This window comes from Anoxynatronum sibiricum, from assembly GCF_039414295.1.
GTDB classification, from domain to species: domain Bacteria; phylum Bacillota; class Clostridia; order Peptostreptococcales; family Tindalliaceae; genus Anoxynatronum; species Anoxynatronum sibiricum.
The window spans coordinates 346,028-403,698 of sequence record NZ_JBCITM010000001.1 but is presented as its reverse complement, the minus strand read 5'-3'; the positions used below and the strand labels follow the sequence as shown (position 1 = coordinate 403,698).

General features: G+C 47.4%; 47 protein-coding genes and 1 riboswitch (1 of these 48 cut by a window edge). Of the genes, 5 read left to right on the top strand and 42 right to left on the bottom strand.

Annotated elements, in window-relative coordinates:
• The first annotated feature begins 124 nt into the window (after positions 1-124).
• Positions 125-2,383, top strand: coding sequence for a glycosyltransferase (locus AAIG11_RS01755; RefSeq protein ID WP_343184557.1), 2,259 nt, complete (start codon positions 125-127; stop codon positions 2,381-2,383).
• A gap of 16 nt (positions 2,384-2,399) precedes the next feature.
• Positions 2,400-3,476, top strand: coding sequence for a mannose-1-phosphate guanylyltransferase (locus tag AAIG11_RS01750; protein WP_343184556.1), 1,077 nt, complete (start codon positions 2,400-2,402; stop codon positions 3,474-3,476).
• A gap of 25 nt (positions 3,477-3,501) precedes the next feature.
• On the opposite strand, the gene AAIG11_RS01745 is transcribed toward AAIG11_RS01750, so the two are convergent.
• The 7 genes from AAIG11_RS01745 to rlmD form a co-directional block, all read right to left on the bottom strand.
• Positions 3,502-4,509: a glycosyltransferase family 4 protein gene (locus tag AAIG11_RS01745; RefSeq protein ID WP_343184555.1), complete on the bottom strand. Its 1,008-nt coding sequence runs from the start codon at positions 4,507-4,509 to the stop codon at positions 3,502-3,504.
• A gap of 65 nt (positions 4,510-4,574) precedes the next feature.
• The gene (locus AAIG11_RS01740; protein WP_343184554.1) at positions 4,575-5,528 is read right to left on the bottom strand and encodes a type I phosphomannose isomerase catalytic subunit; all 954 of its coding nucleotides are present in this window, start codon (positions 5,526-5,528) and stop codon (positions 4,575-4,577) included.
• 239 nt (positions 5,529-5,767) lie between these two features.
• Positions 5,768-6,589 (bottom strand): prenyltransferase/squalene oxidase repeat-containing protein, encoded by an 822-nt coding sequence (locus AAIG11_RS01735; protein ID WP_283408227.1) that lies wholly within the window; start codon positions 6,587-6,589, stop codon positions 5,768-5,770.
• 95 nt (positions 6,590-6,684) lie between these two features.
• Complete coding sequence (locus AAIG11_RS01730; protein ID WP_343184553.1) at positions 6,685-7,632, bottom strand: AraC family transcriptional regulator; 948 nt, start codon at positions 7,630-7,632, stop codon at positions 6,685-6,687.
• Positions 7,633-7,737: 105 nt separating this feature from the next.
• Entirely contained in the window at positions 7,738-8,373 is a 636-nt protein-coding gene (locus AAIG11_RS01725) for a pentapeptide repeat-containing protein (protein WP_343184552.1), read from the bottom strand.
• Positions 8,374-8,546: 173 nt separating this feature from the next.
• Positions 8,547-8,999 carry a GNAT family N-acetyltransferase gene (locus AAIG11_RS01720; protein WP_343184551.1) on the bottom strand — a complete coding sequence of 151 codons (453 nt, stop codon included), beginning with the start codon at positions 8,997-8,999 and terminating at the stop codon, positions 8,547-8,549.
• A gap of 207 nt (positions 9,000-9,206) precedes the next feature.
• The gene (rlmD, locus tag AAIG11_RS01715; protein ID WP_343184550.1) at positions 9,207-10,559 is read right to left on the bottom strand and encodes a 23S rRNA (uracil(1939)-C(5))-methyltransferase RlmD; all 1,353 of its coding nucleotides are present in this window, start codon (positions 10,557-10,559) and stop codon (positions 9,207-9,209) included.
• 102 nt (positions 10,560-10,661) lie between these two features.
• On the opposite strand from rlmD, the gene AAIG11_RS01710 reads away from it, so the two are divergent.
• Complete coding sequence (locus AAIG11_RS01710) at positions 10,662-11,990, top strand: GerMN domain-containing protein (RefSeq protein WP_343184549.1); 1,329 nt, start codon at positions 10,662-10,664, stop codon at positions 11,988-11,990.
• A gap of 235 nt (positions 11,991-12,225) precedes the next feature.
• Here the strand turns inward: AAIG11_RS01710 and pyk are convergent, their stop codons facing one another.
• From pyk to fdhD, 12 genes are all read right to left on the bottom strand, one after another.
• Positions 12,226-13,983, bottom strand: a complete 1,758-nt coding sequence (pyk, locus tag AAIG11_RS01705; RefSeq protein ID WP_343184548.1) for a pyruvate kinase — start codon at positions 13,981-13,983, stop codon at positions 12,226-12,228.
• A gap of 32 nt (positions 13,984-14,015) precedes the next feature.
• Positions 14,016-14,975, bottom strand: coding sequence for a 6-phosphofructokinase (gene pfkA, locus AAIG11_RS01700; RefSeq protein WP_283408220.1), 960 nt, complete (start codon positions 14,973-14,975; stop codon positions 14,016-14,018).
• Positions 14,976-15,141: 166 nt separating this feature from the next.
• The gene (locus AAIG11_RS01695) at positions 15,142-18,681 is read right to left on the bottom strand and encodes a DNA polymerase III subunit alpha (protein WP_343184547.1); all 3,540 of its coding nucleotides are present in this window, start codon (positions 18,679-18,681) and stop codon (positions 15,142-15,144) included.
• 15 nt (positions 18,682-18,696) lie between these two features.
• A complete protein-coding gene (gene yqeB / locus AAIG11_RS01690; RefSeq protein WP_343184546.1) occupies positions 18,697-19,554 on the bottom strand; it encodes a selenium-dependent molybdenum cofactor biosynthesis protein YqeB in 858 nt (285 codons plus the stop codon).
• Positions 19,555-19,665: 111 nt separating this feature from the next.
• Positions 19,666-20,712 (bottom strand): HD-GYP domain-containing protein, encoded by a 1,047-nt coding sequence (locus AAIG11_RS01685; RefSeq protein WP_343184545.1) that lies wholly within the window; start codon positions 20,710-20,712, stop codon positions 19,666-19,668.
• A gap of 125 nt (positions 20,713-20,837) precedes the next feature.
• Positions 20,838-21,842, bottom strand: coding sequence for a DNA-binding protein WhiA (gene whiA / locus AAIG11_RS01680; RefSeq protein ID WP_343184544.1), 1,005 nt, complete (start codon positions 21,840-21,842; stop codon positions 20,838-20,840).
• The gene (locus tag AAIG11_RS01675; RefSeq protein ID WP_343184543.1) at positions 21,842-22,270 is read right to left on the bottom strand and encodes an NUDIX hydrolase; all 429 of its coding nucleotides are present in this window, start codon (positions 22,268-22,270) and stop codon (positions 21,842-21,844) included. The genes whiA and AAIG11_RS01675 overlap by 1 nt, the downstream gene beginning before the upstream one ends.
• A gap of 88 nt (positions 22,271-22,358) precedes the next feature.
• Positions 22,359-23,630, bottom strand: coding sequence for a gluconeogenesis factor YvcK family protein (locus AAIG11_RS01670; protein WP_343184542.1), 1,272 nt, complete (start codon positions 23,628-23,630; stop codon positions 22,359-22,361).
• 45 nt (positions 23,631-23,675) lie between these two features.
• Complete coding sequence (rapZ, locus tag AAIG11_RS01665; RefSeq protein ID WP_343184541.1) at positions 23,676-24,527, bottom strand: RNase adapter RapZ; 852 nt, start codon at positions 24,525-24,527, stop codon at positions 23,676-23,678.
• 16 nt (positions 24,528-24,543) lie between these two features.
• Positions 24,544-25,464 (bottom strand): UDP-N-acetylmuramate dehydrogenase, encoded by a 921-nt coding sequence (murB, locus tag AAIG11_RS01660; RefSeq protein ID WP_343184540.1) that lies wholly within the window; start codon positions 25,462-25,464, stop codon positions 24,544-24,546.
• Between the two features lie 186 nt (positions 25,465-25,650).
• Positions 25,651-26,610, bottom strand: a complete 960-nt coding sequence (moaA, locus tag AAIG11_RS01655; protein WP_343184539.1) for a GTP 3',8-cyclase MoaA — start codon at positions 26,608-26,610, stop codon at positions 25,651-25,653.
• 69 nt (positions 26,611-26,679) lie between these two features.
• Positions 26,680-26,801: riboswitch (molybdenum cofactor riboswitch) on the bottom strand.
• 20 nt (positions 26,802-26,821) lie between these two features.
• Positions 26,822-27,649: a formate dehydrogenase accessory sulfurtransferase FdhD gene (gene fdhD / locus AAIG11_RS01650; RefSeq protein WP_343184538.1), complete on the bottom strand. Its 828-nt coding sequence runs from the start codon at positions 27,647-27,649 to the stop codon at positions 26,822-26,824.
• Positions 27,650-27,766: 117 nt separating this feature from the next.
• On the opposite strand from fdhD, the gene AAIG11_RS01645 reads away from it, so the two are divergent.
• On the top strand, positions 27,767-28,267 hold the full coding sequence (locus AAIG11_RS01645; protein WP_283408209.1) for a ferritin-like domain-containing protein: 501 nt from the start codon (positions 27,767-27,769) through the stop codon (positions 28,265-28,267).
• A gap of 118 nt (positions 28,268-28,385) precedes the next feature.
• Here the strand turns inward: AAIG11_RS01645 and fdhF are convergent, their stop codons facing one another.
• The 21 genes from fdhF to ftsE all read right to left on the bottom strand — a co-directional run bounded on the left by fdhF (position 28,386) and on the right by ftsE (position 54,047).
• On the bottom strand, positions 28,386-31,064 hold the full coding sequence (gene fdhF / locus AAIG11_RS01640) for a formate dehydrogenase subunit alpha (RefSeq protein ID WP_484477151.1): 2,679 nt from the start codon (positions 31,062-31,064) through the stop codon (positions 28,386-28,388).
• Positions 31,065-31,096: 32 nt separating this feature from the next.
• On the bottom strand, positions 31,097-32,893 hold the full coding sequence (gene nuoF, locus AAIG11_RS01635) for an NADH-quinone oxidoreductase subunit NuoF (RefSeq protein WP_343184536.1): 1,797 nt from the start codon (positions 32,891-32,893) through the stop codon (positions 31,097-31,099).
• A 45-nt stretch (positions 32,894-32,938) separates the two neighbouring features.
• Positions 32,939-33,304 (bottom strand): (2Fe-2S) ferredoxin domain-containing protein, encoded by a 366-nt coding sequence (locus AAIG11_RS01630; RefSeq protein WP_283408206.1) that lies wholly within the window; start codon positions 33,302-33,304, stop codon positions 32,939-32,941.
• 1 nt (position 33,305) lies between these two features.
• Entirely contained in the window at positions 33,306-33,794 is a 489-nt protein-coding gene (locus AAIG11_RS01625; protein WP_283408205.1) for an NADH-quinone oxidoreductase subunit NuoE family protein, read from the bottom strand.
• Between the two features lie 302 nt (positions 33,795-34,096).
• Positions 34,097-35,020, bottom strand: coding sequence for an HPr(Ser) kinase/phosphatase (gene hprK / locus AAIG11_RS01620; protein ID WP_343184535.1), 924 nt, complete (start codon positions 35,018-35,020; stop codon positions 34,097-34,099).
• The gene (locus AAIG11_RS01615; RefSeq protein WP_343184534.1) at positions 35,017-35,229 is read right to left on the bottom strand and encodes a PspC domain-containing protein; all 213 of its coding nucleotides are present in this window, start codon (positions 35,227-35,229) and stop codon (positions 35,017-35,019) included. Before AAIG11_RS01615 ends, hprK begins: the two co-directional genes overlap by 4 nt.
• A 13-nt stretch (positions 35,230-35,242) precedes the next feature.
• The gene (gene uvrC / locus AAIG11_RS01610) at positions 35,243-37,138 is read right to left on the bottom strand and encodes an excinuclease ABC subunit UvrC (RefSeq protein ID WP_343184533.1); all 1,896 of its coding nucleotides are present in this window, start codon (positions 37,136-37,138) and stop codon (positions 35,243-35,245) included.
• Between the two features lie 196 nt (positions 37,139-37,334).
• Positions 37,335-38,276: an RnfABCDGE type electron transport complex subunit D gene (locus AAIG11_RS01605; RefSeq protein WP_343184532.1), complete on the bottom strand. Its 942-nt coding sequence runs from the start codon at positions 38,274-38,276 to the stop codon at positions 37,335-37,337.
• Positions 38,277-38,294: 18 nt separating this feature from the next.
• Positions 38,295-39,617, bottom strand: a complete 1,323-nt coding sequence (gene rsxC, locus AAIG11_RS01600) for an electron transport complex subunit RsxC (protein WP_343184531.1) — start codon at positions 39,615-39,617, stop codon at positions 38,295-38,297.
• Positions 39,618-39,661: 44 nt separating this feature from the next.
• A complete protein-coding gene (locus AAIG11_RS01595; RefSeq protein WP_343184530.1) occupies positions 39,662-40,543 on the bottom strand; it encodes a 4Fe-4S dicluster domain-containing protein in 882 nt (293 codons plus the stop codon).
• Positions 40,544-40,564: 21 nt separating this feature from the next.
• Positions 40,565-42,808 carry a molybdopterin-containing oxidoreductase family protein gene (locus AAIG11_RS01590; protein ID WP_343184529.1) on the bottom strand — a complete coding sequence of 748 codons (2,244 nt, stop codon included), beginning with the start codon at positions 42,806-42,808 and terminating at the stop codon, positions 40,565-40,567.
• Between the two features lie 13 nt (positions 42,809-42,821).
• Complete coding sequence (locus AAIG11_RS01585; protein WP_343184528.1) at positions 42,822-43,466, bottom strand: TorD/DmsD family molecular chaperone; 645 nt, start codon at positions 43,464-43,466, stop codon at positions 42,822-42,824.
• 145 nt (positions 43,467-43,611) lie between these two features.
• Positions 43,612-44,316 (bottom strand): twin-arginine translocase subunit TatC, encoded by a 705-nt coding sequence (gene tatC, locus AAIG11_RS01580; protein ID WP_343184527.1) that lies wholly within the window; start codon positions 44,314-44,316, stop codon positions 43,612-43,614.
• 37 nt (positions 44,317-44,353) lie between these two features.
• Entirely contained in the window at positions 44,354-44,524 is a 171-nt protein-coding gene (locus AAIG11_RS01575; protein ID WP_343184526.1) for a twin-arginine translocase TatA/TatE family subunit, read from the bottom strand.
• A gap of 26 nt (positions 44,525-44,550) precedes the next feature.
• Positions 44,551-44,739: a Sec-independent protein translocase subunit TatA/TatB gene (locus AAIG11_RS01570; protein ID WP_283408194.1), complete on the bottom strand. Its 189-nt coding sequence runs from the start codon at positions 44,737-44,739 to the stop codon at positions 44,551-44,553.
• A 191-nt stretch (positions 44,740-44,930) separates the two neighbouring features.
• A complete protein-coding gene (uvrA, locus tag AAIG11_RS01565; RefSeq protein WP_343184525.1) occupies positions 44,931-47,789 on the bottom strand; it encodes an excinuclease ABC subunit UvrA in 2,859 nt (952 codons plus the stop codon).
• 2 nt (positions 47,790-47,791) lie between these two features.
• A complete protein-coding gene (gene uvrB, locus AAIG11_RS01560; RefSeq protein ID WP_343184524.1) occupies positions 47,792-49,825 on the bottom strand; it encodes an excinuclease ABC subunit UvrB in 2,034 nt (677 codons plus the stop codon).
• A gap of 78 nt (positions 49,826-49,903) precedes the next feature.
• A complete protein-coding gene (locus AAIG11_RS01555) occupies positions 49,904-51,118 on the bottom strand; it encodes a S41 family peptidase (RefSeq protein WP_343184523.1) in 1,215 nt (404 codons plus the stop codon).
• Between the two features lie 181 nt (positions 51,119-51,299).
• On the bottom strand, positions 51,300-52,439 hold the full coding sequence (locus AAIG11_RS01550) for a murein hydrolase activator EnvC family protein (RefSeq protein WP_343184522.1): 1,140 nt from the start codon (positions 52,437-52,439) through the stop codon (positions 51,300-51,302).
• 35 nt (positions 52,440-52,474) lie between these two features.
• A complete protein-coding gene (ftsX, locus tag AAIG11_RS01545) occupies positions 52,475-53,371 on the bottom strand; it encodes a permease-like cell division protein FtsX (protein ID WP_343184521.1) in 897 nt (298 codons plus the stop codon).
• Positions 53,361-54,047, bottom strand: coding sequence for a cell division ATP-binding protein FtsE (gene ftsE / locus AAIG11_RS01540; protein WP_343184520.1), 687 nt, complete (start codon positions 54,045-54,047; stop codon positions 53,361-53,363). The genes ftsX and ftsE overlap by 11 nt, the downstream gene beginning before the upstream one ends.
• Before the next feature lie 126 nt (positions 54,048-54,173).
• On the opposite strand from ftsE, the gene AAIG11_RS01535 reads away from it, so the two are divergent.
• Positions 54,174-54,749 (top strand): 5-formyltetrahydrofolate cyclo-ligase, encoded by a 576-nt coding sequence (locus AAIG11_RS01535; RefSeq protein WP_343184519.1) that lies wholly within the window; start codon positions 54,174-54,176, stop codon positions 54,747-54,749.
• A 160-nt stretch (positions 54,750-54,909) separates the two neighbouring features.
• On the opposite strand, the gene AAIG11_RS01530 is transcribed toward AAIG11_RS01535, so the two are convergent.
• On the bottom strand, positions 54,910-57,351 hold the full coding sequence (locus AAIG11_RS01530; protein WP_343184518.1) for a Lon protease family protein: 2,442 nt from the start codon (positions 57,349-57,351) through the stop codon (positions 54,910-54,912).
• 139 nt (positions 57,352-57,490) lie between these two features.
• A protein-coding gene (locus tag AAIG11_RS01525) for a phosphodiester glycosidase family protein (RefSeq protein ID WP_343184517.1) crosses the window boundary here: on the bottom strand, positions 57,491-57,671 show its end. 3,041 nt of this gene lie beyond the right edge of the window; the window shows 181 of its 3,222 coding nt (coding positions 3,042-3,222); its start codon lies beyond the right edge, outside the window — the gene reads right to left on this strand; its stop codon occupies positions 57,491-57,493.

Genomic DNA, 57,671 nt, shown 5'->3' with positions numbered 1-57,671 from the left:
TACGGGTATTCAATGCTATAGACATGTACAAACGAACGGCAGTTTAATACCCGAACATTTTTCCGAATATTTCGTATTATTGAAAGGGTGAAATGATTTGTTTACCAATATTGAAAGCAGAAAAATGAAGAAAAGGCCTCATGTAGCTATTGTCAGCAGTGCTCTGCCACGCAAATGTGGAATAGCCACTTTTTCAGCTGATGTCAGCCGGGGAGTCAGTCATCTGTTGGGACGGGAGGCAACCAGTTTTATTGCAGTCAACGATAACGAAACCTACGAGTATTCTCCAAAAGTTGTTTTTCAGATTGAACAGGATCGATTGGAAGACTATCTGGAGGCCGCCACCAGCATCAACGAGTCGTCGGTAGACGTGGTTGCGCTGCAACACGAATACGGTTTGTATGGCGGGGACGAAGGCAGTTATATTGTCGAATTTTTGAGCCGCCTTAAAAAGCCGGTGGTAACCACTTTGCATACCATTCTGGAAAAACCAACACCAGACCAGTATAAATCACTGGTGGAAGTCATTGCGTTTTCCAAGGCAGTGGTTGTGATGAATCAGCTGGCCATCAACATCTTGACAGATGTATACGACGTACCCGTCGGGAAAGTACGCCTGATCCCCCATGGTGTGACAGACATGTTCTATATTGATCCTCTCTTTTTTCAGCACAAGTTGAATCTGCGAAACCGGTTTGTGGTACTCACTTTTGGTTTTATCAGTCGCAACAAGGGCATTGAAGTAGTGCTGGAAGCCTTGCCATCCGTCGCAGCAGCACATCCTGAAGTTCTCTACATTGTTTTGGGCATTACTCATCCGGTGGTGAAAAAACATGATGGAGAAGAATATCGGGAAAATCTTGAAAAAATGGTGACAGAACTTGGACTGACTCAAAACGTCCAGTTTGTCAACGAATTTGTTGACGATGACACCATGAACTTATATCTGGGAGCAGCAGATCTGGTGATTCTTCCCTATCATTCAGAGACACAGATTACCAGCGGTGTACTAAGTCAAGCCATTGGAAAAGGGAAAGCAGTCATTGCTACTCCTTATCTCCACGCACGGGATGCCTTGGCCGACGGAAAAGGCCGTCTGGTGAATTTCAAAGATCCTGCTGGCATGGCAGAAGCCATCTGTGAGTTGATTGAACATCCCGACGAACGGTTGGCATTGGCCGGCCAGGCCTTTATCGCCGGGCAGCAGGCGGGATGGGACAAGGTATCTCACCAGTATGTACGCCTCTTGGAAGAGGTGGTTGAAAAATCTATCAGCGGACATGTCAAACAGGGGCGTGTGTTCACCCTGCCGGATATTAACATGGATTACCTGAAAAACCTGACAGACGATGCCGGGATGATCCAGCACACCCTTTACGGTATCCATGATTTCACCCATTTCTATTCCTCAGATGATGCAGGCAGGGCCATGGTTGCCTTTACCCAGTATTTTAACCTGTTTCAAGATGCCTCAGCATTGCAAATGGTGGATAAATATATGGCTTTTGTGATTCATGCCCGGAGAGAAGACGGCTGGTTTTTCAATTACATGAACTACCAGAAGGACTTTCCATCGCAGGAAATCAGCCAGGATACTTTCGGACGTTGCCTTTGGGGGCTTGGGGCTGCCACCCGGGTTGTACAGAACCGTTCTCCCGGATTTTTAGCCAGGAGCATTGTTGAAGAAAGTATTCCCATGGTGGAGCAACTGACTTATACCCGCGCCCAGGCCTATGCCGCCAATGGACTTTCCGCTTATCTGATTCTTCATGATGATTATGAGCCGGCACGCAAGGGCCTGAAGCATATTGCTGACTCTCTCCTTGAACGCTATCATCAAACAGCTGATGGCACATGGAACTGGTTTGAAAATTTTCTCAGCTACGATAATGCCCGCCTGGCGCAAGCACTGTTACTGGGGTACCAGCACCTGAGAAATCCAGCTTATCTACAGGCAGGACTTGAATCACTTGATTTTCTCATTGATGTCCAGTACCAGGATGGTTGTTTTGACCTTATCGGCAATGACGGATGGTATTTCAAAGGAGGCAAAAAGTCCCTTTACTGCCAGCAACCGGTGGATGCAGGTGCATTGACTGAAACCTGCATACTGGCCATGACTTTGACCGGAGATGAAAAATACCTGGAAATGGCCTATGCAGCCTTCCAGTGGTATTTAGGACGAAACCGTCAGGGAGTTTCTCTCTACAACTCACTGACGGGGGCCTGCGCAGATGGCTTGGGACCCGATGGACCCAGCTCCAATCTGGGGGCCGAATCGACCCTCTCCTTTATCATCGCCCTGGTTTCTCTTTATCGTTGGGAACTGGTGGGGCGCTTTAATGGTACCGGACGAATGGAAGTTTTGAAGAAATTGGATTAAGAGAGGAAGCTGAAGGATGAAACGCTATGCAGTGATTATGGCCGGTGGTCATGGTGAACGATTTTGGCCCGAGAGCCGTGTTCAACGACCAAAACAATTTTTAACTCTGGTTGGGGCTCGTTCCCTGATCCAGCAATCTTTCGACAGGATCCAGGATTTTATGCCCCCTGAACAGATTTTGGTGGTTCTCGGACAGGAACATCTGGCATTAGCTAAAGAACAGCTGCCATCACTTCCGGCTGAAAACTTTCTGGTAGAACCGGTGGGTAGAAATACGGCTCCTTGCATTGGTCTGGCTGCAGTTCATATCCGAAAAAGGGATCCTGGTTCGGTCATGCTGATTTTTCCTGCAGATCATTTGATTCAGGGACAGACAGATTTTCAACTTTGCCTCAAGAAAGGGTTTGAACAGGCGACGGATTCCGATTATCTCGTCACCATTGGGATCATACCCAGCCGGCCGGAAACGGGTTATGGGTATATGGAACGGGAAGAGACGTCTATTGATCAGACAACCCCTCTCGTGTATCCGGTGCGCAGATTTGTTGAAAAACCAGACACAGAAAAAGCCCGGGAATATGTGCAATCCGGGCATTATTATTGGAATAGCGGGATTTTTATCTGGAAAGCAGACCTAATTCTCGATAAAATGGAATTACATCTCCCAGAACTTTACCAAGGTCTGTTACAAATTGAATCACACATTGACACCTCCCAGGAAGCCACTATCATGGAGTCTGTGTTCCCCAATCTTCCACGCATTTCCATTGACTACGGTATTCTGGAAAAAAGTGACCGCATCCTCATGGTTCAGGGAGATTTTGGCTGGGATGACTTAGGTAGTTGGGAGTCTTTGGCGGAACATTCCAAAGCTGATGAAATGGGTTTGGTGATCCATGGTGATTACGTGGGTATCGATAACACAAATTGCCTCATTCAGGGGCAGGCAGGATTGATTGCCGCATTGGGCGTCCACGACCTGGTCATCGTTCAGGCCGGAGATGTGATATTGGTATGTGATAAAAACCGGACCCAAGAGGTGAAGGATCTGGTAAGCCTGGCAAAAGAAAAATACCAGGAAACGTACTTGTGATCCACGGCACTCCCTTTGCACCCAGTCATCGGTTCAACATTTCTTCATAGACTTGTAAATAGCCCTGCACCATGATTTCCTGTGAAAACCGTTTCGTCACCGAAGCACGGCATTGGTTTCGTTGTATTGATGAGATATTTTTCAATTGCTGAATCATTTCAGTCACATCGCTGGCGATAAAGCCATTGATCCCCTGTTCAATAATTTCGTTCATAGACCCCTTTCCAAAGGCAATGACAGGGGTTCCGCAGGCCATGGCTTCCACTACACTTAGGCCAAATGGTTCGTTGAAGTGTATGGGATGCAACAGCGCATATGCATGGCCCAGCACATTGTCCCGTTTTTCCGGTCCGACAGACCCGATATAGGTTATTTGTTGATTTAAATAGGGTTCAACGTATTTTGAATAATATTCATGATCCTGGATAATGCCGGCAATCACTAGTTTCATCCCTGTTTTTTGGGCTACCTGAATGGCTTCCCAAGTCCCTTTATCTGGATGAATTCTCCCAAAATAAAGCAGGTATTCGCCAGGATTTTCTTTCAGTGTGAAATGTTCCAGATCAATTCCGTGATAGACCGTTCGGATATAATCAAGTGCAGGGTTGCGGTCTGCATCGCTAATGGAAACATAGTCTGTTCGCTGGTTGTATTTCTGGAACACCGGTAATATTTTAGGTGATGAAAACCCATGAATCGTAGTCACCATGGGGGTCTTAATCAGCCCACTATATGACAGGGGCAAGAAATCAAAGTGGTTGTGGATGAGATCAAAATCATGGGCCTGCTCCATAATTTCCGAGATATGCAGACACTCCCAAACCTTGGGGTCCAGGTTTTTATCCTCTTCATAGGGTTTCGGACAAACACTGCGCAGTTCAGCCGATGTCACGGAATCTCCCGTTGCAAATAGTGTGACATCGATCTTTTTTCTGACCAAACCTTCTGTCAGCAGTGAAACGACCCGTTCCCAGGGTCCATAATGTCTTGGCGGTGTTCGCCAGGCGATGGGTGACAAAATAGCTACTTTCATCTAATAACCTCTTTCTTTTTTAATTTTTCCATATGGTTAACGCATACGCTTGTTACCTTGTCACTTTATGACTCTGCTGCCATGGGATCAGGCACATAGCTTTTCAGCAGCTCAAATCCACCTTCCAGCGAATAGGATCCCAGAGCGGCCGGAATCAGTAAGCTGTCTCCTTTTTTCAAGGTTTTCCTGCCTTTTTCCCAACTTAGGGTACCCGTTCCCCTCACCACTGTGAACAGAAAAAACCTGTTGGGGTCACTTTTTTCCTTTATCTGAGTTACAACCTGGTATTTTTCCAGCAAAAAATACGGGCATTGGATAAGTTGGGTTTTTATTCCTCCGGGAACGTTTCGGCTGACACCTTCCACCCGATTTCCCTCCAACTGAAAATCAATCACTTCCATAGCTTTTTCCACATGCAGCTCCCTGGGGCGACCATAATCGTAAAACCGATAAGTGGTATCACTATTCTGCTGAATTTCGTATATAATCAAACCTGGGCCAATGGCATGGAGCAAACCAGCCTGAATATAGAACACGTCTCCTTCTTTCACCGGTACCCGGTGCAGCATTTCTTCAACCCGGTTTTCGTCCAGTGCCTGCCGGAAACCCTTTTGATCGATCTCTCCTGTTCCGACGATCAGGTATGCTTCCGGTGATGCTTTCATTACATACCAGGCCTCTGTCTTTCCCAGGTCATTTTCATTGACCAGTGCATAGTCATCCCTGGGGTGCACTTGCACCGAAAGTGCTTGTGTTGTGTTTATCAGTTTAAGCAACAGAGGGAAACGGTCATCTGTCATGGATGCACCAAAGATATCCGTTCGCTTTTCACCATACAGCTGCGACAGACTTTTCCCTTCAAATGGCCCGTCCAATACCGTGCTGGTGCCATTTGGATGAGAAGCAATATCCCAGCTTTCGCCGATACTTCCCGTTGGCAGGTCATCCCGAAAAGACACCAATTCCCGTCCTCCCCATATTTTTTCAAAGTAAAGATGGTTAAACGTTAATGGTTGCATTGTCATACCTCCCTGGTTATACATACCCATTATTGACGATGCATCCATTATAATTCTCAGACTGCAGACAAGTTCGCATGAAAGATCATATCTTTACTAAGGAAGTCTCGCTATGCTGTATGGTGTCATTGAAGCCGGCGGCCTAAAAGAGCCGCCACCACAACCGGTCAGCGTTTTGGATTTTCTCCAGTACCTGCAGTCGGTTGCAATGACGGCTCTTGTAAATTAATGTTTGATAACTAATCAATCAGATTTCTTTTCAACTCATGATAGCGTATTGTTCCAAGTTCACTGACCTTTCCTTTCTGGCAACATGACAGGCTGGCGATTTTTCGGTTGACCCGCTGAACAACGATTTGATTATCCTGCATTTTAGATTCAAGCACATTCAGCGCCTCAAGAAACCTTCGGTCTTTCCGGGCATGGTGGTAAAAGGACAAGACATATATATAATAAAAGAGGTTGTAAGTCGCAAAAGGATACTCCACCTGCATAAACAGCGTCCCCATCCCATACTGGCAGGGCCCAATGGGTCTTCGAATCTCCCAATGCTCCAAGAGAAAATCAACAGCTTTGTTGAGACCAGGTTCCCGGTTCAGATGCTTTGTGAAGCGAAATGCGTCTAAAGCAGTTAATGTCGGCCCTGGATTCGAATAATCAGTTTCGGGGCCTCTTCCAAAACTAAACTTATTACATCGCCACCCACCGTCACTGTACTGCGTTTCCAATAGATGCCGAAAAGTTTTTTGAAAGCGATGGTCTGCTGCGTAACCCAAATGACAAAGCACATTGACGGCGTTGATGGTGTGGCAAGGATAAATAGCGCCATTGGGAGAAAGCTTAAATCGTCCGTCTTCTCGCAGACAACTGATTATCAGATCAGCTGCACCCACCAGTAACGGATCTGAGGGGTCAAGCCCCAGTTCCAGGAGCAATAACACGCTGGAAAGCGTCGAGTAAGGGCCACCTTTACCTAACCGCTTATCGGGAGTGGTCCAGAAATCCGCCCCATTATCATACCTCTTTGCGATAATCGTTCCGATGTCCTGTTGGTGCTTCACAGTTTTACCTATCCCTGTCACCTCCTGGCTACGTCTTGGGTAAACCTCCTTCTTTCAAAAGCATCTCTTGATCAGCATCTCTTGTTCCTGTTTATTCAAGATGCAACTTCAGATGGCGGCTTCTCCATATCCTTCAGATGCACGGGCATCACCCAAAGTTCCATATAGGCTCCATCAGGCATGGGTTTGCCATATTTTTCCATTGAAAAAGAATGTGTTACCAGCCCCCGTTTTGCCAGCCATGTTCCAAACAGATAGCTAATCGCTTTCCCCAGGGCTTGCGTGGTGAGCGTCTCAACATTTTCTGCTTCAAAACAACAAACCACATATTCACCTGCAGCCAGTTGCCAAGTTGTCATGTGACCGTCATCTGCCGTGTTTGATTTCGAAGCTCCCCCCACAAAATAAGTAAAGGTTCCGTTTTCAGTCTCGCCCATCATCGACACTCCTATTTCAGCACTATCCTGCACAATATGAGGCATATCAACCTTTTGGCGATGGAATGCATCCCATAACTGTCCCGGTATGTCGATACCGGTAGCTTCACCCACCGGGGCCTGTGAAATGGGAACTTGAGCAGAAAGCCCGGCATAGATTTGGGCTGTATCCACTTTTTTACGCGTTATCTCGATAACGATGCTGTTGGTGATAAGCGGCACATCTTCATCAATCATTGTATAATTCAACAACAACTCTGGCTTGTAAATCTGATTAAGTCGAACCGGCACAGCCCGATATTCCTCCGGCGTAATCCCGTAAGCCTCCTTAAATGCGCGGGTAAAAGTTTCGTGAGAAGAGAATCCGAAGTCCATCGCCACATCAACGATTCGCCTGTCTGTATCCGTTAGTGCAGCCGATGCTCTGGCCAGTCGTCGAAGTTTAATGTATTCGTTGACTGGTCTTTTAACCAGCCTCTTGAAAAGTCTTTGAAAATAAAACCGCGAAAGTCCTGCCATATGTGCCAATGTTTCGATCTGAATCTCTTCACTCAACTCATCTTCAATATAATCGACCGTCTTTTGGATTTGTTCCCATGCGTGCATTTTAAGCACCTCCTTGCCACAAGAATAGCATGATCGTGTGCTTTCCACTTGACTGTCAATGCTCTTTTTGCGAAAAACTTTATGACAATGAATCAAACTCGATCATCACCAGACAGCCGGCCGGGAAATAGTGGTGGGAAGCTTGGTGTTTGAATTGCCCAGAGTGGCATTTACCTGCATTTGGGTTAGAAATACAGCCTCGCTCAAATCGGTGTTTTTAATGTTGGCATCGCGCAAGTCAGCACCCAAAAAATTGGTGCCCTTGAGGCTGCATCCTTCTAAATTGGCCGCAACCATTATGGCCATGCTGAAATCTCTACCGTTAAGATTTGATTTTTTGAAATTTTTCCCGAAATAGTCACTGTTGTTTGCTTTCTTCGATGAAACAGAGGCGATTCTGCTGCTCACTTGTTTTAACACCTGGTTGACCTTTCCATGATATGCTGTCAAATCAACTTTTAGCATCTCTTCAACCGGAAGGGTTGTCAACTGCCTGCCGGCTGCCATCAAATCATGAAATTTTCGCCGCTCACTCTCATCTGTCACCAACGACAGGGCCTCCAGCAAATACCATATCATTTGGTGAAGTTGAAAGACCATCATAAAGACCCGACATATTTCTGTTGCCTTTTCAGGATTCTTTTTCCAGTCTTCGTTGGCATATATCCCTTGTGTCACCTTTTGCCCTGCCCCAAAGCAATCGTAGGCCAGACACCCTTTCATACCCTTTTTTGCCAACATCGAATGTATGCGGCATCGAAAGTCAGGCATCAGTTGCTTGCAGGGCACTCCTGCTTCTTTATTCTCTGGAAACCCGTCTGTTTTCGTGCAATACAAAGCCATGCAGCATAATCCACTGCATTTATCACAGTCAATTCTGAGGGTGGCTCGCAAACTGTTAGTATCGTCACTTTTCATTTTTTTCTCCACTTCATCACAAGTTCAATTTCATTGGTGTTTTCATCAATCTGCTCTTTGTCAACCACGAACCCTTCTCGTTGGTAAAACTGAACAGCCCTGCTGTTTTTCTTGTAAACCTGCAGCAGCAGGTCTTCGTTATTCATTTTAATGTAATCCAATAGCAGCTTTCCAATCCCCTTTGATTGTTCGCTTTTTTCAATGAAAATGCCGGCAAGATAATTGCCGATGAGTCCGACGAATCCCTTAACTGATTGGTCTTCATAAACATACACCGCCGCATCAGGAATCATTTGTTTCACTGTGTCATAATTGGCTCTCCAGTAGTCTTCACCGATAAAGTCATGCGCCGCCGTATTTGTGTCAAGCCACAGTTCCATGACAGTGTTTAAGTCTTTTTTCTGAAACACTCTTATCGTTGCCCGATGCATATCATTCACCTTTTCCATTTGTTTTGCAATGTTGCAAGTAACTTTCACCGCAGTCTGGTCACTTCTTATTAAACTGATATGTTCGACTGTCAACACCATCTCCTATTCTAATACTAACGAGTGGACTTAGGATTTACAAGAGTTCATCTCAAAATTCAACTGTTATGATGGCAGTTCAACAAACTTATATTAATTATCTTCAATTTTTCAAGCCTTTATCTCAGTCTATTTCTCCGCTCTTGACATCAATACTACCGTCTCAACGTGGCTAGTATGTGGAAAAAGATCAACTGGCTGCACTTCCAATGTTTGGTACCCTCCATCTTCTAAAATGCGCAGGTCTCTGGCCAAGGTCGCCGGGTTGCAGGAAACGTAAACAATACGATCTGGATTCATTTGTATCATGGCAAGCAGTACCACCTCATCACAACCTTTACGGGGTGGGTCCACCACAATGACTTCTGGTTGAATTCCTGATTGGGCCAGTTGAGGCATCCAATTTTCTGCAGGGCCAGCCATGAACTCAACGTTGGAAATATGGTTTAGGTGAGCATTTGCCCGGGCGTCTTCAACAGCAGGTTCGACAGATTCAATGCCGATCACTTTCCGGGCTTTTTGTGCCAGAAACAGGCTGATGGTGCCGATACCGCAGTACAGGTCCATGACGGTTTCGCTTCCGGTGAGAGAAGCCATTTCCAGCACTTTATCGTAAAGTACCTCTGTTTGAGCAGGGTTCACCTGAAAGAAGGCATGGGGTGATATCTGAAAATCAAGGTGGTGAAGCCGATCAGTCAAATAAGCCTTGCCGAAGATCACCTGATTTTCTTTCCCCATAATCACATTGGTTCGCTTCGTATTTTCGTTCAATACCACACTCACCAAGCCGTTCACCTGTTGCAATGCTTCCACTAAAAGATGAGATTTTGGCAGGTGTTTTCCGTTGATCACCAGAATCACCATCACCTCACCAGTGGCAAATCCCACTTTTGTCACCAGGTGGCGCACAAGTCCGGTGTTTGTGGTTTCGTTATATATAGAGATGTGCTCTTTTTCAAGAAAGTCACGCAGGATTTTGACGACGTTTTCCATGATGGAATGCTGAATGTGGCACTTTCGGGTATCGATAATATCGTGACTGCCCTGACGGTAAAAGCCGATGGACAGTTTATGGTGGGACAGACCGATGGGAAACTGGGCTTTGTTGCGGTAATGCCAAGGCTCTTTCATGCCCAGTACCGGCTTTACCACTGTGTCTATTTTGCCAATTCTTTTCAGTGAATCACTCACTCGCTTCTCTTTGAATATCAATTGTGTGGGATAGTTCAGGGACATGGTTTGGCAACCGCCGCATTGATTAAATAATTCACATAGTGGATTTACCCGGTTGGGCGATGGGTTTATTAACTGTTGTTTGCTTGCCAGTCCAAAGTTTTTACGTACCCTGGTCACCATGACCACCATTTCATCTCCCGGCAGCGCATTAGGAATAAACAGGGGAAATCCGTCAACTTTTGCCACTCCTTCTCCTTCATGGGTCAGGTCTTCGATGGTCACGGTGAATTTTTCATTGAGTTTCAAAGTAATCCGCTCCTTTACATGGTACCCTTTACGGTCTATTCGTGTTATCATGTAGTAGTGGGTACCTATATTAATTATAACGACAGAAAGCGAGTGGCTTCCATGCGTTATCTCATAAAAATCATTCTACTCTTACTGGCTCTCAGTTTTGTTGGAGCCGGCATTCCTCTGTATACTGACACCATTGACCTGAATTTGGAGATTTCTTCAGACCCGGTTGTTCAGCAATCGCTTGATTTTGATGTCTTACTCAACCCGATGAATAGCCAGCAATATGAAATCGTAGTTGAAATGAATGTCTCTGGTCTTGATGATGAGGAGCTCCCCCATGAAGAGCAACCATTTGAGTTGCAATTATTCTCTGGTGACGAAGCCTCGCATCATCCTGTGACAGACTTGCTGGCGGCCAGCACCAGTTATGAGACCCTTGAAGATGGTCGGGTGGTGTTCCACAGCTCTGTTATATTGGCTCAAGAAGCACTTGATCTGCCTGACGGCCGTTATCAACTGTCAGTAACTCCCCGCAACCGTCAAGGTCAATTGATGGCTGATGCCCAAGAGGTTTCATTTACCTTTATCTCACTGGTTCACTATGAGCCGGCCAGGTATGAACGAGCTTCCAATGAAAGTGCTTTGCGTCTGTTTTTTCCAGATGAATCGTCCAGGTACCTGATTCCTATCAGCCGTTTTGTTCCTCAAACGAATACAACACTGCGGGAAACGGTGACTCAACTGGAAGCCGGCCCTGCTGCAGCTCTTGGTCTTTTTAACCGCTCTCCCATTCCACCGGTGCCCCGCATTCAACTTTCGGGCGGTACTGCCAGCCTTTATCTTTCTAGTCAGTTGGGCTTTTATAATGAATACCCCAATGTAGCTCGAATGGCTGCTTTCAGTCTGGTTGAATCTCTGGGGACCATCCCGGAGGTGCTCCGCATTCAGTTTTACTTTGATAACCGGATTGTGCCTGAAGGTTTCCGGGATCTGGTGACTGATCAACCTTTTGAACCTGCTGCGGGTCCATTTGTCTGGATCGCCTACCGCACACCGAATGGTCGAGCTCTGTTGCTGCCACGCGAAGTTGATAACCAGCTGATTGCTGTGCCAGATCTGGTACGCCAGCTGATGCTGGATGGCCGCCCTGAATATGGTATGGAGCTTCAGCCCACTGTTCCACATGAAGTTAATCTGCTGAACTACACTTTGCAAGAGGGCGTTTTGATACTGAGTTTCAACCAGCCCTTTGAAGATGTTTTTACTGAAAATCCCCTTCGGGGAAGACTGATGTTGGACAGCCTGATCTTAAGCATGACTTCGCTCGACCTGGTTGATGCAGTTCAATTTCAGGTGGAGGGGCGTCTTCCCAACGTGATCATAGAACCTTCACTTGCTGAACCGTGGTATGCTCCACCTTATATGAACCCGGAGTTGTAATCGGTTTGGAACGTTTGGCTATGTCTGCTTCTGTTTCATGATAGCATATTTTCAACGCTATGGCTGTTTTTCAGGCAAAAAAAGCGGGGCTGCCATGTTGGCAGCCCCCAAGTATTACTGCATATCATAAAAGGGAGAGGATGTTACCTGTTTTCATTATAGGTGATAGGTCTCTCTTTTTGGTTAATCTTGTGTAAACTCCAAGTTAATCTATTTTTACACACGAGTACCCTGGTTATAGCACCTGGGTACGACCACTGTAAATTTGCCCACTGCCAGAGTCTACAGTTACCAGATCGCCTGGTTTAAGTGTTGTCAGGGCATCAGTGACGCCCACCACAGTTGGCTTCTCAAGATTCAGCCCCACCACAGCAGCATGGCTGGTCAGACCTCCTGCTTCAGTTACAATAGCACCAGCCCTGTTCATGAGAGGTACCAGGTCTGCGTCGGTCATGACGGCCACCAAAATGTCACCGTCTTCAAAACCTTTCCATGTTTCAGGATCACTGGTGACGAAGCGCACTCTTCCTGTGGCTGCTCGTTTACCGATGCCCATCCCTGCCACCAATACTTCACCGACAATATGGGCTTTGATAAGATTCGTTGTGCCGGAAACCCCTACAGGAACACCTGCTGTGATCACCACCAGATCACCCCGTTGAATCAGTTCGCATTCAAGGGCTTTGGCAATGGAAGATTCAATGATATCATCAGTGGATTCAAGATGACTGGTCAGTACTGAGTAAACACCCCAGCAAAGGCTTAACTGTCGGGTTACCCGCTTATCAGTGGTGGCAGCCACAATGATCTGTGCTGGCCGGAACTTGGAAACCATGCGGGCGGTATAGCCAGATGAAGTGGCCGTGACGATGGCTGAAGCCCCCAGATCCATGGCAATATTGCAGGTGGCGTTGCTGATGGCATCAGTGATACTGGTTTCCTTGTTGAGATCTTTGCTGCGGAGCAGTTCACGGTAGTCAATGGCTGATTCTGTGCGCCGAGCAATAACAGACATGGTTTTAACTGCATCCACCGGATATTTACCAGCTGCAGTTTCGCCAGAAAGCATGATGGCATCAGTACCATCAAAAATGGCATTGGCAACGTCTGTGACTTCTGCCCGGGTGGGGCGGGGGTTGCGAATCATGGAATCCAGCATCTGTGTGGCGGTGATAACAGGTTTTCCCACCTTGTTGCACTTGCGAATCATACTCTTTTGCGCCAGCGGAACTTCTTCTGTGGGAATTTCAACCCCCAGATCCCCCCGGGCCACCATGATCCCGTCAGAGGCTTCGATGATTTCGTCCAGGTTATCCATGCCTTCCTGATTCTCGATTTTTGATATGATTTGAATGTAGCCGGCATTGTTTTGCTCAAGAATTTCACGAATAGCCAGTACATCTGCAGATTTTCGCACAAATGAGGCGGCAATAAAGTCGATGCCGTTCTCAATGCCAAACTCAATATCAGCCCGGTCTTTTGGTGTGATGGCCGGCAGGTTAATGCTCACGTTGGGTACATTAACCCCTTTATGATTTTTTACGATTCCACCATTGAGAACTCGACAGACGATGTCAGTTTCATCTTTAACTTCCAGCACTTCCAGGCCTACCAGTCCGTCATCGATGAGAATCTGAGATCCAGCACTTACATCTCCCGGCAGTCCTTCGTAGCTGACATTGCAGATCTCTTGAGTTCCCAGAACATCGCGGGTGGTAATGGTGAAGGTTTGACCTTCTTCCAGCATCACTTCAGGCAACTCAAACTTGCCGGTTCTGATCTCCGGGCCCTTGGTATCCAACAGAATAGCCACCGGAATCTTCATTTCCCGGCGCACTTCTTTAATGACGTCAATGCGCTTCTTATGTTCTTCATGAGATCCATGTGAAAAATTCAGTCGTGCCACGTTCAAACCGTGAGTCACCAGCTCTTTAAATACTTCTTTTGATTCGCTGGCGGGTCCCAGAGTACATACGATTTTTGTTCTTTTCATTTTTTCACTCCTCTTTTGACACCGTTACTTGGCTAAATTGACAAAATGCTAGCCAGGTTATAGGTGTCCATATCCAGTGTTTTTTCAATGGTCAGGGCTTCTTTCATATCCACATCCACAATGGCATTACACTTTATTCCCACTGCCCGGTTCGATTTTCCTCCAAGTAGCAGTTCAACAGCACGAGCTCCCAGTTTGCTGGCCAGAATCCTGTCAGTCGCTGTAGGGCTTCCACCTCTTTGAATATGCCCAAGAATTGTTGCCCGGGTTTCCATGCTGGTTTTTTCTTCAATTATCTTAGCCAGCTCCATTGCATTGCCCGCTCCTTCAGCCAGCAAGATCAGGCTGTGCAGCTTGCCCCGATTTTTGCCGCGAATGATCTTGCGACAGATTTCATCAATGTTATGAGGAATTTCCGGAATGACAATGCTTTCAGCACCACCAGCCAAACCGCAATAAAGAGCAATGTCACCGCAGTGTCTTCCCATCACTTCCACAATGTTCACACGACCATGAGAACTTGATGTGTCACGGATTTTACTGATGGCCTCCACCACTGTGTTAATGGCTGTGTCAAAACCTATGGTGTAGTCAGTATATGCCAGGTCATTGTCAATAGTTCCTGGAATGCCAATGGCGGGAATACCCATTTCATTGAGTTTCACCGCTCCTGTCATGGAGCCATCGCCGCCAATAACAATCACACCGTCAATATTGAATACTTCCAGTACGTTTAAGGCTTTTTTGCGGCCAGCTTCTGTTTTAAAATCTTCACAACGGGCTGTTTGCAAAATGGTGCCGCCGCGATGAATGATATCGGCAACCGACGAGAGGTTCATTTCTTTAAGTTTTGCATTCACAAGTCCTTCATACCCGCGAAGAATGCCGTATACTTTACATTCATGGTAGATGGCGCTGCGCACCACTGCCCGAATGGCAGCATTCATTCCCGGTGCATCACCGCCGCTGGTTAAAACTCCAATTGTCTTCATGGAAGGTTCCTCCATTTCTATCGATGCATATTCTTTTTTGCTTGGTCTTTTTGTGTCCCGCATGTAACAATTTTGACCAGGCTTAGCACGACTTATTATATCACACTTTGTACGTTTTCACACTCATTCATCAAAAGTTTTGTGGTTCGATTAAAAACAGCAGATTTTAGCGAAGTTTGATGGAATCGTTGCCAAAAATCTGGTGCAGTGCCTGTACGAGTTCACTGCTGGGTGTCACCCAAAGCGTTTCATCTGCCTGGAATCGCTGGCCGGTCTCATTCACATAAATCACAACCGGTGTTTGACCCTGAAACTGGCGCAGTAACGGTTTGACCTTTTCAATGAGATTCATATGCCCATTGGTGGGAATGCGTATCCATAAACGCTGGCCGTTTGGCTGACTGTCTCCTTTGGCAGTAGCAGCTTTCGGCTTGGAAAAAGTGTTTCTGTGCTTTCCCGGCGGGCGGTTTTTCCAACTCTCGAGTTGATCCACGCCTGTCATGTGAGTCACCAAGATTTTAGGCGCTTCATCGTCTTTAAAATCAAGGGTACCTTCCAACAGCACAATTTCATCTTCCTGAATATAAGAAAGGTATTGCTCCAAGGTTTGAGGAAACAGGATACATTCAATGGTTCCGAAAAGATCCTCCAGTTGGATGATGGCCATCATCTGGTTATTTCGGGTGGTCTTCATAGTTTTTGAGAAGATGACGCCCCCCAACATCAGGGTTTGCCGGTCTCGGAACCTTGAAGACATAGGATTTTCCACCATCTCTGTAAAATCGCGGCTATCAGCAGATATAAAGGTCTTCAGCTTTTCCTGATATTCCTGGAGTGGGTGACCGCTGAGATAAAGGCCCAACACTTCTTTTTCCATACTGAGGCGTACCCGTTCCTGAAAGTCCGACACCTCGGGGTAATGATCCTGTGCCATTGTTTCAGCTGGTTGCATCAAATCAAAAAGACCCATCTGTCCTTGCAGATTGTTTTTTCGGTTGCGTACAGCACTGTCAAGCACTTGCTCGTATATTGCCATCAGCTGGGCACGAGTGGCGCCCGTACTGTCAAAGGAGCCCGCTTTAATCATACTCTCCACGGCCCTTTTGTTGAGGTCTCGACTGCACATTCGCTCACAAAAATCTGTGAGATGATCGAAGCGGCCATTGGCTTCCCTTTCGATAACCAGTTGATCAATCATTCCCGCCCCAACATTTTTGACGGCAGCCATGCCAAATCGAATTTGATTCCGTTCCACCGAAAAACCCCGCACACTGCTGTTCACATCAGGAGGCAGTACTCCAATCCCCTGCCGTCGGCAATCGTATATATATTCGGCTATTTTTGATGAACTGCTCATGACACTTGTCATAAGAGCAGCCATAAAGGCCACAGGGTGATGAGTTTTCAGATAGGCGGTTTGGTAGGCCAGCACGGCATAAGCTGCTGCATGAGATTTGTTAAAGGCATATTTGGCAAAATCAATCATTTCGTCAAAAATGCGACTGGCAGTATCCGCAGGAATACCCCGGGCCACACAGCCTTCAATTTCCATGTCACCCGTTGCAGTTTTCTTCCCATAAATAAAATTGCGACGTTCTTCTTCCATGACATCCATTTTCTTTTTGCTCATGGCACGCCGTACCAGGTCACTGCGGCCATAGCTATAACCTGCCAGGTCGCGCACCACCTGCATCACCTGTTCCTGATACACCAGGCACCCATAAGTAACATCCAGAATGGGCTCCAGCGCCTTATGAGCATATTTAACGAGCTCTGGCCGGTTCTTATTGCGAATGTACCGGGGAATGGAATCCATCGGGCCTGGACGAAAAAGGGAGATGCCCGCCACAACATCTTCAAAGCAGTTGGGCTTCAGTTCTTTCATGAACTGAATCATACCGGCACTTTCCAGTTGAAACACTCCCAGCGTCTCTCCCCTGCTGATGAGCTGGTAAACTGCCGGATCATCATAATGACTGTCGCTGAAATCCAGATGAACCCCTTCGGTTTCTGCCAGAATATTCAATGCGTCCTGTATGACAGTAAGGGTGCGCAAGCCCAGAAAATCCATTTTAAGAAGTCCAAGCTCTTCCAGTGTTCCCATGGGAAATTGGGTGGTAACGCTGTTTTCATGCATGTAAAGGGGCACATGTTCATTCAGCTTTTTTTTGGATATCACCACACCAGCGGCATGGGTAGAGGCATGACGCGGAGTTCCTTCCAGTTTGCGCGCCATTTCAATAAGATAACGAGCGCGGTCGTTTTCTTTTGTGAGCTGAAGAAGCTGCGGGTTCATTTCCAATGCTTTTTCAATGGTCATGCCCAGCACCATGGGAATCATTTTGGCAATCTGATCCACTTCACCGTAGGACATGTTAATCACCCGTCCCACATCCCGAATGGCAGCCCGGGCAGCCATGGTTCCAAAAGTGATAATTTGTGCCACCCGGTCGGTGCCATATTTCTCTTTCACGTAATTGATGACTTCTTCCCGCCGTTCATAGCAAAAATCAATGTCGATATCTGGCATGGAGATGCGTTCCGGATTTAAGAACCGCTCGAAGATCAACTGATAGCGAAGGGGATCCACGTCAGTGATGCCCAGCACATAAGCGACAATGCTGCCGGCAGCACTGCCCCGCCCCGGCCCCACTGGTATCTGATGATCCTTGGCGTATTTGATGAAATCCCATACGATGAGGAAATAGGCAGTATACCCCATGTTGAAAATGGTTCCCAGCTCCATGTAGAGGCGTTCCCGAATGGTTTCATCAGCCTTGGGGTAACGTTGGTGCATGCCTTCTAAGCAAAGTTTTTCCAGATACTCATTGAGAGAAATGTCATCAGGAGGTTGGTATTCAGGTAAATGGATTGTGTTGAAATCAAAATCCACCTGACATCGCTGTGCAATGCGCCATGTGTTTTCCAATGCTTCGGGCTGCTCAGGAAAAAGAGCCTTCATTTCTTTCTCCGACCGTAGATAGAAGGCATCTCCGGGAAACTTCATCCGGTCTTTATCTTCCTGTATTTTACCAGTTTGGATGCAAAGTAGAATGTCATGGGCTTCAGCATCTTCTTTTCGAATATAATGGGCATCGTTGGTGGCCACCAGGGGAATGCCTGTGTCACCGCTGAGGCGAATCAGCTCCACGTTGACCAGTTTTTGCTCTTGGATGCCATGATCCTGAAGTTCAAGGTAGAAGTTTCCGCGGCCAAACATGGCATCCAGTTCCAGTGCCAGTTTTTTAGCCGCTTGATAATTTCGATTCAGCAAATGTTGCTGCACATCTCCCGCCAGGCAGGCGCTCAGGCAAATAAGCCCCTCTGTATATTGGGAAAGAGTGGCATAATCGATGCGGGGTTTGTAGTAAAATCCCTGCAAATATCCCAAAGAAACCAGTTTGATCAGGTTTTGATAGCCTGTCATGTTTTCTGCCAGCAATACTAAATGACCCTGATCTTTATCATGAGCAGGGTCTTTTTCTTGCATGGCTCTGGCTGCGGTATACACTTCGCAGCCAATAACCGGACGAATATTTCGTTTTTTGGCTTCCTTATAAAAGTCTACCACACCAAACATGGTGCCGTGATCGGTGATGGCCACCGCTGGCATTCCCATGGCCTGCACATGGTCCATCAAGCCACTGATATTGGCAAATCCGTCAAGAAGACTGTATTCTGTATGAACGTGTAAATGAACAAACATGGCATCACCTATCCGTTAGTCGGTGTTTAATTGGTGCTGCTGTTTCAAATATAGAACAGCTTCCAGCACGCCGCCGGCCACATCACGAGATCGTTGGGAAAGCCGGTAACATTGCTCTGGCGAAACATCCGGGTCGATCTCCAGAATTTTAAGGCCTCTCCAAACATTTGAACCATCGTGAATAATACCCCTCACAATACCGCTGATTTGGGCATGTATGGAAACGCCGGCAATTTCAGCCATCAGTTGGCCTTTTTTCACCATATCACCAATATGAACATGGGTATGAATGACGCCCTCAATGGGTGCATTAGCCACTTTGTTCATTTCAACCCCTTCGCTTTCACCGGGGATGGCTGTCTCAGGCTCTGCTGCTCCGTCAAAAATAAGGCGTCCCTGATCATGCCCTTTTTTGGTTTCGATGACAATGTCCACATCTTCACCAGCAATAAAACCCGGACCCGTGGCAATGGTGATGGCGGCCATGTCACGGGTGGTGCCTGTATTTTTACGGGCCATGATGGCATCCACCAAAACATCCACTGGGATTTCATTGAGAATGTCACACTGTGAATCAACTATCACCGGAATTTCTTGTTTTTCCCATGCTGTGATAATTCCTTCTGCATCTGAGACATTAACACCTCTGATGCCCTCTACTGTCATTTCGCCGTGAAAAACTGCCTGGGCGTAAGCAACCGTCCGTCGAATGGAAATTGGTGTATCATTTTCGATGATGAATACCTTGAAGCCACTGCGCTTCAATTTGTGTGCAATGGCAGTTCCAATTTCTCCGCCTCCACGAATGGCTACGATGTCCCGCAACATGAAATCAGCTCCCTTTTCTTCATTTACTTTGGCTGTGGCTGTCACGTTCAGTTCTATTATACGCTATTTAGGCTGTAATTGAAAATCAAACCTGCAAAATGATGAGTCTGTCATTCAATCAGTTTCACAAAAACGCCTGCTCCAGAGAGCCGGCGTTCAGATGATATCAATTCCCAGTTTTCTGGAGAGGTCTATCACTCGATACTCCTTCACTGAGTTCCCGGCAGCATCGGTTGTTACCTGTACCACCGGTCTTGTGGGCCAGTGGGGATTGTTCGACAGGACACTGGCCTGTTCACCCGTAGTGAGACGCACCACCATGCCAATAGCGTATACCCGGATGTACTTCAAGAACTGGCGCAGCAATCGAAAATCAAACTGGCGGTCACCCATACATATCAGGTATTCCAAGGCTTCTTGCGCCGATATTTTTTCTTTGTAAACCCGGTCGGATGTCAAGGCATCATAAACATCGCAGATGGCCACAATCCGTGCCATCAGCGGAATCTCATCACCCACCAGCCCGTCGGGATACCCGGAACCATTATACCACTCATGATGATAACGAATGATCTCCAAAATACGCTCATCAACCTGTTCATTTCCAATCACTGCCACACCCAAAGTCGCATGCATTTTCATTTCAGCATACTCAGAGGCATTGAGTGTCTCAGGTTTTTGAAGCAAATTCTGATTAACAAAGAGTTTCCCAATGTCATGAACCATGGCACCCATTCCTAAAATACGAAGATCTTCCGGGCTCATTTCCAATGTTATGCCGACAATAAGTGACAGCACGCACACGTTCACAGAATGTCCAAAAGTGTAATCGTCAATTGACCTCAGGCTGGTGAGACTTACCAACACATTATCATGACTGATAATTTCCTGAAGCAGTATATCCACTTGCCGACGGAGCTGTTCAAGCTCCAGTACCTGGGAATGGTAGGCTGACTTAAATGTTTCTTCTACAAAACTCAGCGCTTTTTGCCTGGTTTCGTCTTTTACCGCTTTGATATCTTTCTGAAGACCTGACTCCGGCCACTTTATGTATATTTTTTCAATTTCATGGGCTTTTAACTGATCCAGGGTGTGGGGCTGAATCATTTCTCCTTCTTTTAACAGCAGGATGCCTGCTGAGCTGTGTACTGACTTTGCAAGCATCATGCCAGGCATGAGGATTCGGCAGCTTACCTCCAGCATAGATGACCTCCTTGTCTGAAGCCAAAGCTTCATGGGGATGGGTGAAGCCTTTATGAATAGCAAGTCCTGTGCCTAATTATATCCTTTCTCGACAGTCATTAACAGTGATTTTCAATTAAATATCATTATTTTTCAGCATTTCCATCTGAAGATGTTATCTTTTGGGTTTTGAGACGCACTTCAAGTTGCTCCAGCTTTCTAAAGCGGTGATTAATACCAGATTTCCCCACCGGTGGATTGATTTGTTCTCCAAGTTCTTTCAGGCTGGCTTCGGGGTATTTTAACCGGGCAATCGCCACTTCACGCAGACTTTGGGACAAATTTTGGATACCGATTCGACGATCAATGAACTGAATCATTTCCACCTGTCGCATAGAAGCCTGGACGGTTTTACTCAAGTTGGCAGTTTCACAGTTGACAATTCGATTGATGTTATTGCGCATTTGTTTCAGAATTCGAATATTCTCCAGTGCCAGTAAGGCATGGTGGGCTCCCATAATATTGAGAAGGTCAACAATTTGCTCACCTTCTTTCAGGTAGAGTACGTGATGCCCCTTGCGCAGAATATATTTACCCTGAAGTTGAAAACGCCGTAATATTTTTTGGATGCTGTCAATATGTGATTCATTGGAAGAAACGAACTCGAGATGGTAGTTTTTTTCCGGAGCGCTGATGGATCCCCCACCCAAAAAAGCGCCCCTCAAAAATGCACGGCGGCAACAACGATTTTTTATCAATGCTTGGGGTACCTGCTCCAGCAAAGTGATTCCTTGTTCTGTTTCCAAAAGAATGCCGGTTTCTTTCAACATTTGTCTGCTTTCTTCCGGATCCTCCAAGAGTAACGCATATTGTTTGCTTTTATTAAAGCGCGGAGTTTGACGAACCTGTATTTCAGCTTGGAATCCATATATTCGTTTCACCAGTTTAAAAATTTTACGGGCAGTCGATGGGTTTTCAGTGCTGAGTTGGATACGCAGATCACCAGGACCTGCCAGTTCCAGCATACCTGCCATTCGAATGAGAGCCGATAACTCAGCAAGCTGGCAGCACCGATCTTCAGGTATAATTCTTGCCAGTTCTTCTTTGGTATCTGTGGAAAAAGACATGTTGGTGGAATCCTCTCTGATCATTATTTGACTTTTTTGCCAAGTCGCTCCAGTTGCTCCAGCCCTTTCTGAACCATTTTACGTTCATCTGTGTATTTAACGATTTCAAGCACCCGATCCATGTGAACAAACCGGGCTTCCACAAACCCTTCACTTCGCTGTGGAAAACAACGCATGGTGCGTGATTGCATAAGAAACCAGTGGACGGTTTTGTAGATATTCTCATTTCTGGCCCAACTGGCCTGATAGACATAATGTATTGCTCCCAGGTATCGAAGCACATCTGCTTTCACACCTGACTCTTCAGCCACTTCCCGAATGGCTGTAGCGCGGGTGGTTTCCAGGGGTTCTACTTTTCCCTTGGGCAGTACCCAGTCACCGTTGTATTTTTTCAGCAGCAGGATGGCATTTCCAAAAAACACCACACCGCCGGCGCTTGTTTCATATCGCATGCGATCATCCCTGTGTTTTTTCTTAACCATAACTTTATCACAACCGGCTGGCATGTTCAACGGCGGTGTGCCACGCTGAAAAGCCGCCCTAATGAGCGGCTGTTTTGTGCAATAAAGTTGCTCTGTGCTTTTCAGGAATCAGTTGATCATGTATTATTCTGGAGATGGTCAGTGCATCGTGGCGGACGTATTCTTTGCGGATATCCACTGCATTTACTTCCATTAGCTGAATATCGCTTTCTTTCAGACGCTGATGATCTTCAGCATTTGGCAGCACCATTTCTGCTCCCTCCAGCCGATACTTGTCTACAATGGCTTGCGGAACCTTCTGGGCATTGGCCAGCACGTAATCCAGATGTGCCAGACCAGTGTTGCTCATCAGCGCTTCCACATGGTCTACCACTGCATACCTGTCGGTTTCTCCCGGTTGGGTCATCAGGTTGGGTAAATAGATTTTCACGGCCTTCGACTGGTTAATGCGCTCTGTGACCGCACTCACCAGAAGGTTGGGGATGATGCTTGTATAGAGACTGCCGGGTCCCAGCACAATGGCTTCTGCGCCATCAATGGCTGTGAGTACTTCCGGCAACGCAGCCGGTTTTCTGGGGCGAATAAATACAAAATCGATGGGGCTGTTTTCTTCCTGGCATTTTAATGGAATATTGGATTCTCCTTTAATCACTTTGCCGTTTTTTAGCTGAGCGTAGAGTGTCAAATCTTCCAGTGTGACAGGAAGCACCTGTCCTTTTACTGCCAACACTTCACCCATTTTTTTGACTGCTTCTTCAAAGCTGTCACTAATACCATTCATGGAGGCAACAAAAAGGTTTCCGAAGCTCTGTCCTTTCAGCACACCTTCAGTAAATCGGTACTGCAGCAACGCTTCCATGGTGGGTTCCATTTCTGCCAGCGCCAACAGGCAGCTGCGAATATCTCCGGGTGGCAGCATTCCCAGATCTTCTCTTAAAACACCGGATCCACCGCCATCATCGGCAACAGTGACGATGGCAGAAATGTTGGTGGTTACCTGTTTCATACCCCGAAGCAATACAGACAGCCCGGTACCTCCGCCAATGACAACAATGCGGCGTCCTTTGGAGAGAACTTGCCGGTCATATACCATTTGCACCAATCGGTCATGTTCTGACTGGACTGTTTCTGTTCTGGGAATCCGGTCCAGATTTCGCATGAGGGAAAGGATTCCCTGATGCAACGACAGTATCAATAGTAGAAGCCCGGTCAGTCCGGCGGCCACTGCCGTCGCGCCGGGCAGGTTCAGTTCCATGGCACGCCAAAAATATGCCAGTGCTGCCGAGATCATCACAATTCCCGCCAGCCCCAACAATAGCCATCTTTTCATTTGCAACCCCGGTTTTAGCCAGTAAATCCATTTCATGATGTCACCTTATTCAATGTCCCGGTGTTCCAGAATTACCCGATACCCATGTTGTTGCAGGTAATTGGCAAGCGCAAGGGCAATGGACACCGACCGGTGTCTGCCGCCGGTGCATCCAACTCCCACCACCAGCTGATGCTTACCTTCCCGAATATAGTTGGGAATAAGAAAGAGCATCATGTTTTCCAGGTGCTCCAGAAAATCAACGGCTGTTTCGTTGTCAAGCACATAGCTTCTGACTCGTTGGTCAAGACCTGTTAAAGATTTCAATTCTTCTTCATAGAAAGGATTCGGCAGGAAACGAACATCAAAAATCAAATCTGAATCCAGCGGAATTCCATGTTTGAATCCAAAGGTGATGAGAGAAATCATAAAATGGTTCCGTTCGCCACCTTCCAAATAGAGGTGCCGCAGCTCTTCTTTCAGCTGGGTTGGATTCAGTCGGCTGGTGTCAAGAATTGTGACGGCCATTTCTTTTAATTGTTGTAATTTTTGTCGTTCCAACCGTATGCCTGCACCTATGGCGCCATCACGTGAAAGGGGATGGCTGCGCCGTGTTTCTTTATAGCGCTTAATGAGCGTTTCATCACTTGCATCCAGAAACAATATTTCGTAATCATGTCCCTGGTCCCGGAAGGCATCAAGACTAATGAATAAGTCATCGAAAAAAAGCCCCCCCCGAATATCCATCACCAGTGCTATTTTATCGATGCTTCCTCTGGTTTTTTCACACAATTCGGCGAACCGTGGGATCAGTACGGGAGGCAAATTATCAACGCAATAAAAGCCAAGATCTTCCATGCACTTTACCGTGAGGCTTTTTCCGGCTCCTGAAAGCCCTGTGATAATAACAAACTTCATTGTTTCACCATCCTGTCTATGCACCAATTACTCTCAGTTCCGCTTCCAAATCGACGCCGTGGGTTTCTTTCACCCGCTTGCAGATCAGGTTCATCAGATTAACGACATCTGCTGCTGTCGCATCTCCTGTGTTAACAATAAAGCCGGCATGAAGTTCTGACACCATGGCACCACCCACAGCCACGCCTTTTAACTGACAATCTTCAATCAGCTTTCCTGCAAAATACCCTTCAGGCCTCTTGAAAACACTACCGCCACTGGGCAGATAATAAGGTTGTCGTGTGACGCGTCGCTGCCAGTAATCATCCATCATAAACTTAATTTGCCTGTATACTCCTGACTTCAGCGCGAGATTGGCCGATAAGATGATTTCTCCCGTCTTCTGCACACGACTGGATCGATATCCCATGTGCATTTCATCAAGCGTGAGAGTTTGAATAATGCCTCGGGAGTTCATCACCCGGCAATTCACCAGGATGTCTTTCATTTCGCCGCCATAGGCACCTGCATTCATGGCCAGTGCTCCCCCCAGTGTTCCGGGGATGCCGGCAGCGAACTCAAACCCTGCCAGAGATTGCTGTAATAATGTGCGTGACAGACTGGAAAGAGTCGCCCCTGCCTGTGCATTGACCTGTTGTCCATGAACGGTGACACGATTCATCTTTTTGCCTATTTTGATCACCACGCCCCTGATGCCTGTGTCTGAAACCAGCATGTTGCTGCCGTTTCCAATGACCATGACAGGAACACCGCTCTCCTGGCAAAGGGATAGAAGACCAGCCAACTGGGCTTCTGTGCCGGGTTCTGCCAGATAATCAGCAGGACCGCCTATTTGAAAGGAAGTATGTGCTTTCATGGGCTCCTGACAACGCAAAGCCGGTTCTCCCACTATCTGTTTCAGTGCCTTCTCCAATGCTTGCTCAATCAAAATGTTCACCTCTGCCTTTTTTTGCCGGAACTCATGAGGAAATCTTCCGGCTCCCTGTGACCGTCTCACTTCATTATATCGGTTTGCATGGGAAGGGTCAACGCACTGTCATTCGTATAAGTCACCTATTCTCTCCAACAGAAAAGCCCATCATGAAACATGTGGGCTTCAGGTGGCTGCGTTTCTCAGAAGGTATCAACCACCAATCTGACACATATTACGGCTGGTACAGCGCTCATCTAGATCTAACTGATGTCTTTCCGGTTTGCGATCAATGGCCTGGGCAATGACTTTGGTGATTTGACTTGCAGGCTGATGCAATACCGAACGAAGATCAATTTCATCATTGCTGTGAAGGCAGGGTTTCAACCGGCCGTCGCTGGTAAGGCGAATGCGGTTGCATTCATGACAGAAATGATGACTGATGGGATTAATAAATCCCACTCGTCCCAGGGCACCCGGCAAGCGATAATACTGGGCTGGACTTCCATTTTCCCGCTGTTCTGTAAGCAAAAATCCCAGCTTTTCCAGCAGTACATCATTGGATATGAACCTATTTTCTGCCCACTGGCTGGCTTGTCCCACCGGCATCAGTTCTATGAATCGAACATCGATGTGTTCATTGATCGTTAGTGATGTAAAGTCTTTGACTTCATCATCATTAAGACCTCCTATCACCACCGTATTCAGCTTTAGTGGTGTCATTCCCAGCGAAAGAACGGTTTCAATTCCTTCAAGAACATCAGACAGGCGCCCGCCACGGGTAATCTCACGATAGCGGTTTTCCTTCAGCGAGTCAATGCTTATATTAAAACGATTTAAACCTGCCTCCTTCAATGGTTTGGCCATTGATTTCAGCAGTGTCCCATTGGTCGTCATGGCAATTTCTTCGATACCATTGATTTGCCTTAACTGTTCCACCAGCGAAACAATCCCATTGCGTACCAACGGCTCACCACCAGTGATGCGAATTTTTCGGATACCCAGAGGTACACTGGCTTTCACAATGGAAACGATTTCTTCAAATGACAAAAGATCTTCATGGGTGCGCTTTTCAACACCTTCTTCCGGCATGCAGTATTGACAGCGCATATTGCATAAGTCTGTCACCGAAATACGCATATACGTGATGTGGCGACTGTATCGATCTGCCATACATGATCCTCCTGTCTCTTAGCATTTCTCTCTGATGCAATACAAAAAAGGAGCCGATGGTAAGGAGGCTCCCTGCGGGGCTTTTTTCCTTTCCATCACGGGAGGCACGGGGATTTCTCCCAGTACCCGACGGTTGTTCTTCATAGGAATGCATTCCCTTAGAAAAAAACAACTCGGAAAAAATTCTGATCATTCATTTAAGTTGATTATATCACTCTTCCCCTTTAATGAAAACCCTTTCCCTGCCTGTGTAAATATTCATGCGGTTCCCCCGCGCAAATCCAATGAGGGTCATATTCAACTGTGTCGCCAGTTCCACCGCCAGATTGGTGGGGGCCGATCTGGAAATAAGCGTCGCAATACCGTAACGCGCTGTTTTTATCACCATTTCCGAAGAAAGGCGGCCACTGGTAATCAGCCACTTTTCATCTACCGAAATATCCTTGATCAAAGCCTCACCAACAACCTTATCCAGTGCATTATGACGGCCCACGTCTTCATGAAAAAGTTGAATGCCTGAGATGTCACATAATGCACAGGCATGCACTCCCCCAGTTTCCTGAAACAGAATGGATCGTTTTTGAAAAGCAGAAGACAGTTGCAGTATCACATCAAACGGGATCTTGTATTGGTTCTTAATGGGCTGAGTCGTCAGAGCATCCAGCACGTCGAAAAAGACAGTACCTTTTCCGCAGCCGGTGGTAACAGCTCGCTTGCCTTTTAATCGAGTTTTTAACTCTGGATTTTCTTTCAGCTGAACGTGAAATTTACCTTCATCGCTATCGAGGTAATAGTTGAGCAAGTCTTCTCTTCGGAGTAAAATCCCTTCAGAGTATAAAAATCCCACTGCCAGATATTCCATGGCCGTACCTGAACTTAAGAGTGTGATCCACTCCTGCTCATTTAAAAAGATTGTCAGGGGCTTTTCCATGATGACTTCATCACTGGTTTCGATGGCAACGGGCCTTGCCAACGGGCCTTCCTGCTGGATTCGCATGATGGAACAGGTATGCTTGACGTTTTGCTGTTCGAGATTCATTTGTGACCCTCCCTGTGTACTACTATGATTATTATACCAGAATCCGGTTTATTCGCCGACATTTTGTGGTATAAATATGGTATAATAGTGTTAAGATTTTAACGGGGAGGCGTTTAAATGAAACAGAATTATCAAAACATCATCCGCTATGCCATGGAGCGGGAATTGCAAGGTGTGGATTTTTTCCGCCATCAATCTGAAAAAGTAAGCCTGGCCAGTGCAAAAGACATGTTATTGCGACTGGCAGACGTTGAAATGGACCATTACGAGTACCTGAAGGAACAACTGGAGCATTTTGAAAAGCATCAGACTTTTAAAGAGGTAGACTTTGATCTTGACCGGGAAAAAAATATTTTTGCCGATCGTGCAGAGAATGAACTGCTTGACCAGCAGGTGACTGAAAGCATGGTACCTGACATGAGTGTGCTGCGCACTGCCTATTTAATGGAAAAAGATTTTGCTGAATTTTACCAGAATGCAGCTGACAACACCGATGATCCCAGTGCCAAAAAACTGTTCCACACTTTGGCTTTATGGGAACAGGGCCATGAAAAACTGTTCAAGGAAGAACACCAGCGTTTGATGGAAGACTACATGAGCCAGCCCTGGGGTGGTTGATGTTTCGACTGAACTGAGCTGAGTACTCTAAAATCACCTTTTGAAAAGATCGCGGCACACAAAACCCGGTTTCTCATTACTTGAGAAACCGGGTTTTTATAGTCTTGTGTGTGACGGCTTACGCCATTTTTTCCAGGTTAACCCCTGTCACTTTTAGGCCTGGGATCTTGCAGTACTGGTCAAGCACTTCACCGTTAGTCAGCACATTCGCGCCACTTTCCCAATGGAAGGGTATGAAGAGAACACCCTTTTCCACTCTGTCGGTCACTTTTGCTTTCATGGTGACAAAACCGCGACGGGATGTAATCTTAACCATGGCACCATCTTCAATGCCTTTGGCTGCCGCCAATTCAGGGTTCACTTCCACGTATACTTCCGGCGCCATATTGTTAATACCTTCTGTTTTGCCGGTCATGGTACGGGTGTGATACTGATAAAGGATGCGGCCGGTGGTCATCACCAGCGGGTACTCTTCATCCCCCAGCTCTCCTGATTCAACGAACTCAACAGGCTTCAGCAGACCAGCGCCCCGGGCGGGTTTGCCAATGTGAAGCACAGGTGTGCCCGGATGATCGGTGGTGGGGCAAGGCCACTGGATGCCTCTCCCTTTGATGCGGTCATAGGTAATACCGGCATATTGGGGGGTTACCTTGCGAATTTCTTCAAAGATTTCTTCAGCGTCATTGTATTTTTTCTCGTAGCCCAAACGATTCATCAGATCCATAAAGACTACCCAGTCGGGTTTTGCTTCTCCTGGTGGGTTCACAGCTTTTCGAACCCGTTGCACTCTTCTTTCGGTGTTAACGAAAGTCCCATCTTTCTCAGCGAAAGATGCTGCCGGCAATACCACGTCGGCCAACTCAGCAGTTTCAGTGAGGAACAGGTCCTGTACTACCAGGAAGGTCTTTTGAAGGGCGTGCTCGGCATGATGGGTATCCGGATCAGAAATCATGGGATTCTCTCCGAAGATATAAAGCATCTTCACCCGGTCTTCCTCAATGGCTTTAAACGTCTCGGTCACCGTTAGCCCCGCCTTGTCTGAAAGTGTGACACCCCAGGCCTTTTCAAATTTTTCAAGAGCGCCAGGGTTGCCGACAGGCTGATAGCCGGTGAAGACATTGGGCAGTGCACCCATGTCACAAGCTCCCTGCACGTTGTTTTGACCGCGAAGAGGATTCACGCCGGAGCCGGGCTTTCCAATGTTACCGGTAATCAGCGCCAGGTTGGATAAGCTCATCACTGTCTCTGTTCCATTCACATGCTGAGTGATGCCCATGCAATACAGGATGGCCGCTTTATCAACACCGGCATAGAGACGGGCCGCTTCACGGATCTTGTCTGCATCAACTCCGCATATTTCTGCTGAATACTCAGGGGTGTATTTTTTAAGACTTTCAGCCAGCTCATCAAAGTTATCCGTATTTTCACGAATATAGGTTTCATCCTGAAGCTTTTCCTCCAGAATCACGTTCATCATGGCGTTATGGAGGGCGATACTGGTTCCCGGTTTAATTTTCAGGAACACATCTGCCTCGGCTGCCAGCGGTATTTCACGGGGATCTGCCACAATCAGTTTTGAGCCATTGCGAACAGAGCGCTTCAATTGGGCTCCAATGACGGGATGGGACTCTGTGGTGTTTGACCCGGTGACAAAAATGGTGTCTGCCTGCTGAATATCAGCAATACTGTTGGTCATCGCGCCGCTTCCAAGTGTTGTTGCAAGACCTGCAACAGTGGAGGAATGTCAGAGGCGTGCGCAGTGGTCCACATTATTGGTCCCGATGACTGCGCGCATCATTTTGGTCATTAGATAATTTTCTTCTGTCAGGCCACGGGCTGATGAAAAAGCGGCAATGGCATCAGGGCCATCAGCAGCTTTTATTTCTTTGATTTTGTTCACAATCGTTTCATAGGCTTCATCCCAGGTGACTTCTTCCAGAACACCATTTTTACGCACCAAAGGTTTTTTCAGTCGTGATGGATGATTGACAAAATCATAGGAAAAACGGCCTTTGACACAAAGTAAGCCATCATTGGAGTGGCCTTTTACCGGCTCTACTTCCACTACCTTTCCATCCTTAACCAGCAGTTCCATCTGACATCCGACTCCGCAGTAAGAGCAGGTGGTTTTCACTTTCTCAACTTCCCAGTATCTGAACTTTTCTTTGCGTTTTGGCATTAATGCACCAACCGGGCAAACAGCTACGCAGTTACCACAAGAGACACAGGTAGACTCTGACAGTCCCATATCAAAGGGAGTGCCGATGTGGGTTTCAAAACCCCGGTCTACAAAACAGATGGCATCGGTGTTTTGAACCTGAGAACAAACATATACACACTTTCCGCAAAGAATGCATTTTGTTTGATCGGCTGTATAAAACTCATTGGAGGCATCTTTTTCATAGGATTTCCGCTTACCGTCGAAGGTGCTCTCTTCAATATCATACTGATAACAGAGATCTTGCAAGGTGCAGCGCCCAGCCTTCTCACAGGTAAGGCAGTCCAGCGGGTGGTTTGCCAAAATCAAGTCAAGAAGTTCCTTGCGGGCAGTCACCACAGCTTCACTTTCAGTGTGTACCACCATGCCATTGGCAGCAGGGGTGCTGCAGGATGCCATTAAAGAACGGGCCCCTTCCACCTCCACCACACAAATGCGGCAGGAACCGTGGGGTTTGAGCCTTTCATCATAACAGAGCGTGGGAATTTTGACGCCGATACTGGATGCGGCATGATAAATGGTAGCGCCTTCTTTGACTTCCACATCAAAGCCGTTTATTTTCAACGTGATCATTCGAATCCTCCTTTACAGGTTCTATCATTACCCGACAACTACCCTTTTTTGATGGCTTTGAATGGGCAAGCTACCAGGCAGGCACCGCACTTAATGCAGCGTTCTTGATCGATGTGATATATTTCTTTGCCTTTGACACCACTAATGCAGTTCACAGGACACTTGGCGGCGCAAATACCGCATTTCTTACAAAGATCATCAATGACCAGGTATTGCAACAGCGCCTGACAGACACCTGCTGGGCATTTCTTGTCATTGACATGCGCCTCATACTCATGCCGGAAATATTTCAAGGTGGATAACACAGGGTTGGGAGCTGTTTGACCCAGCCCGCACAGGGATGCCCCTTTGATGGTTTTAGCCAACGTTTCCAGCTTAGCCACATCGTCCATTGTACCTTTACCTTCAACAATTTTATCCAGTAACTCGTGCATACGTTTGGTGCCTTCACGACAGGGTGTGCACTTGCCGCAGGATTCTTCTTCTGTAAAGTCCAGGAAGAAACGCGCCACGTCAACCATACAGTTGTCTTCATCCAGCACAATCATCCCGCCAGATCCCATCATAGACCCCAGCGAAATAAGGTTATCGTAATCAATGGGAGTATCCAGGTATTCAGCCGGAATACAGCCACCGGAGGGTCCACCCGTTTGAACAGCTTTAAACGCTTTGCCATTGGGGATGCCGCCGCCCACTTCATAAATGGTTTCCCGTAGGGTGGTTCCCATGGGGATCTCCAACAGACCGGTGTTGTTAATTTTGCCCGCCAGAGCGAACACTTTTGTTCCCTTTGATTTTTCGGTTCCAATACCGGCAAACCAGTCGGCTCCTTTGAGAATAATCTGTGTGATATTCGCAAAGGTTTCCACATTGTTTAACAAGGTAGGTTTGTCGAATATACCTTTTATGGCAGGGAAGGGAGGCCGCACCTTTGGCATGCCACGCTTGCCCTCGATGGAGGCAATCAGTGCTGTTTCTTCACCACAGACAAAAGCCCCGGCACCCAGCCGAATTTCCATATCAAAACCATAGCCGGTTCCAAAAATGTCATCACCCAGCAGGCCGTTTTCTTTTGCCTGATCGATGGCAATCTGAAGACGTTTCACAGCGATGGGGTACTCTGCCCGCACGTATACAAATCCTTTACAGGCACCAACGGCATAGCCGGCAATGGTCATGGCCTCCACAATGGCATGAGGGTCTCCCTCCAACACTGAACGGTCCATGAAAGCACCCGGATCACCTTCGTCGGCGTTACAGGCAACATATTTAATATCACCAGGCGCCTTTTGGGTGAACTCCCACTTCAAACCGGTGGGGAATCCCCCACCGCCACGGCCGCGTAGCCCTGAGCGTTTGATGACATCCACCACTTCATCAGGTGTCATTTCCGTCAGCACTTTTGCCAATGCCTGATAGCCGTCATAGGCAATGTATTCTTCGATGATTTCCGGATTAATAACACCACAGTTGCGCAGTGCCACCCGCTGCTGTTTTTTATAGAAGCCCACATCGTCAATTGAGTTCATTGTTTCATCTGTGGTGTGGTCTTTATAAAGCAGGTCAGTGACAATGCGGCCCTTCAACAGATGCTCTTCAACAATCAGCGGCACATCGCTGACCTTGATCATGCTGTAAAAGGCACCTTCGGGATAGACAATCACAATGGGACCGGCTTCACACAGGCCGAAGCAGCCAGTTTTAACCACCTTGATTTCTTTTTCAATGTTATGTTTGGCCAGTTCAGTTTCGAAAGATTCAATTATTTTCATTGATTCTGATGAGACACATCCGGTACCGCCGCACACCAGGACGTGGGATCGATACAAATCCATAAAGTTGACCCTCCTTACCTATTCTTCAGTTCTCTGTAGCCAGGTCTATTTTTCATAAGCCCCAATGGTACATTCTTTGACAATATGACCATTAACCAGATGCTCTGCAACAATCTTGCGTGCATCTTCGGGAGTCAGTTTCACATAAGTAACTTTTTCGTCTCCCTGATACACTTCAACCATTGGTTCCAGACGACAGGCACCAATGCAGCCGGTTTGTGTCACCACCACATTTTTTAACTGGCGCTTGCTGACTTCTTCCACCAACGCCATCATTACCGGACGGGCACCAGCAGCGATTCCACAGGTAGCCATACCAACCACCACACGAATACCATCTCTTTCGGAACGAAGTTTCACACTGTCCTGTGCTTTCTTGCGGATGGCTTCCAGTTCAGCAATAGATTTCATATCAGGAACCCTCCTTTTGATATTTTTCAACAATACCGGGAATATCTTCCAATGTTAGTCTTCCATAAACATCTTCATTTACTGTCAGAATTGGTGCCAGTCCACAGGCACCGATACAGCGGGTTGCCACCAGACTGAACTTTGCATCGGCTGATGTTTCACCCGGTGCAATGCCTAGCATTTCTGCAACTTTTTCGACCATGGGCTTGGCTCCGCGTACGTAGCAGGCAGTTCCCATACAAATTGAGATGGTATACTCGCCCTTGGGTTCCAGAGTGAACTGAGAGTAGAATGTGACTACGCCATAAATTTCACTCATTGGAATTTTAATGCCTTCTGAGATTTGTCGTTGCACTTCAATGGGCAGGCAGCCAAAAATATCTTGAGCTTCCTGCAACACCGGCATTAAAGCGCCTTGTCTGTTTTTGTGTCGAAGAATGACTTCATCCAATTTCTGAAAGTTTTCTTCTGTCAAAAACTCTTTTGCCATCAATGACCCTCCTTGTTCCTTATCATTTCTTTATTTCGAATGAAGCATCACTGCTCCATGCACAGCCCCCAGCAGCACAATCTTACTCTCCATATTATAGCATATGAAAGCGTTGTCATGTTAAAATTTAGACAAGAACCCCCAAAACTTCTAACGTTACATTCCCAAATGAAATTCCAGACACGACAATTATATCCAACCTGTCGTTGTTTCTGCAAGATATTTTTTAGATTAAGGCAAAAATACTGACGATTTAGCTCCCAGTGTCGTTTGTTATTTTTGAAACGAACAGTGCCCCCTCATTACCAGTCTTGATCCAGATAGTTCATCAGCCTGTCATTAAATGCACGAGCTGCGTTATAACCCATTTTTTTCTGCCGGTGATTACGGGCAGCCACTTCAATGATCAACGCAATGTTTCGGGCTGGTTTCACCGGAACCACCACTTCTTCCACCTTCACATCGAGAATGGTGCGAAACTTTTCATCCAATCCCAGGCGATCATAGTCTTTATGTTGGTCCCATTCTTCAAGATGCACCACCAGATCAATCTCTGTCCGATTTTTAATGGCTCCCACACCAAAAAGGCTCTTGACATCCATAATGCCGATTCCCCTCACTTCAATCATGTGACGGGTCAGCTCAGGAGCATATCCCAGCAGGAGTTCATGACCCACCCGCTTGATTTCCACCGTGTCGTCAGCCACCAACAAATGGTTTCGTTTAATCAGTTCAACAGCAGTTTCGCTCTTACCGATGCCACTCTTCCCGGTGATCAGAACACCCACACCATAGATGTCCATGAGAACACCATGCACTCTGGCCGTTTCAGCCAAATGAAACTCCAGGTAATTGATTAAGCGGGAAATCAGCTTGGTGGTATTCATGGGACTCCCCAAAAGCTTCACCTGGTGTTTAACAGCAATTTCCACCAATACACTGGGTAATTCCAAATCCCTGGTGATCAACATACAGGGGAGCGGATGGGAAAGAATTCGGTCGAATCGATGGCTGCGGGTGATCTCATCTAAAGTCATCAGAAAATGATGTTCCACTTTTCCGATAATCTGAAGACGTTCGTAGGCAAAAAAATCAAAGTAACCAGCCAGTTGAATTCCCGGACGGTTCATATCACTGGTGGTGATCAGCGCTGTGCCAGGCACATCAGGTGTCAGGTCGACCAGTTGCTGGTCGTGCATCAGCTGATCCACCGTTATGGTGTTCATATACCCTCCCGTTGCTGATGGCTGGGCGGTTTTGGAATCACTGCCATGGCAATCAAGTAGGCAATAATGCCGCCAAATCCCACACTGAAAATGGTAAGTACTACCCATATAAGGCGCACCATTGTTGGATCAACGGCAAAATACTCCGCAATTCCTCCGCAGACACCAGCCCATTTTTTATCGGTTTCTGACAAATATAATCGTTTCATGCCAATCATCCTTTCATTCTTTGCTGGTCTGCTGCTGTGCCTGAAAATAAGCTGTGATATTTTCTGCCACGCTTTTGGAAATGCCCGGTACCCGGGTCAATTCTTCCACCGTGGCTTTTTTTAAGCCATCAACGGTTCTGAAATGTTCCAGCAACTGCTGCCGGCGTTTGTCACCAACGCCTGGAATGGTGGTTAACTCTGAATGAGTCAACTGCTTGCTGCGTCGCTGTTGATGAAAGCTGATGGCAAATCGGTGGGTTTCATCCTGAATTGCAGTTACCAGCCGCCATAATGGCGGATTTCCTTTAAGGTCAATTTTAGTTCCCCGATTCAACAGCCACCTGGTGCGGTGTTTGTCATCCTTCACCATGCCCATCACTGGAATATGCACCCCCATTCGCTGCAGTACTTTTTCCGCAGCAGACACCTGCCCGGCACCACCGTCAATGAGTAGCAAATCTGGCATGACTCCCTGTCTGCTTTGGTCATAAATCCGTTCTCCGGCTGCCATTTCCCTGGCCTCCTGAAGGCCCCGATACAGTCGTCGTGTCAGCAGCTCTTCAATGCTGCCGGTGTCGTCAGGTCCTGTCACCTGACGCATGCGGTATTTTCGGTAATGTTTTTTGCTGGGTTTGGCATTTTCAAAGACCACCAGTACCCCTACTGTTTCCACACCCGCCGTATGGGATATGTCCACTGATTCGATATGCAGTGGTGGCTGATCAAGATCTGCCAGTTGCTGCAAGTCACCCAGTACCTGAGTCACGGCTGCTTCTTTTTGTCGCTGCCGGTTTTCACGTTGCTCCAATTGCAACTGTGCATTTTTTTTCACCAGTTCCACCAGGCGTTTCTTTTCACCCCGCTGAGGTACCAGTAAAGACACCTTTCGGTGCCGTTTGTCGGCAAGCCAATCTTCTATGACCTGCTGGTCATCCACCGGCTTTTCCAGCAGTATTTCTCCTGGAACCATGGGCGCATTATCGTAAAACAGTTTGATAAATGATGCCAGAATATGACCAGCAGCTTCACCTTGGTCGGTTTTCATCAAATGATGATGCTGGCGCACAATCTTACCATCCTGCACTGTGAACACTTGCACGCAGGTTTCATCGTCATTGGAGGCGGTTGCAATCACATCTTGATCATGACCGCTCCCCCGGTCCATTTTTTGTTTTTCAGTTACCTTTTCCAGCGCTGCAAGCTGGTCTCTTAATATGGCTGCCTGTTCAAAATCAAGGCTTTCTGCGGCGTCTTTCATCCGCCGATCAAGTGCTTTTTGCAGTTCAGTCTGTTTTCCTTCCAGCAAGAGGATGACTTGCTGAATCATTTCCCGGTATTCTTGCTGATGTAATCCACCTTTGCATGGACCCAGGCATTTTCGAATATGATAATTGAGGCAGGGTCGCTCAATGCGGCCGCTTTTCGTGTCAATTTTTCGTGAACAGGATTTGAGTGGATACATGCGTCGAATCAATTCCAGGGTTTCGTTCACTGCCCCGGCATCTGTATAGGGGCCGAAATATCGGGAACCATCCTTCACCAGATTGCGGGTTTTCATCACCCGGGGAAAGCTTTCCTGCTGTGTGATTTTGATATAGGGATAACTTTTATCATCCCGCAGCAAAATATTATAACGAGGCCGACTTTCCTTAATGAGGTTGCATTCAAGAATTAAGGCTTCTACTTCTGTATCTGTCACAATAGTGTTGAGATCTCTTACTCTTTGCATCATGGCCCGCACCTTCGGCGGATGATTGTTTTCTGAATGAAAATATTGACGTACGCGGTTTTTCAGACTGCGTGCTTTTCCCACATAGATGATTTCCTTGCGGTCATCCAGCATTTGATAAATACCAGGCTGATCAGGCAAGTTTTTCAGCTTTTCCTCCAATGTCATTTCTTTCATCATTATATGCCCTCATTCCAGTCCATCATCAGTTATTGGCGTGTTTCTCTTCTTTTTGATTAACCAGATTCGTCATGTAATTCTATTGTACCTCTTTCAGCTCCCATTTTCCATGTCTTCGTACATTTGATTTATAGCATGAAAAAAACCTGCCGCATAAGCAGCAGGCGCAGGTTTGATTCTGTTCATTTTTCACAGCTTAAGCTTCTTTGGGCTCCAGAAAAGCCAGATGTCGGGTGGATTTATCAATGACAGGTACAAAAGCATTCATTATAAGAATGGAAAAGGCAACCCCTTCTGTCGGTGGCAGAAAGACCCGGAACAACATCACCAGAAAACCAATGGCGATTCCAAAAATCAATTTGCCGCCGGTGGTAATGGGGGCCGTGACCCAGTCTGTGGCCATAAAGAGGGCACCCAGCATTAACCCGCCGGACAACAGATGATAGATAGGATCCTGGCCGGTGACCAGCGACAGCACAAATACTGTCACAAAAATGGATGCCGGTACCCGCCAGTTAATATGGCCTTTCATGTAGAGGAAGACACCGCCCGCCAGTAACGCCAGAGGAGAAGATTCTGACAGCGCCCCGCCGGGATAGGCTAAAAACATCTGCAAGTAGCCGGGCATCTCCATTCCGCCACCCAGCATGGCCAATGGGGAGGCCTTTGAAACCACATCGATGCTTCCTAAGTTGGGAACTCCCACCATCACACTTGCCAGAAGAGGTGCCAAAAATATCATGCAGACACGGCCAAAAAGCGCTGGATTTAAGCGGTTCATCCCCAGTCCGCCTGCCAGCTCTTTGGCGATGCCGACGGCCAACACGGTTGCCAGCACGGCCGATACAGGTGAAGCTGTGGGTTGATACAGCAATGCCACAAAAAGTCCTGTTAAGAGAGCGCTGCCATCTTTCAGTGTCACCGGTTTCTTTCGAATGGTGCGAAAAACGACTTCTGTCGCCGCTGCCGTTGCCATGCACAGGGCAATCATCATCAGTGCATACCCTTTGTAAAAATAGACAGATACCAGGGAGATGGGCAAAAGGGCGATCATCACATCGCGCATGGCCGTATGAATGAACACATCATCTTTCAGGTAGGGTGCCGCTGATACCGGTAAATGTTCTGCTTTTATCATTTTCGATCTCCTCCTTTGCTACTGGGCTTGTTTGCGCACCAGCTCCATTTTTTTGACCACCGGCTTGGCATGTCGTATGAATTCAAGTATGGGCCGGTTGGAAGGACAGCTGAACACACAGATACCGCACTCCATACAGTCCATGATGTTCCATGCTTCCAACCCTTCATAGTTCTCAGTTTCAGCAAAAATACTCAGCTGATTGGGGTACAAACGCATGGGGCATCGGGCCACACACTTGCCACACCGTACGCAGTGCTCGTGAGGCGCATGTTCCCGCACCATTTCAACAGGCAGCATCAGCACGCCGGTACTGTTTTTGATCACCGGGGCTTCCAGAGTGTCCTGAGCCCGTCCCGTCATAGGGCCTCCCAATATCACTTTCATATCCTCATAGGAGGTTACACCGCAATGTGCCAACATATGACCCACAGGTGTACCAATTTTTGTCAGGAAATTTCCTGGATGAGGGACTTGGGGACCGCTGACGGTAATCACCCGTTCAATCAATGGCTTCCCGTACACCACTGCTTCATAGACAGCAATGGTGGTCCCCACATTTCGAACAATACAGCCAATTTCAGCTGATCGAGCTCCCCGGCGTACATCTCTGCCGGTGGCAGATTTAATGAGAATGGATTTAAAACCCTGGGGATACTTCACCGCCAAAGGAACGATCTCAAACAGTTCGTTGTCTTTGGTTTTTTCCTGCAGGGTTTCAAGGGCATCGGGTTTGTTGACTTCAATACCAATGAGACATTTCTTAGCACCAATAACGCGGCTTAAGATTTCTGCCCCTGCCACCAACTCATCTGCCCGTTCCACCATGGCTCTGTGGTCGCAAGTCAGAAAGGGTTCACACTCAGCACCATTCAGCACCAGATAATCCACTGGCTGCCGTGTATTCACATTGACATGAGTGGGAAAAGACGCTCCCCCCATCCCAACAATACCAGCATCTCTGATGGCCTGAATAGTCTCTTCCTTACTCATGGCTCCCGGATCGCGTTTGACGGATGGTTCGAAGGAATGATCCTTCCCTTCAGTTTTAATAATCACGCTTTTAGCCACATCACCACTGCAGTATGCCAGGGTTTCCACTTTTTCCACCACTCCGTTGACGCTGGCATGCACTGGCGCACTGATCATCTCACCTGAGTCACCAATGATTTGACCAACACGAACACGGTCACCCGCTTTTACCAGTGGTTCGCAGGGTGCTCCCAGACATTGGTGCATGGGAATGATCACCCGATCTGGCACTGACATGGGTTGAATCTGTATGCGGTCTGTATAGCGTTTAAAGTGGGGTACATGAGCACCACCCTTAAAAGATTTCATCTCCATTTGCTTCACCCCTTCTTATTTTCTGCCGGTTGGCATGGTTAGGAAGAACTGTCTGAGGATTCACGCTCACGATCCATGGCTTCCAGATCATCATCTTCATCCTGCCCGGGAATCACATAACAGTAGGGAGCAGCAGCATGTTTCTGACGCACCTCTGCCGCCTTCTGTTCATATTTCCTGGAATGCAGGAAATTGAAACCAACAACGGCTCCCACTGCGGCCAGCACCAGAGGACGCAGCGGCAGTGCACTCCAGAGTCGCAGTGAAAGGGGAATTTGCGGGTTCACCGGCAATCCGTAGGCTGATGGTGCTTCATCAAGGACCATCAGCACCCGCTGGCCGCTGAACTCTGTGGTTCCATATATATTTGCACTGACATAACCCTGATTTTTCAGATCTTCCACCCGTTGGCTGGCATGGGCAATCATGGTATCCCGCGATCCAAACTGCACTGCTTTTGTGGGGCAGACAGTACTGCATAGAGGTTCCAACCCCTGGTCAATGCGAGCATCGCAGAGACTGCACTTATTAACAGCCCCGGCTGGCCGATCGTAGCTGATGGCATTATAAGGGCAGTTTTTAGCGCAGTAGTTGCAGCTGATGCACAGTCTTTCATCGATGACCACCAATCCGTCTTCATTCTTATGACAGGCTCTGGTGGGACAGGCCATCACACAGGAAGCCTCAGTGCAATGGAGGCAGGCATTTTTCTTATATATCTTTCTCATGCTGCCGGCAGCACTGCCGCTGTAGTATTCTCCTGTATTCAGTTCGCTGATTTTGGTGCGAAAAATCAGTGGGGTGACATCATATATACTTGCATCGCTGTCATAGACATTCTTACAGACAGCTGTACAGGCTTCACACCCGATACAGAGGGAGTGATCCACCAACATGGTCATTTCGTTTTGATTACTCATTGATATCCTCCTCTCTCAGGGTTAGGCCCGATACACTTTCACGGGAAAATCAAGCATACAGGCACCAGCACCTGGATCATGCAGTGCTTTCATTTCTTCGTGGGTCATGGATGGGATCAAATCACCGTCATTGGCACCAATACCTGCTGCCCGGCTAAGTCCCTGGCTCCAGTGACCAAACCCGTGGAAAACACAGACGCAGTCATGACGAATGCCTGCTGTCAGTTTCGCTTTCAGTTTGATTTTGGCAACCCGGGATTCCACAAACACTTCGTCACCTTCACGAATACCCATTTCAGCTGCCCGGCGGTCATTGAGAATGGCATGGTTTTCGCCATACAATGCCATGATGAGCCGGTTGTTTTGTGATTCTGTCATTTTATGCATGGGCGGTCGGTTGATGAGGTAATGGAAGGGATAATCTGCTGTTGGCTCTTCCCTCCGGGGGCGCCAGTGGGGTAGTGGATCAAAGCCGTTTTCCTCCATCACCGTTGAATACAGTTCGATTTTTCCGCTGGGTGTGTTGAAACTGGTTTTGCCTTCAAACGGTTTTTCGTCACCCCAAAGCCCTGTGGGATGAGCTTTCATCTCGTCCCATGTGGTTCCGGCTGCTTCCAGAATGGCGTTGTTCCATTTGCCGCCAGAAGCCTCTTCAAAATAATGTCCCAGATTCATGGCCTTGGCCAGCTCAACGATAATGGCACTGAACCCTTTGGTATCATACTGGGGTTCAATGACCGGGGTGCGGACCGCCAGCTGGGGATACCGGGAAAAGAAGTCCCGTTCGGACACGCCGGAGGTCTCCAGCCAATAGGGCTCAGGGAACACCACATCGGCCATCATGGCCATCTCTGAGGGGTAGATTTCACAGACAGCAATAAAGTCCAATTTTTTCAGTGCTTCTTCCATCCGCTTGGCTTCGGGAAAAGCCAGCAGATTGTATTTTCGCACCAGTGCCGCTTTGGTGGGATAAGGTTTTTCGTTCAGAATGCCATCCGCCACAGTTGCAAAGTCACCATTGGTGAAGCGGCTCATGATTTCCCGCTGCTCCCAGGCGTCGATGCGCTCTTTGCGCCGCTCCGGGAAATCCGGCCGGGGGAAAACCTCGTCAAAACTGGGTGTGGGGAAGCTGCGTTTCAACAACAGCCCGCCTTCCCGGTCAATGGTACCCACCAGGGCATTGAGAATAACAATGGCCTGGGCCAAACGGGTGCTGTTGGCATAATTGGGGCCGGCAGCATCCCTTTTGTGGGTAAAGATATGGGCTGGCCTGGTGGTGGCAAAGTCCCTGGCAATGCGACGAATGTCTTCGGCGGGGACTTCGGTAATCTCAGCGGCCCACTCTGGCGTGTATTCTCGGGCAAAGTCAGTCAGGTAATCAAAGCCAAAGGTCATTTCTTCCACATACGCCGCATCGTACAGGCTTTCGTTAACAATCACGTGAATCATGGCCAGGGCAAAGGCCAGATCTGTTCCCGGTTTAATCTGAATCCATTCGTGGGCCTTTCGGGCTGTCACAGACATATATGGGTCGAGGATTACCATTTTGGCATTATTGGCCAACGCCCTGGTAATGCCACGAATGTGCATGTTCTTGGATTTCCCCAGGCCGTCGAAGCCAAAGCCCATAATGTATTTGCAGTTTTCAAGATCGTAAATATAAGGACGTCCGCCACCCGTGACCTGGGCAAACCAGCTGGCCACTTGAGAAGTGAAACAGGTGCTCTGATGGGCCACATGATTGGGGGTGCCGATGGCATTGCGCAGCCGGTTGGCAAAGTCCTGTCCCCGCATGAAGAAAATGATGGACTCCGGCCCATGTTCATCGATGGCCTTTTGAAAGTTCTCCGCTGTCAGTTGAAAAGCTTCCTCCCAGCTGATTTGAATGAACCCCGGGTCCACTCCTTCTCCTTTTTGAGGATTGGTGCGCTTCATAGGGTATTTCAGCCGGTCAGGGTCATACAGGGTTTTGATCGATGAGTAGGCTTTGACACACAATCGCCCCTCGGCTGCCTGATCATCAGGGTTTCCCTCCAAGTGTACCACGCGGCCATCCACCACGTGGGCGCGGATGCCACAGCCACCGCCACAGACACTGCAAAAAGTATTCACCACCTTGGATTGGGGTTCAATCACACTCTGCTGCTCCCCATGAACGAAGCGGGGAATTCCCAGTCCCAAACCGGCGGCCAAACTTCCGCCGGCGGCGGTTTTCAGAAACGCGCGCCGGTCCATCTCAAACGTAGATTTCTTCGTGGATTGCATGGTTCAGTTCCTCCTATTCCATATTCATCAGCTGCATCAGCAGCTGTTCTTCCTCTTTCAAAAAATGTAATGTGCTTTCAGCCACCAACCGATAGATCTCTGCCTTGGGATGTGTGCAAAGCTTCTGCAATGCCCCCGGCAGCCATATCAGCACATGTTTTTGCAAAAAATCAAGCTGAGCTTCGCAGCTTTCACCCTGTTCAATGAGATGCGCCATAAACGACAGTTCAACCGAGGCATGGTCCTCAGGGTGAAGTTCATTTGGTTCAAGCTTCATACCATGAGTCTTATACCGCTTTGACACCTGCTGCCAGGCTTTCTGCCTTAGCAGTGGTTCATTGCTTTGGTGAACGGATGCATACATTTTCACACCTTCAGGAAGCAGAAAAAGATGGGCGTATTCCACCCGCAGCTTTTCTTCAGCGTCCTTGTCAGATAACGCTTTTTCGATTTCATTTTTAAGCAGCTGATGAGCTTGTCGACATGCAGGTGTCATGGCTTTAAAAGTGTTTTGCAACACAGGCCAATCTTTAGCTAACAGCTGGTCATAAAAAAATCGAGCATGCAATACATATTGCACAACCCGATCCTGATGATTCACATTCATCTCCATCACCTTCCCTTCACTGACCGCTGCAGCAAAAGATTTGTTAAACACTTAACCTTCTCCGATGCAACTTCCAGAAATTCAAATTAACTCTTTCATTGTATCATAAAGAGATAAGAATTGAATTATTTTTTGAAGGTTCATTTAGTGTTCTTCGCTTTCTTATGTTCTTTCTATATACTCCTATGTGATTCTATTATTGCCCTTTCTTTCTCCGCCGAAACTGTACCAGCATAACCAGCAGAATACCAACTTCGTAAAGCACCCACAGCGGTGCTGCAATCATCAGCTGTGAAACCACATCTGGCGGTGTGATAATGGCAGCTCCTATGAGAATCACCAGCATCACATATTTTCGAATGCGTCTCAATAGCGGAGCTGTCACCACATTGATCAGCCCCAGAAAAAGAAAAAGCAGCGGCAGTTGGAATACCAGGCCGAAAGTGAGCAGAAACTGGGTAATGAATGAGGTGTATTGGGTAATGGTAAACAGTGGAATCAGGTCATCCGAGGCAAATTTCAGAAAAAAAGCAATGGCAAAGGGAAACGCAACTCGATAAGCAAAAAGAATACCTGCGATAAACATGAGAATCATGGCAAAAACCACCGGCACCAGCAGCTTTTTTTCGTTTTTATAGAGCGCAGGCATGATGAAAGCCAGCAGCTGGTACACGAATACAGGCATGGCCACCATAATCCCCGCCAGTATAGCCAATCGTATGTTCACCATCAGCGCTTCAGGCGGTGTGATGTATATGAGCTCTATTGGCCCGGCAGGCTTGACCAGCAAAACGCGAATCTCGTCCACGTAGAAAAACCCAGCCGTCGCTGTGATTGCCAGGGCTAACAGACAGATGATCAGGCGCTTTCTCAATTCTTCCAGGTGTCTGATGATGCTCATGGTTCGGCTCTCGTCTGTCACGCTTGTCACCTATCCTTTAATGATTCTTTCGTTTTATTTGTTCTTCCGCTTCATCTTTTGTGGCTTCATCCTTAAATTCTTTCAGGCTCTCTTTGGCTGACTTGCCAATCATTCCAAATCGCTTTGGTCCAAAGACCAGCAACACAACCCCTGCAATGAGGAGTACTTCCAACCATCCAAAACGCATGACGTCACCCGCTTTCCCAGAATCGATTATTTAGTCTTTGGTTCATCACCATCATCATCCAAGGTGACACTGTCTTTCACTTCTTTTGATGCCTGTTTAAACTCTCGAATCCCTTTCCCCAGTGACTTCCCTATTTCAGGAAGCTTTGTCGGGCCAAAGATCAGCAGTGCCAGTCCAAAAACTACCAGCAGTTCCTGAAAACCAATTCGTCCCATGCGATAACCTCCTTTCGTTTTTTCCAACCCTTTTCTAACTGCGCAAATGGTTCACTATCTCAGGCAAGGTATTTTCGACAACGATTATTCGATTCAAGATTTTCCGAACTACATTATTGTCTTAATTGTAGCGTCTTTGAGCGACAATCCAGGATGCCTGTGGATTGCCCAGACTGTCGCTATGTTGGCCGTCATGAGATCGACTGTTGCCGACGCTCTCCTTCAAGTATTTTTTTCAGAAAGTGACCGGTATACGAATGATCTTTTGCAGCCACAGCCTCCGGTGTTCCTGTGGCAATCACGGTACCACCTTCATTGCCTCCCTCCGGCCCCATATCGATGAGATAATCTGCCGTTTTGATCACCTCGAGGTTATGCTCAATCACCACAACGGTGTTTCCTGCTTCAACAAGTCGTTGCAAAACCTGTATCAGCTTTTCGATATCGGCAATGTGGAGGCCTGTGGTGGGCTCATCCAAAATATAGAGAGTCTGTCCCGTGCCCTTCTTGCTCAGTTCTGTCGCCAATTTGATGCGCTGTGCTTCCCCGCCGGAAAGTTGGGTGGAGGGTTGTCCCAGTTTCAGATAACCCAATCCGACATCCATCATGGTTTGTAACTTTCTGCGAATGGCGGGCAGGCTTTCAAAAAAGGACAAGGCTTCTTCCACGTTCATTTCCAATACATCAGCAATGGTTTTTCCTTTATACTTGACCTCCAGGGTTTCCCGGTTGTACCGTTTCCCTTTACACACCTCGCAGGGAATGTAAACATCGGGCAGAAAGTGCATTTCGATTTTGATGATCCCGTCACCCTTGCAGGCTTCACAACGCCCGCCCTTAACATTGAAGCTGAACCGTCCCTTTTGATAGCCCCGCATTTTAGCTGTGGTTGTCTGGGCGTACAGGTCACGGATAGGGTCAAATAACCCGGTGTAAGTGGCGGGATTGGATCGGGGGGTGCGCCCAATGGGATCCTGGCTGATTTTAATGACTTTATCCAATTGCTCAAGGCCTTCAATGGCATCATGGGCGCCGGGTTTTTCCCGGGTTCGGTAAAACTCCTGGGCCGCCCGTTTATATAATATTTCGTTGATCAGTGTACTTTTTCCCGATCCGGAAACACCCGTGATGCAGGTAAAAGTTCCCAGGGGAAACTCCACATCAATGTTCTTTAGATTATTTTCTCGGGCGCCCCGCACTCGCACCCAGTGACCATTGGGCGGTCGCCGGTTGTCTGGTACTTGAATAAACCGGTCTCCCCGAAGAAACTGGCCTGTGATGGAAGCAGGTGTGTTCAGGATATCCTGCAGCGTTCCCTGGGCCACCACTTCTCCGCCATGAATCCCTGCACCAGGACCGATGTCGATGATATGGTCTGCATGGAACATGGTGTCTTCATCGTGTTCCACCACAATCACCGTATTGCCGATATCTGTGAGATGCCGCAGGGTTTTCAATAGGCGCTCATTATCCCGCTGGTGCAGTCCGATGCTGGGTTCATCGAGAATATACAACACGCCCACAAGACTGGAGCCAATCTGTGTGGCCAGTCGAATCCGCTGGGATTCTCCTCCTGAAAGAGTGCCTGCATTGCGTGCCAAGGTCAGATAACCCAGTCCTACATCCAACAGAAAATGCAGCCGTTCTCTGATTTCTTTCAAAATCTGGCGGGCGATCATTGTCTGGCGGGCATCCAGCCGTATTTCTTCAAAAAAGGCGACTGCCTCACGTATTGACATGATGGTCATTTCATGAATGTTTTTATCTGCCACCGTCACCGCCAGAGAAATAGCTTTCAGTCGCGTTCCATTGCAGGCGGGGCAGGGACTCTCACTCATAAAGGATTCAATTTTGTCCCGCATGTAATCAGAGCTGGTTTCCTCGTACCTTCTTGTCAGGTTGGGGATCACACCTTCAAAAGTGGAAGAATAGGTGCGCTCACCACCGAAGCGGGATTCAAAACGAAAGGATACTTTTACGCTGCCCGAACCATATAAAAGGGTCTGAAGAAAACCGTCCGGCAGTTCTTTGATGGGGATGTCCAGACTCACTTTGTATTGTGCTGCCAGCTGTTCCAGCATACGAAAATAATAGGTGTCTTCCGACTGGCCGTTGGTTCCCGTCCAGGGAGCCACACCGCCTTCCCGTATACTCAGTTCCCGATTGGGCAGCACCAGTTCCGGGTCCACTTCTTTCATATGCCCAATCCCTTTACAAACTTCACAGGCACCAAAGGGGCTGTTGAAGGAGAACATGCGGGGAGCCAGCTCGTCCATGCCGATTTGATGCTCCGGGCAGGCAAGCTGAGTCGAATACATGATTTCCTGATCACCTGGAATATCCATCAGCACCAACCCCTCAGTAAACCGAAGAGCTGTTTCAATGGAATCTGAAAGACGCTGTTCTATGCCTTCTTTCACCACAATACGGTCAACCACAATTTCAATGTGATGCTTCTTGTTTTTTTCCAGCTTAATCTCTTCATACACTTCCCGAACTTCACCATTAATACGTACTCGAACAAAGCCTTCTTTCTGAATTTGTTCCAGTAACTTCTGATGCTCTCCTTTTTTGCCCCGCACCACTGGTGCCATGACCTGCAAACGCGTTCCCATTTCCATTTGCATGATCCGATCAACAATCTGTTCCACCGTCATTTGCCGAATCTCCTGATGGCAAACCGGACAATGGGGAATGCCTGCCCGTGCGAAAAGAAGCCTCAGATAATCATAAATCTCTGTCACTGTTCCCACCGTAGACCTGGGGTTTTTGCTGGTGGTTTTTTGGTCAATGGATATGGCAGGACTCAGCCCCTGTATGTCATCCACATCCGGCTTTTCCATTTGGCCTAAAAATTGGCGGGCATAGGCAGATAAACTTTCAATATAGCGACGCTGTCCTTCTGCATAGATGGTATCGAAGGCCAACGATGTTTTGCCTGAGCCGGAGAGTCCGGTGAGGACCACCAGCTGATCCCGGGGAATGGTCAGGTCAATGTTTTTAAGGTTATGCTCCCGGGCGCCTTTAATGGTAATTTCGTTCCGTGCCACAATCACACCTCTTTTTTTGTCTTTGTTTTGTCAACAGTGATATATGTGTCGGGCTGCATGCTGCGAATAAGTGCAATCTCGTCCCGCAATGCTGCCGCTTTTTCAAATTCAAGGTTTCGCGCAGCTTCCTGCATCTGTTTTTCAAGACTTCGAATCAGCTTTGCCGCTGTTTTGCCTGATGGCAGCGAAGCCTGTGCTGCCTCACTGTCTGTCTGATAGCCAGCTTCTCCCTCAGCCACTTTTGTGGCTTCAATGACATCCCGCACTTTTTTCATAATGCTGCGGGGAATAATCCCATGGGCCTCATTGTGTGCCACCTGAATCTGGCGCCGCCGGTCTGTCTCGTCCATGGCTCGACGCATGGAGGGGGTGATTTTATCGGCGTACATGATCACGCGGCCTTCCACATTCCTGGCGGCCCGGCCAATGGTTTGAATCAACGAGATCTCTGACCGGAGAAACCCTTCCTTGTCGGCGTCCAGAATGGCTACCAATGACACTTCCGGCAAGTCCAGGCCTTCCCGCAGCAAATTGATACCCACCAGCACATCAAAAACACCCAACCGCAGATCGCGGATGATTTCCAGTCTTTCCAGTGTTTCCACATCAGAGTGAAGGTAACGTACTTTCACCCCTGCTTCAGACAGATATCGGGTAAGGTCTTCGGCCATTTTTTTGGTCAGTGTGGTAATCAGCGTTCGCTGTTGTCCTTCAACGCGCAATCGAATTTCTCCCAGCAAATCGTCAATCTGTCCTTTTACCGGTCGAATCTCAATCATGGGATCCACCAAGCCGGTGGGGCGCAGGATCTGCTCAGAAATTCGCTGGCTGTGCTCCATTTCATAGGGACCTGGTGTTGCACTTACGTAAACCGCCTGACTGATGAGAGTTTCAAACTCCTGAAAATTTAGCGGGCGATTGTCAAGAGCCGAAGGCAGTCTGAAACCATATTCCACCAGTGATTCCTTTCGTGACCGGTCACCACCAAACATTCCCCTGATTTGTGGAATCGTGACATGGGATTCATCAATCATTAGCAGAAAATCTTTTGGGAAATAATCAATCAGGGTGAATGGCCGGCTCCCCGCCGGTCGCCCGGCCAGGTGGCGCGAATAGTTTTCGATGCCGGAGCAAAAACCCATCTCACGCAGCATTTCAATATCATATCTGGTGCGTTGTTCAATGCGCTGGGCTTCCACCAGACGGTCCCTGTCCCTGAACCACTTGATTTGCTCTTCCAGCTCCTCTTCAATGCACGTTACTGCCCGTTCCACTTTTTCCTGCTGTGTTGCATAGTGGGAAGCCGGAAAAATCGCCACATGCTGCCGGCTGCCGATGATTTCACCTGTAATGGTGTTAATTTCAAGGATACGTTCAATTTCGTCACCAAAAAACTCGATGCGCTGTGCATTTTCTGCTGAAGAGGCAGGAAAAATTTCCAGCACATCTCCTCTTACCCGAAAGGTTCCCCGGGTAAAACTGATGTCGTTGCGCTGGTACTGAATATCAATGAGTTTGCGAATGATTTCATCCCGATTGCGTTCCATTCCCACGCGCAAAGAAACCATCAGTTCCTGGTAGTCTTCAGGGTCGCCCAGTCCATAAATACAGGAAACACTGGCTACAATCAGCACATCGCGCCGTTCAAACAAAGCGGCTGTCGCCGAATGCCGCAATTTATCAATTTCGTCGTTAATGGAAGAGTCTTTTTCAATGTAAAGGTCCCGGTGAGCCACGTAAGCCTCCGGTTGATAGTAGTCGTAATAACTGACAAAGTACTCCACTGCATTGTCTGGAAAAAATTCCCTGAACTCGCTGCACAATTGGGCGGCCAGGGTTTTATTATGGGCAATGACCAGTGTGGGCCGCTGTACCTGCTCCACCACTTTGGCCATGGTGTAAGTCTTTCCGGAACCGGTGACCCCCAGCAGTGTCTGATGTCTTAATTTTTCATTGATACCCCGGCTAATGCTTTTAATGGCCTGGGGCTGATCACCCATAGGCCGATAATCCGCCACTACTTTAAACGGGTTCATCTGTCTCATGATGCCATCATTCTCCCATTTGTTATTAATCTTGAGATCGTTCGGATAATGTTAGGAGATCTACAGCCTTTAAGACCCCTGCAATAGTTCAATGGCTTTCTGCAGCTGTAAATCATTTTCTTCAGTCACTTCGTGCATTTCATCCAGCAACTCTTCAGGGATTTCCACCACCACATCAGGCTCAATTCCCGTGTCGTGAATATACCTGCCATTGGGTGTGAAATACTGAGAAACAGTGTACTTGAAGCCTGTTCCATCGGGCAGCTGCTGTAATTCCTGTACAAGTCCCTTTCCAAAACTGGTGGTACCCACCAGCACGCCTCGTTGATGATCCTGTATGGCACCGGCCAGAATCTCTGAAGCACTGGCACTGCCTTCATTTATGAGGACAACCAGCTCCATCTCATACATTTTTTTGTCGGACATTTCTTCTCTTCGGTTGCCATGCCGGTCTTCTGTATAAACGATCAACCCTTCTCCCAGCAACAGGTCTGCTATCCGGTTGGCCTGATTCAGTAAGCCGCCCGGATTATTTCTCAAATCGAGGATCAATTGAGTCACACCGCTTCGTTCCAGGGTATCCATATGAGTCTGGAAATCTCTTGCTGTCTGTTCGTCAAAAGAACTGATGCGCAGATACCCAATGTCATTTTCCATGATTTCTGATCTGACGGATTGAATGCGGATGGTCTCCCGCATAATGATCACTTCTATGCTCTCCCGCTGATTTCGTTTCATTAGTTCCAGGACCACTTCTGTATTCGGCTCGCCTCGCATAAGGGAGACAGCATCATCCAGCCGGTTGCCGCTCACTGACTCGTCATCCACCCGCAAAATCCGGTCACCAGTTGCCAAACCGGCCCGTTCTCCCGGAGTTCCTTCAATGGGTGAAATCACGCTTACAAAACCATCTTCGTCAGCTGTGACAATGATACCAATGCCGCCATAGGTGCCTCTGGTGCTCATCATCAAATCCGAATAATCCCGGGCATCAAGGTAGGTGGTATATGGGTCGTCCACCGATTCAAACATCCCTCGAATGGCACCATCCAGCAGGGTTTCTTCATCAAGCTCCTGGTAATACTCCTGCAGCAAAAATTCTTTTAATGATGTCAGCTTGTAAAGTCCCCCGGTATCTTCCTGCATCTGCTGGTACATCTGCCTGCTGATAATCACGTGGTCACCCACCTGCAATGCGCGGATATTGCTGACCACCAGCGTGGTAAAAGCCGTGAGCAGCACGAGCAATACTGCTCCTATAAATGCACTTCTTTTACGAATCATTGGACACGCTCCTTGCTGTCAGTAAATAGTCATCAGTTCCCTTACCATTGTACCTCAAAACGAAAAGCAACACCACCCGAACAGTGAAATGACTTCAAATAAAAACTGATCTCAAAAGCAAGAAACCCGATCATCTGTTTTCGATCGGGTTTCTGATGTTCATCCTGATTCAGTTCAGGATTTAACGTCCTATCCAGGGGTTTGGGTCCACATATTTTCCATTTTCGCGCACTTCGAAATGCAGGTGCGGCCCGGTGGACATCCCGGTGCTGCCAGCCTTGGCAATCACTGATCCCTGCGTCACTTCTTGCCCTTCAGAAACCAGCAGCTGGCTGTTATGGGCATACAGGGACATGATCCCGCCACCATGATCAAGTATGACAGTGCGTCCGTACCCTCCCTGTGTTCCTGCAAAAGCAACCCTGCCGGAACCGGCAGCAATGATGTTGGTACCCGTTGGTGCAGGAATATCAATGCCCGAATGGAATCGATTGGTTTTCAGAATGGGATGCAGTCGGTTGCCGTATTCGGAAGAAACCCGTGAATGTCCTGGCACCGGCCATTTCATCACACCGCCGATGTAATCGCCTTCTGACTGCAGTTTTAACAGCACCTGCTCCAAATCTTTCGCTTCTTTTTCCAGCTGATCAAGCTGCCTGGCAAGCGCAACTTTGTCTTCTTCCAGTTCCTGCTTCAACCGCTCCTGTTCTCCCCGGGACACCAGCAATACCGACCGCTGGTTTTCCATTGCCAGCTGCAGTTCGCTAAGGTGGCGCCGCCCCGCTTCCAGCTCAGCTTTCCTGTCTTCCACAATCATCCGCTGTTCATCCAGAAACTGAAGGAGCTCCACATCATAATTGACAATGGTTTGCACCATGTCAAGATTACTCATAAGTTCGGTAAAATCACGGGAATTAAAAAGCACTTCCGCATAGGCTACATTTCCGCTCCGATACATGGCATCCAGTCTTCGAGCCAAAAGATCTTTCTTTTCATCAATCTGCATGGCTGCCAGCACCAGTTCATCTTCCGAGTGGGCAATACGGGTTTCGGTTTCACTAATTTGGTTCTGAAGACTGCTGATTTCACTCTGTGTGTCTGCAATGGCAGTCCCAATTTTATTCAGCTCCGCACTCACATCCCGCTGTTGACTCTCGTTTTGCTTTAACTCGCTTGAGAGACCCTGCTGCTGCTGTTGCAATCGCTCCAACTGGCGATTGACCTGGTTGATCTCATCATTCCCAAAAGTGGCTGTTGTTGATAACAACAACCCTGCCATAAGCATGAAAGTAATGGTTTTGATTATTTTTTGATGCTGCATCTTCATTCCTCCCCTATCGCAGGATCATCCATCTTTTAGACTTCCAGGAACCTTCGCAGTGAGATGATACTTCCAAGAGCGCCTACACCGGCACCCAGCACTGCGAACATCACCATGGTGCGCCGCATCATTTCTTCCACTGTCAACAGATACGCACTGAAAATGACAAAGAAGCGGGTGGCAATCATGTCAAAAATCGACTGATATCCCATGTAAACCAGTCCCAGGGCAATGGCTGCCCCAATGAATCCCAGCAATGTGCCTTCGATGAGAAAGGGCCATCTGACGAACCAATTGGTGGCTCCCACATATTTCATGATGTTAATTTCCCTTTTTCGTGCATTGATGGTGAGTTTGATGGTGTTGGAAATAATAAAAGTGGTAATCATAATGAGAATGACAATCACCGCCAAGCCGACAGATCGAATCAGCCCGGCCATACGAATCAGATTGTCAATAATGTCCCTGTAATACTTAATCTCATCAACTCCCGACAGCGTGTTCAGTTCACTGACAACCCTGTCAGATACGTTGATGTGGCTCACATGCACAATATATGAGTTGGGAAGCGGATTTTCTTCCAGTGTATCCAGCAAATATCCCTGGGTTCCCCATCGGTCTTTCATTTTTGCCAATGCTGATTCTTTGGATTCATAGAGTACATAGGAAACACCGGCAATTGCCGTCATCTCCTGACCGAGGCTTTCAATGGCATCAGGAGTCAGGTCATTCTCCAAATATACCTGAACACTGTCAAACTGTGTTTGTGCCAATCCTGCCAGATGGCTCATGTTCAGCACTAACACCATCATCAGTCCAAGAATGGTCAGAGAGGCTGCCACCGAACTGATGGAGGCGACACTCATTCCACGATTGCGCCAGATTCCCTTAAAGCTCTGTTGAAGAATATACTGAAAGCTTCTAAGTTTCATACCCGTAGATCCCCCTTTGTGCATCCCGCACAATGCGGCCTTTTTCAAGGGCTACTACGCGCTGCTGCATCACGTCAACGATGTCTTTGGCATGCGTGGCCATTAAAATGGTGGTTCCCCGACGGCTGATATGCCGCAGCACCTTCATGACTTCCCAAGCTGTCTCGGGGTCCAGGTTTCCTGTGGGTTCATCGGCAATGAGTATAATGGGCCGATTCACAATGGCGCGGGCAATGGACACTCGCTGTTTTTCGCCTCCAGACAACTGATGCGGATACTGCTTCGCCCGATCACTAAGTCCAACCATTCCCAGTACCATAGGAACCTGACGACGAATATCTTTTGGTGATGCACCCACTACCTGCATGGCAAATGCCACATTTTCATAGAGTGTTTTCTCTTCCAATAACCGAAAATCCTGAAAAACCACACTGATTTTTCTTCGGAGATAAGGTACCTTTCGTCTTGAAAACCGGGTGATGTCTTCATTATCCACCAGAATGCTGCCATCTGACGGTTCTTCTTCTTTTAGTAACAACTTTATAAAAGTTGATTTGCCGGCACCGCTGGGGCCGACCAGGAAAACAAACTCACCTTTATTGATCTTTAGGTTAATGCCATTTAAAGCCTGCACACCATTATCATAGGTTTTATGAATATTACGGAATTCGATCAAATGATTTCCACTCCCAGGGTCAATGCCTTGAAATATCAGGATTCTTCTCTTATTATAACGTCAACCTCTACTAATTGCAACGAAATCTGTTAAAATGAAATAAAGAAGACTGAAAGGAGCATGTTTATGAAAGAGCTCATGCGTCAGCAGATTCTGAATAAAAGGAACCAGCTATCTGCTGAGCAGGTCATGTCAAAATCAACATTGATCATCAACCGTCTCATGAAACAACCTGAACTGCATCAATCCAGCAACATCATGGTATACCTGGATTTTCGCAATGAAGTCAAGACAGATGACTTGATTCAGCGTCTGCTGGAACAGGAGAAACAGATCTTTATTCCAGTCACCAATCCCGCCACCCATACCCTCATGGTTTCACAGTTGGAGGATCCTGCAACAGATCTTGAGAAGGGTCATTTTGGGCTTCTGGAACCAAAATCAGAAGCCTTGCGGCCAGTTGCCCCAACGCTCATTGATCTGGCGATTGTTCCAGGACTGGTTTTTGATTATGAAGGCTATCGCATCGGATTTGGCGCCGGTTACTACGACCGTTTTCTCCCGTCCCTTCGTCCCGGTGTGCCGCTGATTTCTTTGCTTTATGAACTGCAGCTGGTCGACCAGGTTCCCCGGGAACCACATGATGTGCCCGTCCATTTTCTCATCACTGAGAACCGAACCATTACCTGCAAACTCACATAACAAAACTCCGTGGTTTAAACGGAGTTTGACACTGCATGGGAAAGGTGACCGAAGCACAGGATCTGGGAAGGACAGTCATTAGATTCACACAAAACTGATATCATCTGCCCTGCCTTGACCCTGTGTCTTCTACTTCACCACCGGCGACTTCACTTCTCATTTATGATGATGTTTTTACTTCACCTGTCTCTTTCTGTTCCGGCTTACCGCCAGCCGCCTCTTCTTTTGCTTTATCATACATGCTTTTTAATCGTTTGACCACACGGCTGTTAATGGTATTTGGAGGATACTCACCAGTTTCATCCGCTCTCCCTGCAGGAATACCCGTCAGAATCTCGATTCCCTCCTCCACATGACCGATGGCATATATGTGGAAAGTTCCTTTGCGAACAGCATCAATGACGTCGTCCTTCAAAAGGAGATTTTTCACATTCTGCCGGGGAATGATGACACCCTGTTCTCCAGTGAAGCCCATGATTTTGCAGACATCAAAAAACCCTTCAATTTTTTCGTTAACACCACCGATAGGCTGAATTTCTCCTTTTTGGTTTACTGAACCTGTAACAGCAATGCTCTGCTTGATGGGCACACTGGCTATACTTGAGAGGATACCATAGAGTTCAGTGCTGGAAGCACTGTCACCATCGATCATGGAGTAATTCTGTTCAAAACTGATACTGGCAGTCAGGGCAATGGGCTGCTCCTGTGCGTACTGGGCACCCAGGTATCCACTGAGCACATAGACTCCTTTTGAATGAATGGGTCCGCTCTTCGCCACTTCCCGTTCAATATTGATAATACCGGATTTTCCCCGATAAGTGGAGACTGTGATGCGGGTTGGCTTGCCAAAAGAATGTTCCCCTGTTCCCATCACCACCAGGCCGTTGATTTGTCCCACTGTTTCACCGGTGACATCCATAAGCAATGTACCGTCTTCGAAAAGCTCATTGAGTTTTTCTTCATATTTGCTGTTTCGGTCAATCTTCTCCGAAATAGCTTTCTCCACGTGCTCCAGGTTAACCAATGGCGAGTTTTCCATTTGTGCCCAGGCATCTGATTCATAAAGAATTTCCACCACTTGACTAAACCTGGTGGTGAGTTTCTTCTGATGGTCTGCAAGCCTGGAACTGTACTGAATCACCCGGCAAACAGCTTCTCTGTCAAAAGGTTTCAACCCCACATCTTTGCAGTGAGTGGCAATGAATTTTGCCATTTTTAAAGTGTTTTCATCGGTACGTTCCATTTCCGTGTCAAAATCTGCCATTATTTTAAACAGTTTTTTAAAATCTTCGTCAAGGGCATAGAGCAGGCTGTAGGTGTAGGCATCACCTATTAACACCACTTTCAGATCCAGCGGAATGGGTTCTGGTTTCAGCGTTGAGGTCACTGCAAGACCCATTTGCTGCGACAGATTTTCTATGTTGATTTCACCTGTTTTTAATGCCCTTTTCAATGCGTCCCAGGCATATGGCTGCATCAATATTTCCCGGGTGTGCAACAGCAGAAACCCGCCATTGGCCATGTGGAGGGCGCCGGGCTTAATCTGTGAGAAATCTGTTTTCAATACTCCCATTTCATTTTTATATTCAATGGCTCCGATAAGGTTGTAGAGGGTGGGGTTGGTTTCATTGATGATGGGAGCATTTTCTGCTTCACTGTTGTTCACAAAAAGGTTGATCTTGTATCGCATTTGAAAGTTATCTTCACTGGATCGCCGAAGAAAAAGAGCTGCTGTTTTTTCCTGCCCGTCTTCAGTTTTCCGAAAACGCTGTATATTCTCTACAATGTCTTTTTCAAGATCGTTGATGTATTCCCGAATTTCTTCCCGGTGATTATATCGACTGAGGAGTTTTTTGATATAGTAGTTGATGACATCATAACCCGTTTTTTCATCCAGCTTCTTCACATTCTGTCGCAGCAACTCTTCCAATTCTCTGATTTCGTTGAACATTTCAAAGGTCTGCAAACTTAACTCATTGGATTTTTCCCGCAGTTCCTCAATGGCTTCCACGGAAAGATGTTCATATTCTTCCTGTGTCATTGGCCGCTCTTCCACCAGTGGTATTGTCATTAACCCATGTTCTGTCTCCTTAAAAACGAAACCATATTGCTGCGCCTTATCGTTTAACGCTCTAACCATTTCCTGATTTTTTTGCTGATATTCTTTGATGAGTTCATTTTTTTTAGTTTCATATTCGTTGCTTCGAAAGGCGGTCATGATTTCTTTTCGAATCTGCTCGATCATGCTTTCAATGTCTTTTTTAAATTGCTTTCCAACACCTGCTTCCATCCCCAGGGCTTTGGGTTTGTCTGGATTTTTAAAATTATAGACATAAACCCAGTCCAGGGGCGGCGGCATTTTTTCGGCGAATTCCCGAACAATGGATTGGCTGTAGCTGCTGCGCCCGGTACCACTGATACCTGAAATATAGATATTGTATCCCTTTTTGTTCATGCGAAGACCAAAACTCAGTGCTTTGGCTGCCCGATCCTGACCAATGATCCCTTTTAGTGGTTCCAGTTCTTCAGTGGTGTGAAAATGAAAACTATCTGTTGCACAGAAATGATTAAGCTGTTGCCAGTCCAGTCGGTATTGTTCCATGATGTGTACCCCCTTCGCTGTTTCTACTGACAATCATCGTTGACAGCATTTAGTCTTTATATACCTACTTATCTGCATTTCATTCAAAAACGGTTCTATCTGCATTAAAAAAGCAGCACACATGGCTGCTTTTTTAACGCTAAAAAATGACTGTTTCATTTTCTGGATACCACTGATATTCGATCCCAAGAGCGGCGGCGAATCTGGAAATGGGAACAAAGCTGCGGTCATTGGTAATTTCTGCCGCGACGCCCATATCGACAGCTTCATCCTCCACCCATAACTGGCGGCTGCCGATGGTCATCAGAAGGGCCTGACCC

What these genes read in the sequence shown, in the direction of transcription:
- AAIG11_RS01755 (WP_343184557.1), top strand. Translation starts at nt 125, where the DNA reads ATGAAGAAAAGGCCTCATGTAGCTATTGTCAGCAGTGCTCTGCCACGC.
- AAIG11_RS01750 (WP_343184556.1), top strand. Translation starts at nt 2,400, where the DNA reads ATGAAACGCTATGCAGTGATTATGGCCGGTGGTCATGGTGAACGATTT.
- AAIG11_RS01745 (WP_343184555.1), bottom strand. Translation starts at nt 4,509, where the DNA reads ATGAAAGTAGCTATTTTGTCACCCATCGCCTGGCGAACACCGCCAAGA.
- AAIG11_RS01740 (WP_343184554.1), bottom strand. Translation starts at nt 5,528, where the DNA reads ATGCAACCATTAACGTTTAACCATCTTTACTTTGAAAAAATATGGGGA.
- AAIG11_RS01730 (WP_343184553.1), bottom strand. Translation starts at nt 7,632, where the DNA reads ATGCACGCATGGGAACAAATCCAAAAGACGGTCGATTATATTGAAGAT.
- AAIG11_RS01725 (WP_343184552.1), bottom strand. Translation starts at nt 8,373, where the DNA reads ATGTTGGCAAAAAAGGGTATGAAAGGGTGTCTGGCCTACGATTGCTTT.
- AAIG11_RS01720 (WP_343184551.1), bottom strand. Translation starts at nt 8,999, where the DNA reads ATGGAAAAGGTGAATGATATGCATCGGGCAACGATAAGAGTGTTTCAG.
- AAIG11_RS01710 (WP_343184549.1), top strand. Translation starts at nt 10,662, where the DNA reads ATGCGTTATCTCATAAAAATCATTCTACTCTTACTGGCTCTCAGTTTT.
- pyk (WP_343184548.1), bottom strand. Translation starts at nt 13,983, where the DNA reads ATGAAAAGAACAAAAATCGTATGTACTCTGGGACCCGCCAGCGAATCA.
- pfkA (WP_283408220.1), bottom strand. Translation starts at nt 14,975, where the DNA reads ATGAAGACAATTGGAGTTTTAACCAGCGGCGGTGATGCACCGGGAATG.
- AAIG11_RS01695 (WP_343184547.1), bottom strand. Translation starts at nt 18,681, where the DNA reads ATGTTTGTTCATTTACACGTTCATACAGAATACAGTCTTCTTGACGGA.
- AAIG11_RS01685 (WP_343184545.1), bottom strand. Translation starts at nt 20,712, where the DNA reads ATGCTGGAGGTAAGCTGCCGAATCCTCATGCCTGGCATGATGCTTGCA.
- whiA (WP_343184544.1), bottom strand. Translation starts at nt 21,842, where the DNA reads ATGATCAGAGAGGATTCCACCAACATGTCTTTTTCCACAGATACCAAA.
- AAIG11_RS01675 (WP_343184543.1), bottom strand. Translation starts at nt 22,270, where the DNA reads ATGCGATATGAAACAAGCGCCGGCGGTGTGGTGTTTTTTGGAAATGCC.
- AAIG11_RS01670 (WP_343184542.1), bottom strand. Translation starts at nt 23,630, where the DNA reads ATGAAAAGATGGCTATTGTTGGGGCTGGCGGGAATTGTGATGATCTCG.
- rapZ (WP_343184541.1), bottom strand. Translation starts at nt 24,527, where the DNA reads ATGAAGTTTGTTATTATCACAGGGCTTTCAGGAGCCGGAAAAAGCCTC.
- moaA (WP_343184539.1), bottom strand. Translation starts at nt 26,610, where the DNA reads ATGGCAGATCGATACAGTCGCCACATCACGTATATGCGTATTTCGGTG.
- fdhD (WP_343184538.1), bottom strand. Translation starts at nt 27,649, where the DNA reads ATGAATCTCGAACAGCAAAACGTCAAGCATACCTGTTCCATCATGCGA.
- AAIG11_RS01645 (WP_283408209.1), top strand. Translation starts at nt 27,767, where the DNA reads ATGAAACAGAATTATCAAAACATCATCCGCTATGCCATGGAGCGGGAA.
- nuoF (WP_343184536.1), bottom strand. Translation starts at nt 32,893, where the DNA reads ATGGATTTGTATCGATCCCACGTCCTGGTGTGCGGCGGTACCGGATGT.
- AAIG11_RS01630 (WP_283408206.1), bottom strand. Translation starts at nt 33,304, where the DNA reads ATGAAATCTATTGCTGAACTGGAAGCCATCCGCAAGAAAGCACAGGAC.
- AAIG11_RS01625 (WP_283408205.1), bottom strand. Translation starts at nt 33,794, where the DNA reads ATGGCAAAAGAGTTTTTGACAGAAGAAAACTTTCAGAAATTGGATGAA.
- hprK (WP_343184535.1), bottom strand. Translation starts at nt 35,020, where the DNA reads ATGAACACCATAACGGTGGATCAGCTGATGCACGACCAGCAACTGGTC.
- AAIG11_RS01615 (WP_343184534.1), bottom strand. Translation starts at nt 35,229, where the DNA reads ATGAAACGATTATATTTGTCAGAAACCGATAAAAAATGGGCTGGTGTC.
- uvrC (WP_343184533.1), bottom strand. Translation starts at nt 37,138, where the DNA reads ATGATGAAAGAAATGACATTGGAGGAAAAGCTGAAAAACTTGCCTGAT.
- AAIG11_RS01605 (WP_343184532.1), bottom strand. Translation starts at nt 38,276, where the DNA reads ATGATAAAAGCAGAACATTTACCGGTATCAGCGGCACCCTACCTGAAA.
- rsxC (WP_343184531.1), bottom strand. Translation starts at nt 39,617, where the DNA reads ATGAAATCTTTTAAGGGTGGTGCTCATGTACCCCACTTTAAACGCTAT.
- AAIG11_RS01595 (WP_343184530.1), bottom strand. Translation starts at nt 40,543, where the DNA reads ATGAGTAATCAAAACGAAATGACCATGTTGGTGGATCACTCCCTCTGT.
- AAIG11_RS01590 (WP_343184529.1), bottom strand. Translation starts at nt 42,808, where the DNA reads ATGCAATCCACGAAGAAATCTACGTTTGAGATGGACCGGCGCGCGTTT.
- tatC (WP_343184527.1), bottom strand. Translation starts at nt 44,316, where the DNA reads ATGAGCATCATCAGACACCTGGAAGAATTGAGAAAGCGCCTGATCATC.
- AAIG11_RS01575 (WP_343184526.1), bottom strand. Translation starts at nt 44,524, where the DNA reads ATGCGTTTTGGATGGTTGGAAGTACTCCTCATTGCAGGGGTTGTGTTG.
- AAIG11_RS01570 (WP_283408194.1), bottom strand. Translation starts at nt 44,739, where the DNA reads ATGGGACGAATTGGTTTTCAGGAACTGCTGGTAGTTTTTGGACTGGCA.
- uvrB (WP_343184524.1), bottom strand. Translation starts at nt 49,825, where the DNA reads ATGAACCCGTTTAAAGTAGTGGCGGATTATCGGCCTATGGGTGATCAG.
- AAIG11_RS01555 (WP_343184523.1), bottom strand. Translation starts at nt 51,118, where the DNA reads ATGATTCGTAAAAGAAGTGCATTTATAGGAGCAGTATTGCTCGTGCTG.
- AAIG11_RS01550 (WP_343184522.1), bottom strand. Translation starts at nt 52,439, where the DNA reads ATGCAGCATCAAAAAATAATCAAAACCATTACTTTCATGCTTATGGCA.
- ftsX (WP_343184521.1), bottom strand. Translation starts at nt 53,371, where the DNA reads ATGAAACTTAGAAGCTTTCAGTATATTCTTCAACAGAGCTTTAAGGGA.
- AAIG11_RS01535 (WP_343184519.1), top strand. Translation starts at nt 54,174, where the DNA reads ATGAAAGAGCTCATGCGTCAGCAGATTCTGAATAAAAGGAACCAGCTA.
- AAIG11_RS01530 (WP_343184518.1), bottom strand. Translation starts at nt 57,351, where the DNA reads ATGGAACAATACCGACTGGACTGGCAACAGCTTAATCATTTCTGTGCA.